The sequence below is a fragment of the Streptomyces sp. SID5469 genome, from assembly GCF_009862865.1.
Lineage (GTDB): Bacteria > Actinomycetota > Actinomycetes > Streptomycetales > Streptomycetaceae > Streptomyces > Streptomyces avermitilis.
In genome coordinates, this window is record NZ_WWIN01000001.1 from 1,083,571 (window position 1) to 1,141,241 (window position 57,671).

General features: G+C 71.6%; 36 protein-coding genes and 2 pseudogenes (2 of these 38 only partly in view). 22 read left to right on the top strand and 16 right to left on the bottom strand.

The window, feature by feature from the left end; translation table 11 throughout:
* Together GTY58_RS04825 and GTY58_RS04830 are read left to right on the top strand one after the other, a co-directional pair.
* A protein-coding gene (locus GTY58_RS04825) for an aldo/keto reductase (RefSeq protein ID WP_010982342.1) crosses the window boundary here: on the top strand, window positions 1-306 show its final stretch. 705 nt of this gene lie to the left of the window's left edge; 306 of the gene's 1,011 nt are visible here — the last part of the coding sequence; the start codon falls outside the window, past its left edge; the stop codon is at window positions 304-306.
* Window positions 307-1,140: 834 nt separating this feature from the next.
* Complete coding sequence (locus tag GTY58_RS04830; protein ID WP_037651588.1) at window positions 1,141-1,320, top strand: hypothetical protein; 180 nt, start codon at window positions 1,141-1,143, stop codon at window positions 1,318-1,320.
* 132 nt (window positions 1,321-1,452) lie between these two features.
* On the opposite strand, the gene GTY58_RS04835 is transcribed toward GTY58_RS04830, so the two are convergent.
* Entirely contained in the window at window positions 1,453-2,994 is a 1,542-nt protein-coding gene (locus GTY58_RS04835; RefSeq protein WP_010982344.1) for an alpha/beta hydrolase, read from the bottom strand.
* Window positions 2,995-3,155: 161 nt separating this feature from the next.
* Window positions 3,156-3,710 (bottom strand): hypothetical protein, encoded by a 555-nt coding sequence (locus tag GTY58_RS39475; RefSeq protein ID WP_042492744.1) that lies wholly within the window; start codon window positions 3,708-3,710, stop codon window positions 3,156-3,158.
* Between the two features lie 402 nt (window positions 3,711-4,112).
* Between GTY58_RS39475 and GTY58_RS04840 the strand changes: the two genes are divergently transcribed.
* From GTY58_RS04840 to GTY58_RS04855, 4 genes are all read left to right on the top strand, one after another.
* Window positions 4,113-5,045 carry an NAD(P)-dependent oxidoreductase gene (locus GTY58_RS04840; protein ID WP_037651609.1) on the top strand — a complete coding sequence of 311 codons (933 nt, stop codon included), beginning with the start codon at window positions 4,113-4,115 and terminating at the stop codon, window positions 5,043-5,045.
* On the top strand, window positions 5,042-5,965 hold the full coding sequence (locus GTY58_RS04845; RefSeq protein ID WP_010982347.1) for an RNA polymerase sigma-70 factor: 924 nt from the start codon (window positions 5,042-5,044) through the stop codon (window positions 5,963-5,965). The genes GTY58_RS04840 and GTY58_RS04845 overlap by 4 nt, the downstream gene beginning before the upstream one ends.
* 160 nt (window positions 5,966-6,125) lie before the next feature.
* Window positions 6,126-6,707 (top strand): NAD(P)H-dependent oxidoreductase, encoded by a 582-nt coding sequence (locus GTY58_RS04850; RefSeq protein ID WP_010982348.1) that lies wholly within the window; start codon window positions 6,126-6,128, stop codon window positions 6,705-6,707.
* A gap of 250 nt (window positions 6,708-6,957) precedes the next feature.
* On the top strand, window positions 6,958-7,725 hold the full coding sequence (locus tag GTY58_RS04855) for an SDR family NAD(P)-dependent oxidoreductase (RefSeq protein WP_010982349.1): 768 nt from the start codon (window positions 6,958-6,960) through the stop codon (window positions 7,723-7,725).
* Window positions 7,726-8,118: 393 nt separating this feature from the next.
* Here GTY58_RS04855 and GTY58_RS04860 read toward each other — a convergent pair whose 3' ends face one another.
* Entirely contained in the window at window positions 8,119-9,249 is a 1,131-nt protein-coding gene (locus GTY58_RS04860) for an FAD-dependent monooxygenase (protein ID WP_010982350.1), read from the bottom strand.
* A 117-nt stretch (window positions 9,250-9,366) separates the two neighbouring features.
* On the opposite strand from GTY58_RS04860, the gene GTY58_RS04865 reads away from it, so the two are divergent.
* From GTY58_RS04865 to lysA, 4 genes are all read left to right on the top strand, one after another.
* The gene (locus GTY58_RS04865) at window positions 9,367-9,948 is read left to right on the top strand and encodes a TetR family transcriptional regulator (protein ID WP_010982351.1); all 582 of its coding nucleotides are present in this window, start codon (window positions 9,367-9,369) and stop codon (window positions 9,946-9,948) included.
* A 232-nt stretch (window positions 9,949-10,180) separates the two neighbouring features.
* Complete coding sequence (locus GTY58_RS04870) at window positions 10,181-10,717, top strand: universal stress protein (RefSeq protein ID WP_037651590.1); 537 nt, start codon at window positions 10,181-10,183, stop codon at window positions 10,715-10,717.
* Between the two features lie 266 nt (window positions 10,718-10,983).
* Window positions 10,984-11,400 carry an SAV_915 family protein gene (locus GTY58_RS04875; RefSeq protein WP_010982353.1) on the top strand — a complete coding sequence of 139 codons (417 nt, stop codon included), beginning with the start codon at window positions 10,984-10,986 and terminating at the stop codon, window positions 11,398-11,400.
* Window positions 11,401-11,409: 9 nt separating this feature from the next.
* On the top strand, window positions 11,410-12,810 hold the full coding sequence (gene lysA, locus GTY58_RS04880; RefSeq protein ID WP_010982354.1) for a diaminopimelate decarboxylase: 1,401 nt from the start codon (window positions 11,410-11,412) through the stop codon (window positions 12,808-12,810).
* 359 nt (window positions 12,811-13,169) lie between these two features.
* Here lysA and GTY58_RS40430 read toward each other — a convergent pair.
* From GTY58_RS40430 to GTY58_RS04925, 9 genes and pseudogenes are all read right to left on the bottom strand, one after another.
* A pseudogene (locus GTY58_RS40430) lies at window positions 13,170-13,387 on the bottom strand (response regulator); the annotation flags it as partial.
* 142 nt (window positions 13,388-13,529) lie between these two features.
* Window positions 13,530-14,198, bottom strand: a complete 669-nt coding sequence (locus GTY58_RS04890) for a potassium-transporting ATPase subunit C (RefSeq protein WP_010982355.1) — start codon at window positions 14,196-14,198, stop codon at window positions 13,530-13,532.
* Window positions 14,199-14,222: 24 nt separating this feature from the next.
* Window positions 14,223-16,307 (bottom strand): potassium-transporting ATPase subunit KdpB, encoded by a 2,085-nt coding sequence (kdpB, locus tag GTY58_RS04895; protein WP_010982356.1) that lies wholly within the window; start codon window positions 16,305-16,307, stop codon window positions 14,223-14,225.
* Window positions 16,308-16,396: 89 nt separating this feature from the next.
* A complete protein-coding gene (gene kdpA, locus GTY58_RS04900) occupies window positions 16,397-18,061 on the bottom strand; it encodes a potassium-transporting ATPase subunit KdpA (RefSeq protein WP_010982357.1) in 1,665 nt (554 codons plus the stop codon).
* Window positions 18,062-18,069: 8 nt separating this feature from the next.
* On the bottom strand, window positions 18,070-18,159 hold the full coding sequence (gene kdpF / locus GTY58_RS04905; RefSeq protein WP_037651592.1) for a K(+)-transporting ATPase subunit F: 90 nt from the start codon (window positions 18,157-18,159) through the stop codon (window positions 18,070-18,072).
* Between the two features lie 266 nt (window positions 18,160-18,425).
* A pseudogene (locus GTY58_RS04910) lies at window positions 18,426-18,957 on the bottom strand (amino acid permease); the annotation flags it as partial.
* A gap of 379 nt (window positions 18,958-19,336) precedes the next feature.
* Window positions 19,337-19,747 carry an STAS domain-containing protein gene (locus GTY58_RS04915; RefSeq protein ID WP_078936722.1) on the bottom strand — a complete coding sequence of 137 codons (411 nt, stop codon included), beginning with the start codon at window positions 19,745-19,747 and terminating at the stop codon, window positions 19,337-19,339.
* 1 nt (window position 19,748) lies between these two features.
* Window positions 19,749-20,996 carry a SpoIIE family protein phosphatase gene (locus GTY58_RS04920; protein WP_010982360.1) on the bottom strand — a complete coding sequence of 416 codons (1,248 nt, stop codon included), beginning with the start codon at window positions 20,994-20,996 and terminating at the stop codon, window positions 19,749-19,751.
* Window positions 20,996-21,799, bottom strand: coding sequence for an alpha/beta hydrolase (locus tag GTY58_RS04925; protein WP_010982361.1), 804 nt, complete (start codon window positions 21,797-21,799; stop codon window positions 20,996-20,998). The genes GTY58_RS04920 and GTY58_RS04925 overlap by 1 nt, the downstream gene beginning before the upstream one ends.
* Window positions 21,800-22,190: 391 nt before the next feature.
* On the opposite strand from GTY58_RS04925, the gene GTY58_RS04930 reads away from it, so the two are divergent.
* The 7 genes from GTY58_RS04930 to GTY58_RS41545 all read left to right on the top strand — a co-directional run bounded on the left by GTY58_RS04930 (window position 22,191) and on the right by GTY58_RS41545 (window position 44,176).
* On the top strand, window positions 22,191-24,620 hold the full coding sequence (locus GTY58_RS04930; protein WP_078234826.1) for a SpoIIE family protein phosphatase: 2,430 nt from the start codon (window positions 22,191-22,193) through the stop codon (window positions 24,618-24,620).
* 262 nt (window positions 24,621-24,882) lie between these two features.
* A complete protein-coding gene (locus GTY58_RS04935; protein WP_010982363.1) occupies window positions 24,883-25,572 on the top strand; it encodes a hypothetical protein in 690 nt (229 codons plus the stop codon).
* Entirely contained in the window at window positions 25,569-35,585 is a 10,017-nt protein-coding gene (locus GTY58_RS04940; protein ID WP_010982364.1) for a DUF6603 domain-containing protein, read from the top strand. The genes GTY58_RS04935 and GTY58_RS04940 overlap by 4 nt, the downstream gene beginning before the upstream one ends.
* Complete coding sequence (locus GTY58_RS04945) at window positions 35,585-37,153, top strand: hypothetical protein (RefSeq protein ID WP_010982365.1); 1,569 nt, start codon at window positions 35,585-35,587, stop codon at window positions 37,151-37,153. Before GTY58_RS04940 ends, GTY58_RS04945 begins: the two co-directional genes overlap by 1 nt.
* Window positions 37,150-38,013, top strand: coding sequence for a hypothetical protein (locus GTY58_RS04950; protein ID WP_010982366.1), 864 nt, complete (start codon window positions 37,150-37,152; stop codon window positions 38,011-38,013). Before GTY58_RS04945 ends, GTY58_RS04950 begins: the two co-directional genes overlap by 4 nt.
* A complete protein-coding gene (locus GTY58_RS04955) occupies window positions 38,010-41,606 on the top strand; it encodes a hypothetical protein (RefSeq protein ID WP_010982367.1) in 3,597 nt (1,198 codons plus the stop codon). The genes GTY58_RS04950 and GTY58_RS04955 overlap by 4 nt, the downstream gene beginning before the upstream one ends.
* Complete coding sequence (locus tag GTY58_RS41545) at window positions 41,603-44,176, top strand: peptidoglycan recognition family protein (RefSeq protein ID WP_010982368.1); 2,574 nt, start codon at window positions 41,603-41,605, stop codon at window positions 44,174-44,176. Before GTY58_RS04955 ends, GTY58_RS41545 begins: the two co-directional genes overlap by 4 nt.
* A 41-nt stretch (window positions 44,177-44,217) precedes the next feature.
* Here GTY58_RS41545 and GTY58_RS04965 read toward each other — a convergent pair whose 3' ends face one another.
* Together GTY58_RS04965 and GTY58_RS04970 are read right to left on the bottom strand one after the other, a co-directional pair.
* On the bottom strand, window positions 44,218-44,925 hold the full coding sequence (locus tag GTY58_RS04965) for a response regulator transcription factor (protein ID WP_010982369.1): 708 nt from the start codon (window positions 44,923-44,925) through the stop codon (window positions 44,218-44,220).
* Complete coding sequence (locus tag GTY58_RS04970) at window positions 44,922-46,127, bottom strand: sensor histidine kinase (RefSeq protein ID WP_242432294.1); 1,206 nt, start codon at window positions 46,125-46,127, stop codon at window positions 44,922-44,924. The genes GTY58_RS04965 and GTY58_RS04970 overlap by 4 nt, the downstream gene beginning before the upstream one ends.
* A gap of 179 nt (window positions 46,128-46,306) precedes the next feature.
* On the opposite strand from GTY58_RS04970, the gene GTY58_RS04975 reads away from it, so the two are divergent.
* The 3 genes from GTY58_RS04975 to GTY58_RS04985 all read left to right on the top strand — a co-directional run bounded on the left by GTY58_RS04975 (window position 46,307) and on the right by GTY58_RS04985 (window position 51,324).
* The gene (locus tag GTY58_RS04975; protein WP_037651595.1) at window positions 46,307-47,227 is read left to right on the top strand and encodes an ATP-binding cassette domain-containing protein; all 921 of its coding nucleotides are present in this window, start codon (window positions 46,307-46,309) and stop codon (window positions 47,225-47,227) included.
* On the top strand, window positions 47,224-47,997 hold the full coding sequence (locus GTY58_RS04980; protein ID WP_010982372.1) for an ABC transporter permease subunit: 774 nt from the start codon (window positions 47,224-47,226) through the stop codon (window positions 47,995-47,997). The genes GTY58_RS04975 and GTY58_RS04980 overlap by 4 nt, the downstream gene beginning before the upstream one ends.
* Window positions 47,998-48,474: 477 nt before the next feature.
* Entirely contained in the window at window positions 48,475-51,324 is a 2,850-nt protein-coding gene (locus tag GTY58_RS04985; RefSeq protein ID WP_010982373.1) for a LuxR family transcriptional regulator, read from the top strand.
* Between the two features lie 46 nt (window positions 51,325-51,370).
* On the opposite strand, the gene GTY58_RS04990 is transcribed toward GTY58_RS04985, so the two are convergent.
* Window positions 51,371-52,174 carry an SDR family oxidoreductase gene (locus GTY58_RS04990; protein WP_037651597.1) on the bottom strand — a complete coding sequence of 268 codons (804 nt, stop codon included), beginning with the start codon at window positions 52,172-52,174 and terminating at the stop codon, window positions 51,371-51,373.
* A gap of 334 nt (window positions 52,175-52,508) precedes the next feature.
* On the opposite strand from GTY58_RS04990, the gene GTY58_RS04995 reads away from it, so the two are divergent.
* On the top strand, window positions 52,509-53,033 hold the full coding sequence (locus tag GTY58_RS04995; protein ID WP_148663780.1) for a hypothetical protein: 525 nt from the start codon (window positions 52,509-52,511) through the stop codon (window positions 53,031-53,033).
* Between the two features lie 25 nt (window positions 53,034-53,058).
* On the opposite strand, the gene GTY58_RS05000 is transcribed toward GTY58_RS04995, so the two are convergent.
* Complete coding sequence (locus GTY58_RS05000) at window positions 53,059-53,910, bottom strand: methyltransferase domain-containing protein (protein ID WP_010982375.1); 852 nt, start codon at window positions 53,908-53,910, stop codon at window positions 53,059-53,061.
* A gap of 393 nt (window positions 53,911-54,303) precedes the next feature.
* On the opposite strand from GTY58_RS05000, the gene GTY58_RS40440 reads away from it, so the two are divergent.
* A protein-coding gene (locus GTY58_RS40440) for a type I polyketide synthase (protein ID WP_346267760.1) crosses the window boundary here: on the top strand, window positions 54,304-57,671 show its 5' end (the start). 8,494 nt of this gene lie beyond the right edge of the window; 3,368 of the gene's 11,862 nt are visible here — the first part of the coding sequence; it begins with the start codon at window positions 54,304-54,306; its stop codon lies beyond the right edge, outside the window.

The following is a 57,671-nucleotide window of genomic DNA, read 5'->3' on the forward strand; positions in this document are numbered from 1 at the left end:
GCGGGCGGCAAGATCCTCTACCGCGACGAGGACCAGGCAGTGGCCGAGCGCGTCCACGAGATCGCGGGCAAGCGGGGTCTGTCCCCGGCCCAGGTCGCCCTGGCCTGGGTCATGCGCAACCCGGCGGTGACCTCGCCCATCGTCGGGGTCACCAAGCCGGCCCAGCTGGCCGACGCGGTCGCCGCGGTGGACGTCGAACTCGACGAAGACGAGGCCGCCTACTTGGAGGAGCCCTACCAGCCGCACGAGGCCGCCTACCTGGAGGAGTCCTTCTACAAGCGGCAGCCTGTGGCGGGCTCCCGGTAGTCCGGGCTACCGCCGGGCCTTCGACGAGTCCTTGGCCCCGGCCTTCACAGCCCTGTGGTCGGCCCGGCGGTGCTTGCGGGCGGTCGCGCGCAACTGCATGATCCGCGCGCTGCCCGCCAGCGTGGTGAGCAGGATGCCCCCACCGCGGCCAGCAGCAGGGCCACGCGCAGCGGGACGTGCCCGTGGGCATCGAAGTAGCTGACGTCCACCGACTGCTCCTGAGTTTGGTCAATTGGTTAACTTGATGGCCCTCTTGCCGTACTGATCCGTGTCGCGATCTGGCTGAAGCTGGGCATGCCGAGATCGATCACTTGGTGTTGACGGACCTGCTCTGCGTCAAGCTGGGTGATCTTCTCCTCTGCGCTGGCCAGGCTGACTTGCAGTCCCTCGATCTCACCGAGCCATCCCTCCTGTTCGGCTTCGGTGATTCGGGCGGCTCTAGGCGCTCGGAGTGCTGGCGCGCGGTGTTGAGGTCGGCCGCCCAGATCGCGTCACCCGCGGCATGCTGAATTTCCTGGGCGAGTTCACGCAGACCCTCGTTATGGACCCGAGCTGCCAAGAGTTGAAGTTGGAGCAGAGCCTCCGACCAGCCTTCAGCCGTTGGTGTCTCCCACTCGCGGGTAGGCCACGAGCCTGATTCGTGGAACTCGATGAGCATCCGGTCAAGTTCTTCGTAGACGGCCTTGAACAGGTTCGAGCAAGACGGACGTAATGAAGGAGCCGAGTAGGACCCCCACGAAGCCGAAGATCGCAGAAGCCGTTTCAGCAGTCTCCCTTTGCTGTTGAGTCCTTCGCGCCTCTGGATGGGGTGGGAATGCCGAGGTCGACGACGGCGTGACTGCCGCGGCGGCGGTCGAGCTGGGCAAGTTTCTCCTCTGCTCCGGTGAGGCTGACCTGGAGTCCCTCGACTTCGCCCAGCCAGCCTTCGCGCTCGGCTTCGTCGATGCGCGCGATGAGGTTGTCGCGGATGTCGACGAGCCCTGTCCGTTGGGCCGGATCCGGTCGGAGGAGTGAGCATCTGACACAAGCGTGCTCATGAACACAAGGGGATCCGAAGGCGCGAGCGCAGGTGCCGATGGACACCTTCCGCTTCTCGAAGTGGGCGAGGAAAGCGTCCCACTCCTCCTCGGTCGGGGTTCGGTAGCCTCAGGACATGCTGCCCCGGCACACCGTCCCCGGGGCCGGGGTGCGGCCCGTGCGGAGGTAGTGGTCGACCGTCTCCTTGACGCAGCGGTTCTGCGGGTAGGTGCCGTGGCCCTCCTCCTCGGCCGTCAGGAGGACGCCGACGCCGTCGCCCAGGGCGCGGGCCATGTGGCGGGCGCCGGGGTAGGGGGTGATCGGGTCGCCGGTGCCGCCGACCACCAGGACGGGGGCCGCGCCGTCGGCGTTCACCTGGAGCGTGGTGCGCTCGCCGTCGAACGGCCAGTCGTAACAGAGGTAGACGCCGGTGGACCAGGCAGCGCCGAAGACGGGTGAGGCGGCTGTGACGCGGGCCTTGTCCCGGTCGAGACGTTCGAAGTCCGGGCGCAGGCTGGAGTCCGCGCAGGTGATCGCGGTCCGGGCGGCGTGGCTGTCGTCGCGTGGGGTCGCCGCTCGGTCGGCGGAGCCGATGTCGTCCGCGCTCTTGCTCAGCGGACGGCCGTCGCTGTGGTCGATCAGCGCGGTCAGAGCCTTGGCGAGCGGCGCCCAGCCGTCCGTGCCGAGGCGGAGATGCTCGCTGACTGCGTGCGCGAGGTCGTCGGCGTCGAGGTTCCTTCCGCCGCCGGCCGGGGCGGGCTTCTTCTTCAGACGGTCGGCCAGGCGCGCCATGCGTCGAGCGGCCTCCTCGGGCCCGTCGCCGGTCGGGCAGTGGCGGATACGGGCAGCGCAGTGCGCGGCGAACCGGTCGAACGCCGCCTGGACCGCCTTGACCTGCGACACCTGCTCCTCGTCGAGGTCCTCGGTCGGATCGACGGATGCTTCGAGGACGAGCCGTCCGACGTGCGACGGGTACAGGTGGGCGTAGACCGCGCCGAGCGCCGTTCCGTACGAGACGCCGAAGTAGTGCAGCCGCTCGTCGCCGAGGAGGTAGCGCATCAGGTCGAGGTCGCGCGCGGTGTGCGAGGTGCCGATGTACGGGAGGAGCGCCCCGGAGTGCTCGGCGCAGGCGTCGGCCCCGTCGTCCGCGGTCTTCCCGCAGCGCACGGGGATGGTCGCGCCGACGCCGCGCGGGTCGAAGGAGACCAGGTCGTAGCGGTCGAGGAGCGGCTCGTACTGGTTGAGGAACTCGGGCAGTCCGCTCACGCCGGACACGCCGGGGCCGCCGAAGTTGAGGACGAGCGAGCCGATGCGCCGGGCGTTCGGGCCGGTGGCCTTGCGGCGGATCAGGGCGACGTCGATCGTCCTGCCGTCCGGTTTCCGGTAGTCGAGGGGGGCCTTCATGGTGGCGCAGTCGTAGCCCGTGCGCGCGGTGGGCGGCGAGGTGCAGCGGGACCAGCGGAGGTGCTGGCCGGTGGTGAGCGCGGTGGGCAGACCGGCGGGCGGGTTGCTCGCGGTGAACTCCGTACGCGGCTCCGCATCTCGGCCGCGAGCGTCGTGCTGGAGCCAGGCGCTGACGGCCCCGATCGCGACGAGGACGACCACGGCGATGATGCGCGCGCCGACCGAGAGGCCCGGTTCGCGGCTTCGTATCGGATGTGCGTCACTCATCGAAATCCCCGCGCTCCCGCCCCTGGACGCCCGCCCCGTGCCCGCATGCCCGGACCCGTGATCGTCCGATCGTCGAATGAGTGCAGGGTACAAGCCGCCTCCGACAGCACGGCTCGCGAGAGTGCCCATGGCGGACCCGCTCGTACGGGGGCGCGGACCGCTTACGGGGCAGCGGGCGCAGCACGGCCTGGTCCTCGGTGTCGCGCGGGTGACTGGATGGCGTACACATCTCCGATACGGTCGTCGCCGCGCCGACGCTGTCGCCATTCTTCGTGAGCCCGGAACACCATGACGGACACCTGTGAAGCAGGCTGCCAGTGCCGTGTGAAGGTCGGAGCATTCACGTCCGGGGCGTCTTCCAGGGGTGCACCGTGCTTCCCCAGCAGCCGCTCCAGTTTGTCGAACCGGAGGTGGCGGTCGAAGCGCCCGTACCGGTCGCGAATTGCCCTGTTGACGATGCTGCCGCCCGAGTACGACAGCCGGTGCACCTGCAAGGTGAAGTGGTGCCCCTCCCAAGGATGGTCCGGTGTTTCCCGAATCCAGAAGAACTCAGCCATTCCGTAGTCGCGCCACATGCTGTGGTCGTCAAGGGAGTTCTCGGCGAAATCGGAACCCAGCATCGCGGTCACCCGGTCGGGACTGTCCGTCGGATGGGCACCGAGCACCGTTCCGGAGGCGACCACGTCCATGTAGAACGCAAGGGAATGCGGAGTCAACTGGCCTTCCTTGACGGGGCGCCGGGTATCAGAAGCGACGGCCTCAGCATATGCGACCGGGGACGCCACGAAGATCCGCCGGACAGGCCCTGGTCGACAGGAGCGCTTCGCTCACCCTGCCCTCACAGTCCCCCCTCGGCATCTCGCGCACCATGCCTCATCGCGCCACCGGCAGCACATTGCGTCGTACCACTCCTGCCACACCCGCCCGTCTCAGTTTCCGTCTCATCCAGCTCCGTTCACGGTCGTCCAGGCGAGACACAGTCACACCGCACCGCACCGCACCCTGAACCGGCGGCACGTGCTCGCCACCCGTCCCGCCGCTGCTCTGATGTCACAGACGGCGGGGCTGTCTCGTCTCAGGTCTCGGAGACGAACTTCGGGAACAGGAAGGTGATGGTCATGCGGGTGTTCGTGGCGGGCGGGACCGGGGTCCTGGGACGGCGGCTGGTGCCGCAGCTCGTGGCTCGTGGCCACCAGGTGACGGCCACGACGACGAGCGCAGCCAAACTCGGCCTGGTGGAGCGCCTGGGTGGCGAGGCGGTGGTGATGGACGGGCTGGACGCGGTGTCCGTCGGTGAGGCGGTGGCGGCCGCCCGGCCGGACGTGATCGTGCACCAGATGACCGGCATTTCCATGGCGCACGCCGGCAAGCCCGACCTGAAGCATTTCGACCGGTGGTCCGTCCCCACCGTCCGGCTGCGCACCGAGGGGACGGACCACCTGTTGGCCGCGGCCGAGGCGACCGGCGTAGCGCACTTCGTCGCGCAGGGATACGCCAACTGGAACGGAATCCGCGAGGGCGGATGGGTGAAGACCGAGGAGGACGCGCTGGACCTGCACGAGGGGACGGCTGCGTATACGGCGATGGCGGCGCTCCGCCACGTCGAGGACGCGGTTCTCAAGGCCGACGGCGCGGTGATGCGTTACGGCGCGTTCTACGGACCGGGCGCCACCGACGACCAGCTCGTGCTCGTGCGCAAGCGGCAGTTCCCGCTGGTCGGGGACGGCACCGGCTACGCCTCGTGGGTGCATCTCGACGACGCGGCGAGCGCCACGGTCCTGGCCGTGGAGCAGAAGACGAGAGGGGTGTTCAACATCGTCGACGACGAACCGGCCCCGGAGAGCGAATGGCTGCCCTGGCTGGCGGCGTGCGCGGGGGCGAAGCCGCCGATGCGGGTCCCCAGGTGGCTGGCCCGGCTGCTGGCCGGAGATGTGGTGGTGACGATGATGACCGAGGGCCGCGGCTTCTCCAACGCCAAGGCCAAGCGGGAGCTCGGCTGGGAGCTGCGCTATCCGTCGTGGCGACAGGGCTTCAAGGAAGGGCTGTCGTGACCCGGACCGAGGAGTTCGAAGAGCTGCGGCCGCTGCTGTTCTCCGTCGCCTACCGGATCCTGGGCAGCGTGAGCGAGGCCGAGGACGCGGTCCAGGAGACCTGGCTGCGCTACGAGCTCTCCCCGGCCAGGCCCGCGTCAGCCAGGGCGTTCCTGTCGGCCGTGGTCACCCGGGTCTCCATCGACGTGCTGCGCTCGGCCCGCATGCGGCGGGAGGAGTACGTCGGGCCGTGGTTCCCCGAGCCACTGCTCACCGACCCCTACGAGGACCCGGAGCAGTCGGCGGAGCTGGCCGACTCGCTGTCGATGGCGGCCCTGTTGCTGCTGGAGCGGCTCAGCCCGCTCGAGCGGGCGGTCTTCGTGCTGCGGGAGGTGTTCGCCTTCGGCTTCCCGGAGATCGCCTCGGCGGTGGGCAGGTCGGAGGCGGCGTGCCGCCAGCTCGCGGTGCGGGCGCGCCGCCACATGGACGCGGGCCGGCCCCGGTTCGAGGCCGACCGCAAGGAGCGCGAGGAGCTCGCCGAGCGGTTCTTCGAGGCCTTGCGGGAGGGGAACGTCGACGGGCTGCGGGAACTCCTCGCCGCCGACGTGTCGCTGGTCGGGGACGGCGGCGGCAAGGCCCCGCAGTGGGCCAGGGGCTTCTTCGGCGTCGGCCAGGTGTCCCAGATGCTGGCCACCCTCTTCCCGCCGTTCTTCCGGATCGGCGGCGTCGTGGACCCGCACCAGGTGAACGGTCAGCCGGGCGCGCTCTTCCGCGACCGGGACGGCAAGGTCCTCAACACCTGGACACTCGACATCCTCGGCGGGCAGATCCAGGCGATCCGCACGGTGAGCAACCCCGACAAGCTCGGGCACCTGGGCCCCGTGGCGGACGCGTGGGCGGTCCTGCGCGAAACGCAGCAGGTCCGTCCGGACCCGGAGTGACCCGAAGAGCTCACTGCGCTGCGGACCCGTGGTGCCGGGTGCGGCAGGCGGGCCGGAAAACCCCTCGGGGAAGCAGCGGCGGCGACGGCTTGCCGCGCCCCGACAAGAAACCAAGCAGCCACAGGTTCAGCGCACCAGAACCAGAACAGGAGAATCGGACATGATCAGGATCGGCATCATCATCGGCAGCACCCGCCCCGGCCGGAACGGCGACCGGGTGGCCCAATGGGTGCGGGATCTGGCGGCTGAACACGCGGGCGACGCCGCGGACTTCGAGCTCGTGGACCTGAAGGACCACGCGCTGCCGCTGCTCGACGAGCCCGTGCCGGCGGCCATGGCGCCGGGCCGGCAGCCGCACACCCGGCGATGGGCCGAGCGGATCGGCTCGTGCGACGCCTTCATCGTCGTCACACCCGAGTACAACACCGCCCCGCCCGCCGCCCTGACCAATGCCATCGACTACCTCTACGAAGAGTGGGGCGGCAAGGCGGTCGCTTACGTCGGCTACGGCATCTTCGGCGCGGTCATGGCCGTACAGAAGCTGCGCGCGCAGGCGGGCCCGTTGCGAATGGCGGACATCGGGCCTCAGGTGGCGCTGTCGCTACGCGAGGACTTCGTGGCCTTTGCCGACTTCCAGCCGCAGGAACTGCATGTCGCGGAGGTACACGGGCTGGTCGACGAGCTGCTGGCGTGGGCGAAGGCGCTCGGCCCGCTGCGCGCGGCATCCCCGGCTGCTGCCTGAACGGCGAAAAGCCCATCCCCTACAAGTCGAAGCCGCTGTGCGAACGGTGGCGGTCCGTGCCCCGGCCCCGCGCCGGGGTACGGACCGGCCTGTCGGTCCGATCACCGAACCCGCTGCCTACTGCACCGGCAGCAGGACCTGATCTCCATCGTCACCGACCTCCCTCGACCGACCTCCCTCAATCGAGGCGGCGGCTTCGGGTCCCTGCGCAAGTCGCTGGACACCACCATCCCCCAGCAAGGAGCTGGCCGTGATCGAACACGCCACACACCAGAAGATCGCGCTGATCACCGGGGCGAACAAGGGGATCGGCCGGGCGGCTGCCGAGCAACTCGCCGCGCTGGGCATGACGGTCCTGATCGGCGCCCGAGACCCACGGCGTGGCGAGGAAGCCGCTGCGGCGTTGCGCGCGGCAGGCGGCAACGCGCACCAGGTCACCTTGGACGTCACCGACCAGGCCACCGCCCGGGCGGCCGCACAGCAGATCGACGAGCGCTTCGGCCACCTCGACGTGCTGATCAACAACGCCGGCATCACCGGCTCCGGACAGGTCTCACCCGAAGACGCCCACGATCAAGTCCCCAGCTCCGTGAACCTGGACATGGTCCGGGCGGTGTTCGAGACCAACGTCTTCGGGGTGATCGCGGTGACCAACGCCATGCTCCCGCTGCTGCGGCGGTCACCGGCGCCGCGGATCGTCAACGTCAGCAGCGCCGCCGGGTCGCTGACCATCGCCAGTGACCCGGACGGCCCGCTCACGGGGCTGCCGACGTCGGCCGCGTACACGCCCTCCAAGACCGCGCTGAACGCGCTGACCGTGCAATACGCCAACGAACTGCGGAAGAACGGCTTTCTCGTCAACGCCGCCGACCCCGGCTACGTCGACACGGAGATCAACAACCACAGCGGGTACCTTACGGTCGCGCAGGGCGCCGCGGCCCTGGTGCGCCTGGCCACGCTCGGCGCGGACGGGCCGACCGGCGGGTTCTTCAGTGAGGACGGCCCGGTGCCCTGGTGACGGTGCCCCTGGACAGCGGCGACTACCAGTCCGGCCAGGCCGGTAAACAAGGCCAGATCAATCTCACCGGGATTTCCCGTACCGCAACTACTCACACCCGGTGAGGCCAGCCGGTTCACGGCAACTGAAGGCCATTCAGCGTGACGGCCGCCCGGCGACCGCAACCAGCGGCCGCGCAAGCGGCACTGGAGCCGGTCAGCGGGCACGGGTCGGCGATGATTGGCGAAGTAGACATCATCCTCGGCACTTCGTGAGCCAGTTGGTGATGGCCATGCTGTCTTCGGCGACAGCACGCTGCTCCTGGTGCCTGAACGCGCGTCACCACGGTGCGCTCCGGGGCAAGACGCAGGCGCTCGCCGCGGCTTCGAAACGAAGTGACCGCTACGGGTATCTCTACCGGTAGTTGAGCTCGGCGAGTTCGGTGGCGAGTTTCTTGGGCAGGCCCGTGTGGCCGAGCAGGGGAAGCACGATGTTGCGGGCGCCGCGGGCGATGGCGCTGTGGGTGGTGGCGATGCGGGTCATCCGGTCGGTGAAGGCGACCACCCGCTGGGCGACCGGGCGGCGCCGGGCCTCGTAGCCGTCGAGCTGCCCGGTGGCGAACGCCCGGCCCAGGGCGTGGCCGTCCTGGATACCGGTGTTCATCCCCTGACCACCGGCGGGGCTGTGCACATGCGCGGCGTCTCCGGCCAGCAGCACACGGCCTACCCGGTAGTGGTCGGCGACCCGGTGGTGCACCCGGAAACGTGAGGACCAGGCAAGGCCCGTGACCTTGGCCTGGCCGGGGGCGCGCTCGTCCAACAGCTGCTGGACGAAGGCGAGGTCGGGGGTGTCCGGAGCGTCGTCCACGGTGGCGACGACCCGGTAGTGGCCGCCGGGGAGCGGGGCGACGACGGTGAGACCCGCGGTGCCGAAGGTGAGCGACACCTCGCTGGGGCCCGGAGCCCAGTCCATCACGACATCGGCGAGCACGAAGGACTCGCTGTAGGCACTACCGGTGAACCCGATGCCCGACGCTTCACGCACAGTGCTGTGCATGCCGTCGGTGCCGACGGCGTACCCGGCGCGCAGCGTCTGCCCGGTGCTCATGGTGAGCGTCACACCGTCCTCGTCCTGGACGACCGAAGTGACCTCGTGCGGGCGGTGCACATCACCGCCGAGCGCCCGCAGCCGGGCCAGCAGCACACTCTCGGTCTCGTACTGGGGAACCATCAGCGTGTACGGGTGGGCTGTGGGCAGCTTGTCGAACGGCACGGTCAGCAGCCGGCGGGAGCCGTCACGGACGGCGAACCGGGTGACCTGGATGCCGCGCGCGATCAGCTCCTCGGAGGCTCCCAGCTCGTCCAGGACCTCCAGGGTGCGGGCATGCACAACGGCGGCACGCGAGGTGTTCGCGCCCTCCGCCAGCCGGTCCAGAACGACGAAGTCGATGCCGGAGGCGGCGAGCGTGACGGCGAGCGCAAGGCCCGCGGGGCCGGCGCCGACGATGGCGACCTCGGTGCGGGCGGGGAGTGGGGTGGTGTCCATGGCGGAGTCTTCCGTTCACATCCAGACGGAAAGCCAACAAGCGTTGGCCTACGTTCGTTGACAGAGTGCCCGGCTCGACATTGGAAAGTCAACCGCTGTTGGCCTACGATTGTTGGCATGACGTCGGGTACTGAGATCACCAGCACAGACAAGCGTTCCGACCGGACCAGGGCCGCGATCCTGCGCGCCGCACGTGAGCGATTCGCCGCCCAGGGCTACGAACGCACCACCATCCGCGCCGTAGCCGCCGACGCCGACATCGACCCCTCGATGGTCATGCGCTACTTCGGCAACAAGGCACAGCTCTTCGACATGGCGCTGGCCATCGACCTGCGACTGCCGGACCTCACCGCCGTCGCGCCGGACGAGCTGGCACGGGCGCTGGTGCGGCACTTCCTCGACCGCTGGGAGGGCGACCCGGCCGACGACGCGCTGCTGGTCCTGCTGCGCTCGGCGGTCACCAATGAACATGCCGCGGCCCGGATGCACGAGATCTTCGCGACCCAGATCGCCCCGTCACTGGCCTCCGCCCTGGGCCCCGAGCTCGCCGCACGCCGGGCCGGCCTGATCTCCTCCCAGCTCCTCGGCCTCGGGCTGACCCGCTACCTGCTGCGCCTTCCTGCGGTGACCGCACTCACACGGGACGAGATCGAAGACGGCCTCGCGCCGGCCATCAAGGCCACTCTTGAGTCGAGCTAGGTCAAAGTCACCGTGGTGGGCGGCGACCAGACATACCCACCGGCCGCCCGGCTCACAGGTCGGGACGCGTCAGCGCCATCGCCGCCCTCATCGCCGTGCCCATCGTCAGAAGAGCGTCATGAATCGTGCCCCGGACATCAGGTAGCCGCCAACAGCGCGGTCCGCTGCCGCCCCGGGCACTTCGATGGGACTCGGATATCCGTGTGGTTGCGCACCGAGGGGTGATCGAGCGATGGGCGATGTCGAGGGGCGGCGCATCGTTGCCGGAGTAAGTGGTTCGCTGGGCAGCCTGGCGGCCTTGCACCGGGCCGCCCACGAGGCCCGTCGTAGCCGCGCCGAGCTGCTGGCCGTACTGGCCTGGGAACCGCCTGGCGGTGATCTCGCCCACCGGCGATCGCTGCTCGCGTCGCCGGCGACCGACTTTCGGCAGGAGGCGGGCGAGCGACTGCTCGCCGCTCTCCGCACGGCCTTCGGCGACGCGGGGCCTGGGGTTCCGTTCCAGGGCCTGGTCGCACGGGGCACTCCAGGGCGCGCACTGGTGGAGACCGCGGACCGGGCCGACGACCTCCTCGTGGTCGGCGCGGGGTACCGCGGGAGGATGCACCGTGCTCTGTTCCCGTCGGTCGCCCGGTACTGCGTCGCCCACGCCGCCTGTCCGGTCCTGGCCGTACCGCCCTCACCCCTACAGGGCGAGCTCGCCTCCGTGCACCGCCGCATCAGCCTTCGACTGCCGCTCGATGCCCGGGAATTGACGGACGGCAGGCCCTGACCGGGCGTGCCGGACCGGTGGTGTCCCAGAACCGCGCCGGGCACGGTGTCGGGCCGCGGCGCCTCAAGGGTCCTCTTGACGATGTCGTGCGGTCGAACACACAGCCAACTCCGTGCCGTGTCAGGGTCGCGTTACGGGTCCGGCGCTTCGCGTCAAACATCCGTCAGTGAAGGGGCCCGTCCCCGGACCGGCGGGCATAGCTTCACTGGAGCGCCCCGGTCAGTCCGACCGAGCGGCGCACACAGCCTTCTTCGAGGAGCAGCACGATGTCTCCAGTCGAGTATTCCGAGGACCCCGAGCCCTCTGAACGCTTCCCGGCCGGACTTCTCCACGTCCCTGTCCGGTCGGGGCCCGCGGGCTGTACGGCCCGGTTCTTCCGCACCCCCCTGGGCGGCCGTACGGCCGTCGGTTTCACCTCGGCGGCGAAGCTCACCGCCACGCTGGGCACGGACCAGGCCTGCATCAGGCTTTCCGAGCCCGCGCTGCGCGCACTCGCCGCACCCCTGGGTGTCACGGCCCTCACCGTCGACCCGCCCTTCTCCGCCCCCGCGGCCGACCGCACCGCGGCCACAATCCGTGAGCACGAGAATTCCTGGCGACGCCTGCATCCCCGGCGCGTCGGTGCCCTGCGGGTGACTGGTGCCGCTGCCGTCGTCGCGTGCCTGAACCTGCTGATCGGCTGAGGAGACGCCATGTCAGTTTCTGTTCCGTCGTCCCTTCCGTCCGCGCTTCCGCCGTCGGTCCCGGCCTTGCCGCCCTCGGATCCCCAGACCCTGTCCCGGCTCCTCGGCGACACCGACGGCCTGTCCGTCTGGCCCCGCTCCGCACGCCCCGAAGCCGACGGCGACGTCTGTGTCGGCGGTGTCTCCCTCACCGAGGCGGCCGACCGCTTCGGCACCCCCGTGTACGTGCTCGACGAGCAGGAGGTACGGGAACGCTGCCGTACGTACCGCACGGCGTTCCCCGAAGCCGACGTCGTCTACGCGGCCAAGGCGTTCCTGTGCCGTGCGATGGCGCACTGGGTGCAGGAGGAGGGCCTCGGCCTGGACGTCTGCTCCGCCGGGGAGCTGGCGCTCGCCGTCACCACCGGCTTCCCGCCGGAGAAGATCGTGATGCACGGCAATGCCAAGAGCCCCGAGGACCTGCGCACCGCCCTGCGGCTCGGTGTCGGACGCATCGTCGTGGACAGCGCCTCGGAGATCGCGCGCCTTGCCGCGATCACACCCTGCGACACCCGCCAGAAGGTCATGGTGCGGGTGGTGCCCGGCATCGCGGCCGGCGGACACACCAAGATACGCACCGGCACCGACGACCAGAACTTCGGCCTGTCCCTCACGGACGGATCCGCGCAGCACGCCATCACCCGGATACTGGACCAGCCGCACCTCGAACTCGTCGGCCTGCACTGCCACATCGGCTCGCAGATCGCCGCCGTGAAGCCGTACGTCGCCGCCGTGCGGCGCATGGTCGGACTGATGGCCCGGGTAAGGGACCAGCACGGGGTCATCCTGCCGCAGCTGAACATCGGCGGCGGGCACGCCATCGCCTACCGGCCCGGCGACGAGACCATGAACGTGGGCGTGCTGGCCGGCCGGGTCCGCGCCGAGCTGGAGGACGGCTGCGCACGGGCCCGACTTCCCGTGCCGCGGCTCACCATCGAACCCGGCCGGGCGGTCGTCGGCCCCGCGGGCGTCGCCGTCTACCGTGTCCTCGCGGTCAAGCGCACCGGCGAGCACACCTTCGTCGCCGTCGACGGCGGCATGAGCGACAACCCGAGGCCCGCGCTGTACGGAGTGCGGTACGCGCCCCGGCTCATCGGCCGCCCCTCCTCCGCCCCGTCCCGTTTCGTCACTGTCGTGGGCCGGCACTGCGAGGCGGGCGACGTCCTCGCCGACGGGGTGGCGCTCCCGGGCGACGTACGCCCCGGGGACCTGCTCGCGGTGCCCGCGGCCGGGGCCTACCACCTGTCCATGACCTCCGGTTACAACCTGGTCGGCCGGCCTCCGGTCGTCGCGGTGTCCGACGGCATCGCGCGCGTTCTCGTACGGCGTGAATCGCTGGACGACATGAGCCGTCGGGACGTCGGCCTGTAGCACCGAGCTCCCACCGCCCGGCCCCCACCACCCGGCCTCCGCCGAAGCTCCCCCTCGTCGGAGGCCGCTCCACGCATGCCGCCGGCAGCCCGAACGATCCACGGTCACGCGCCGCGCGGGGCCACACGGTCACAGCTGATCAGCACGGCCGACCCGATCGGCACCAGCCCGAGCAGCGCACCCGGCATCGGCTCAGTTCGCCGCGCCCGTTTCACGCGCGGCTCTCGGAAGGCGGGCACGCCGTTGGCGATGGCCTCCACACCGGTCAACGCCGAGCAGCCGGAGGAGCACGTGGGCCGCGTCGGCCTTCTCGGAGTTGCAGATGTTGGCGTGCGCCATCCTCCGGCGCAGGGCCGGCGGACACGGGTCCAGCCGCGCAGGGCCTTGATGACGTCCGTGCCGTCCATGTCGGGCAGCCCAGGTCGAGGACGACCACTTCGGGCCGGCGCGCGGCGGCACGGCGGAGCGCGGTGGCGCCGTCGGGGGCCGCGTCCGCTCCGTACCGGCGGGCCCGCAGGTTGATCACGAGGGCCCGGACGAACTGTGGACCGTCCTCCACCACCAGGACCCGGGTCATCGGTGTGCTCCCTTCCTGTTGCGCGGAGGGCTGGAGCCTGCCGGAACCGGCGTCACTGCCGGAACCGGCGTCATGGCGGCGGGAGTTGACGCATCGGGATGTCTCCCGATGCGTCAACTCCCGCGTGGAGCGCGTAAGGCCGTCAGCTCGTCGCCACGAGTTCCTTGAGCGCGATGTTGAGTTCGAGGACGTTGACGCGGGGCTCACCGATGAAGCCGAGGGTACGGCCGTCGGTGTGCTCGTCGACCAGTTTCTGCACCGGGGCGACGGCCAGGTGGTTCTGCTCCGCGATCCGGTGCACCTGAAGGTCCGCGTACTCGGGGGAGATGTCCGGGTCCAGGCCGGAGCCGGACGACGTCACCGCGTCGGCGGGGACGTCGGACGGCTTGACCTTGTGGTCGGCGGTCGAGTTGTCCTTGACGACCGCGGCCTTGGCGTCCTTGACCCACTTGATCAGATCGGCGTTGTCACCGGAACGGTTGGTCGCACCGGACAGGATCAGCGAGTACTGGGTGTTGACGCTGTTGGTGCCCAGCCCGTTCGCCGGACGCCCCTGGAACCACTTCAGGTCGGGCTCCGGGGTCTCCTGGCCCTTCTTCAGCGGCAAGTTGTACGCCTGGCCGATCAGCGAGGAGCCGACGACCTTGCCGTCCGCCTTGATCTCCGAGCCGTTCGCCTGGTCCGAGAACAGGCCCTGGGCGACACCGGTGACGGCGAGCGGATAGAGGACGCCTGTCACCACGGTGAGCACCAGGAGGGATCGCAGGCCGGCCCAGAGCAACCGGGCCGTGTTCGTAACCGAGTTGTTCATTGTGATCAGCACGCTTTCAAAAAATTACAGCCCGGGGATGAGGGAGATGAGCAGGTCGATGATCTTGATGCCGATGAAGGGCGCGACGAGGCCGCCGAGACCGTAGATCCCGAGGTTGCGGCGGAGCATCCTGTCCGCGCTCACCGGCCGGTACCGCACACCCCGCAGCGCGAGCGGCACCAGTGCGATGATGATCAGCGCGTTGAAGATGACCGCGGACAGGATCGCGGAGTCCGGCGAGGACAGCTGCATGATGTTCAGCTTGTCCAGGCCCGGATAGACCACCGCGAATAGCGCCGGGATGATCGCGAAGTACTTCGCCACGTCATTGGCGATCGAGAACGTCGTCAGCGCGCCACGGGTGATCAGCAACTGCTTGCCGATCTCCACGATCTCGATGAGCTTGGTGGGGTTGGAGTCCAGGTCCACCATGTTCCCGGCCTCCTTGGCGGCCGAGGTACCGGTGTTCATGGCCACACCCACGTCGGCCTGGGCCAGCGCCGGCGCGTCGTTCGTGCCGTCGCCGGTCATCGCGACGAGCTTGCCGCCCGACTGCTCCCGTTTGATGAGCGCCATCTTGTCCTCGGGAGTCGCCTCCGCGAGGAAGTCGTCGACGCCGGCCTCCTCAGCGATCGCCTTGGCCGTCAGCGGGTTGTCACCCGTGATCATGACGGTCTTGATGCCCATGCGGCGCAGCTCGTCGAACCGCTCGCGCATGCCCTCCTTGACCACGTCCTTGAGGTGGATGACGCCGAGGATCCGCGCACCGTCGGCGTCCTCGACGGCCACGAGCAGCGGCGTACCGCCCGCCTCGGAGATCCGGTTGGCCAGCGTGTCGGCGTCCTCGGACACCTCCCCGCCCTGTTCCCGCACCCAGGCGATGACCGACCCGGCCGCGCCCTTGCGGATCTTGCGCCCGTCGATGTCCACACCCGACATCCGGGTCTGGGCGGTGAAGGCGATCCACTCGGCGCCGGAGAGCTCGCCCTGGTGGCGCTCGCGCAGCCCGTACGTCTCCTTCGCCAGTACGACGATGGAGCGGCCCTCGGGCGTCTCGTCGGCCAGCGAGGAGAGCTGGGCGGCGTCCGCGACCTCGGCCTCGGTGGTGCCGGTCACCGGTACGAACTCGGAGGCCTGGCGGTTGCCGAGGGTGATGGTTCCGGTCTTGTCGAGGAGCAGGGTCGACACGTCGCCCGCCGCCTCGACCGCCCTGCCGGACATGGCCAGGACGTTGCGCTGCACCAGCCGGTCCATGCCCGCGATACCGATCGCGGAGAGCAGGGCGCCGATCGTCGTCGGGATCAGGCAGACCAGCAGGGCCACCAGCACGACCATCGTGAGGTGCGTACCCGCGTAGTCGGCGAACGGGGGCAGCGTGGCCACCGCGAGCAGGAAGACGATCGTGAGGGACGCGAGAAGGATGTTCAGAGCGATCTCGTTGGGCGTCTTCTGCCGTGCGGCGCCCTCGACCAGGGCGATCATCCGGTCGATGAATGTCTCGCCGGGCTTTGTCGTGATCTTGATGACGATGCGGTCGGAGAGGACCTTCGTACCGCCGGTGACGGCCGAGCGGTCGCCGCCGGACTCGCGGATCACCGGGGCCGACTCGCCGGTGATCGCCGACTCGTCCACGGACGCCACGCCCTCGACGACGTCACCGTCGCCGGGGATGATGTCGCCCGCCTCGCACACGACCAGGTCACCGACGCGCAGCTCGGTGCCGGGGACCACGGTCCCGTCGGCCCTGCGCGCCACGGTGTCCGTCTTCGCCCTGCGCAGGGTGTCCGCCTGCGCCTTGCCTCGGCCCTCGGCGACCGCCTCCGCCAGGTTGGCGAAGATCACGGTCAGCCACAGCCAGGCGCTGATCGCCCAGCCGAACCAGTCGCCCGGGTCCTTGAAGGAGAACACCGTCGTCAGGACCGAACCGACCAACACCACGAACATCACGGGTGACTTGACCATCACCCGCGGGTCGAGCTTGCGGAAGGCGTCCGGCAGCGACTTGAGCAGTTGCTTGGGGTCGAAGAGCCCCGCGCCGACACGTCCTTCGTCCTTGTGGCCGGTCGGCACATCGCTGTGCGGTGCCCGGGTCGGAGTGGCTGTGGACATCGAGTCCTCGTCGTTTTCTGTACGGGTCTTCTCCGTACGGGTCTCTTCTGTACGGGTCTTCTCTGCACGGGTCTTCTCTGTGCGAGTGGTCATGACGCCAGCCCCTCGGCCAACGGGCCCAGCGCCAGGGCCGGGAAGTAGGTCAGCCCGGTGATGATCAGGATGGCGCCCACCAGCAGGCCCGTGAACAGCGGCTTTTCGGTACGCAGGGTGCCCACGGTCGCCGGGATGGGCTTCTGCTCGGCGAGCGAACCGGCCAGGGCCAGCACGAACACCATCGGCACGAAGCGGCCGAGCAGCATCACGATGCCGATGGTGGTGTTGAACCACTGCGTGTCCGCGTTCAGACCCGCGAACGCCGAGCCGTTGTTGTTGGCGCCCGACGTGTAGGCGTACAGGATCTCGGAGAAGCCGTGCGCGCCCGAGTTCGTCATCGAGTGGCCCGGGGTGGGCAGCGCCATCGCCGCGGCCGTGAAGACCAGCGCCAGCGCCGGGGTGATCAGGATGTAGCAGGCCGCGAACTTGATCTCACGGGTGCCGATCTTCTTGCCCAGGTATTCAGGCGTACGGCCCACCATGAGCCCCGCGATGAACACCGCGATGACGGCCATGATCAGGATGCCGTAGAGGCCGGAGCCGGTACCCCCGGGTGCGATCTCGCCGAGCTGCATGCTCAGCAGGGTGATGCCGCCGCCCAGGCCGGTGAACGAGGAGTGGAAGGAATCCACCGCACCGGTCGAGGTCAGCGTGGTCGCCACCGCGAAGATCGACGAGCCGCCGACGCCGAAGCGGGTCTCCTTGCCCTCCATCGCACCGCCGGCGATCTGGAACGCCGGGCCGTGATGGGCGAACTCGGTCCACATCATCAGCGCCGTGAAGCCGATCCAGATGGTGACCATCGTGGCGAGGATCGCGTAGCCCTGGCGCAGCGAGCCGACCATCCGGCCGAAGGTCCGCGTCAGCGCGAACGGGATCAGCAGGATCAGGAAGATCTCGAAGAGGTTCGAGAACGGGCCCGGGTTCTCGAAGGGGTGCGCGCTGTTGGCGTTGAAGTAACCGCCGCCGTTCGTGCCGGCCTCCTTGATGGCCTCCTGCGACGCGACCGCGCCGCCGTTCCACTGCTGCGAGCCGCCCATGAACTGGCCGACGGAGTGGATCCCGGAGAAGTTCTGGATCGCGCCGCACGCGACCAGGACGATCGCGGCGATCACCGAGACGGGCAGCAGGACGCGGACGGTGCCGCGCACCAGGTCGGACCAGAAGTTGCCGAGCTCACCGGTGCGGGAGCGGGAAAAGCCGCGCACCAGCGCGACGGCCACCGCGATGCCGACCGAGGCGGAGACGAAGTTCTGCACCGCCAGGCCGCCGGTCTGCACGACATGGCCCATGGCCTGCTCGCCGTAGTACGACTGCCAGTTGGTGTTCGTCACGAAGGACGCGGCGGTGTTGAACGCCTGGTCCGGGTCGATGGACCGGAACCCGAGCGAGCCGGGCAGCGAACCCTGGACACGCTGAAGCACGTACAGGAAGAGCACGCTGACGGCGGAGAAGGCGAGGACGCCGCGCAGGTACGCGGGCCAGCGCATCTGCGTGTCCGGGTCGGCGCCGATGCCCTTGTAGATCCACTTCTCGACGCGCAGGTGCTTGTCGGAGGAGTAGACCTTGGCCATGTAGTCGCCGAGGGGACGGTAGGCGAGTGCCAGTGCCGCTATGAGAGCGACCAGCTGGAGCACGCCGGCGAGGACGGGACTCATATCGCTTCTCAGAACCTCTCCGGGAAGATCAGGGCGAGAACGAGATAGCCCAGCAGGGTGACGGCCACGATCAGGCCGACGACGTTTTCGGCGGTCACAGCTTCGTCACCCCCTTGGCGACGAGGGCCACCAGCGCGAACACCGCGATCGTGGTGACAACGAAGGCCAGGTCGGCCATCGCGAGCTCCTAGATGAGGTTCGGATTGAACGGACGATTAGAGGAAACCGCCTCTCTGGCCGGATTCGATCGCCGTTGACGGCTCTCATACGGGGGTGCGTACGCCTTTGACGGATCTCTTACGGCGGGCTGATCCATCTGCGGGGCCCGTCTGGATTCCGTCGGGATCCCATCCCCTCATTCCGCGCGCCAGTGCCGGACCATGCCGACCTGGGCGATCGTGAAGCCGATGAAGACACCGATGGCGAAGAGCGGCACGAGGGTGTTGGTGTCGCCGCCGGAGAAGACGAGCAGCGCGGCGACGACCCCGGCCAGTGTGAGCACGCCGTGCCGGTGGACCTGGCGGTCGGCTTTCAGCGCGAAGACGTGCGGCAGGTAGTTGTCGCGGGCCGGCAGCTTCAGCAGAACCGGAAGACCGCCGAAGGAGGTGTTGGCCGACAGCGCCAGCAGGATCATCGTCGCGAACTGAACGACGTAGAACGCCCAGTTGTGGCCGAGCGAGGCGTCCGCGAGCTGCGCGAGGACCGTGACGCCCTCGACGGGCTGGAGATGGAAGCGCGAGATCAGCACCGACAGGCCGATCAGCATCACACCGAGTACGGCACCGAGGGCGACCTCCGCGTGCTGGGCCCGGCGTACGCGCGGGACGCGGAAGGCAGGCACGGCGTTGGCCGAGGGCCTCGACGCCGGTGAGCACGCTGCATCCGGAGGCGAAGGCCAACGTGGCTCCGGAGAGCTTCGGCGGATACGCCCTGACCGGCGGCGCCCCGGATCACGTGGGCGTTGGTGCCGCTGATGCCGAAGGACCCCGTCCCCGAGCCCGAGATGCGCGAGTGGATCGACGGCAAAAGGCCCGGTCGGAGGTTCCCACCCCGCGACGACCCGCTCTCCAGGCCGTCGGCCGAGCGCCGCAGGCCCACGATGGCCTGCGGCGTCCCGTCCAGCACGGCGGGGTGCAACACGCTCCCGGTCAGCGGGTCGGCAGCCGTAGCTCGGCCGGCGCCTGGGGACGCCCGGCCGCGTCGGTGCCCGTGCGCAGACCGGTCAGCGAGCGTTGCGCGGGACGGTAGTCCAGAACGCCGCGTGCCGCCGGGCGGTCACGACTCCACTTGGTCCGCGCGGGATCCGGTGCCGCGCGGTGTGGTGTCGGCGATCACTGCGGTGGGCGGGTGTGCGGCGGTGGCCGCTCGGGTGTCCGGGTAGAACGCGAAGACCTGGTCGAGGCCCACGATGCCCAGGACCCGGGCGGTGTTGGCCGGGACCGCGGCCAGGACTGTGTCGACGCCTGCCTCGATGGCCAGGTTGCGCGCTGCCAACAGCAGCGTGATGCCGCTGGAGTCGCAGAACCGCAGACCTGCCAGGTCCAGGACCAGCAGCTGGCCGCGGGCCAGGGTCAGGCGGTCGATCGCGTGACGCAGTTCCGGGGATGTCTCGTGGTCGAGGTCGCCGGTGATCTCCAGTACGGGACCGGTAGGGGCGTCTCGGGTGGTGATCGTCAGCGGGCTCATGTCAGTCATCTACTCGCAGGGGCTGGTCGGGCAGGGAAGCGGGCACGCCGAAGGCCAGCAGGGCGGTGTCGTCGTCGAGGCCCTCACCGAAGCCGGCGAGCAGGCCGGTCAGGGCGGTGATCAGGGCCTGTGGGCCCGCAGGCGTCCGGGCGGCGGTGAAGGCGCGCAGGGCGTCGTCGCCGTACAGCTCACGCCGCGGCCCGATCCTGGCCTCGGTCAGGCCGTCGGTGTAGAGCAGCAGCGTGTCCCCGGGCAGCAGCACCGTGCGGGCGGCTGTGAACTGCGCCCGGGGCAGGACACCGATGAGCATCCCACCGGGGGTGGGGAGGTAGTCGGCGTAGGCGTCGGCGCGCTGGACCAGTGCCGGGGGGTGGCCGCCGGAGGCCAGGTGGACGGCGCAGCCGTCGCTCTGGGGTTCCAGGAAGCCGAATACGGCGGTGCAGTAGCGGGGCTCGCTGCCGGTGTACCGCTCGTGCAGGACCGTGTTGAGCGTGGCCAGTACGTTGACGGGGTCGGGCTCGTGCAAGGCGGCGGCGCGCAGGGTGTAGCGGGTCAGCGAGGTGACGGCGGCGGCTTTGGGGCCTTTGCCGCACACGTCGCCGAGGAAGAATGCCCACCTGGTGCCGTCCAGCGGGAACAGGTCGTAGAAGTCGCCGCCGATCAGGTCCGGGGAGGCGGTGTGGTAGTGCGAGGCCACTTCCAGGCCGGGAACCGTCGGCAGGGTGGAGGGCAGCAGGCTCTGCTGGAGGACGGCGAGTGCTTCCTGGAGGCGCTCGCGGTCGGCCTCGGCCTGCCTGCGGGCGCGCAGCAGTTCGGTCTCGTACGCGCGGCGGTCGCGGGCGTCGAAGACGGTGCTGCGTACCAGCATCGGCTCACCGTCGTGGCTGGTCTTGACCTTCGAGGTCACCAGCACCGGCAGCCGCTGCCCGTCGGCCGCTTTGAGGTCCAGGGCGATGCCGTTGACCTCGCCCTTCATTTGCAGCAGCGGCGCGAAGTGCGTCTCGTGGTAGAGCTTGCCGCCCACGGTGAGCAGGTCGGTGAACCGCATCCGGCCCACCACGTCCCGGCGCGACAGGCCCAGCCAGTCCAGCAGCGTGGTGTTGATCTTCGCGATGGTGCCGTCCATCAGCGTGGACAGGTAACCGCACGGCGCCTGCTCGTACAGTTCCTCGGCACTGTCCTCCAGCAGCGACGTGAACACCGTGTCGGTGGCGTCGGCGTCCTGCTCTACGTCCCGGTCGCGGCACATCACCGTGTTGCGCCGAGGAAGGCGGTGATGGCCTGTGCCGTGGCGTCGGGTGCGCTCAGCTGCGGGCAGTGCCCTGTCGCGTCCAACGTCACCAGGCGGCTGCCGGGGATCGCGGCATGGACGTAGGCGCCCACCTCGCGCGGCGCGATGACGTCCTGTGCACACTCCAGCACCAGCGTCGGCACCGCCACCGACTTCAGGTCCTGGCGGCTGTCGGACAGGAACGTGGTGCGTGCGAAGGCCCGCGCGATGTCCGGATCGGTCGCGCAGAACGAGGCGGTCAGCTCCTCCCCCAGCTCCGGCCGGTCGGGATTGTCCATGATCACCGGGGCCATCGTCGCCGACCAGCCCAGATAGTTCGAATCCAGGGACGTCAGCAGCTCGTCGATGTCCTCGGCGCTGAACCCGCCCCGGTACCCGTCCTCGTCGATGTACCGCGGGGAGGGAGCGACCATGACCAGGCGGGAGAACCGCTCCGGCGCCTTCTGCGCCGCGAGCACCCCGACCATCGCGCTGACCGAATGCCCCACGAAGGCCACATCCCGCAGGTCCAGCTCCTCGCAGACCTCCAGCACATCCAGGGCGTAGCCCTCCAGTGAGGAGTAACGCTGCTCGCTCCACGCCGACAGATCCGAGCGGCCCGACCCCACGTAGTCGAACAGCACCACCCGGAAGTCGTCGGCCAGCGCGGGAACAACCAGCCGCCACATGTTCTGGTCACAGCCGAACCCGTGCGCGAGCAGCACCACCGGCCCGTCCGGGCGGCCGGTGACGACGACGTTGTTCCTCCGGCGTATATCCATACCCGCCAGTGTCCCACCACCCCCAGGCGCCTCAGCCGGGGTCTTCGTCCCGCCCCTGCCCTGCCGTGCCCGAGGCGGCAGCACGTCGAAACGTTGCCGGAGTCGGTGGGCTGCGCGAACGGGGCCGTGCAAGAGGGCCGCGCCTGGCAGAACCGGTGCCCTGAATCCAACCTCTTCGGTCACGCCGACTCTTCGGTCACGCGGAGCGGAGCAGCGGTGTCGGAGGGGCCGAAAGGACCTTCGCCCGGCTCCGCCCGATCGTCGTCTCGTCGGCGAGCGCCCTGGACATCCGGCGGGCGGCGCCTCGTGGGAGGCACGGTGCCCGCGCAAGGCCGTGCGGCGGCGTGAGACTGTGGTGCTATGGAACAGGCCCCCCGAGGGGATCCACACCATGGCGACACAGAGCACGGCGCACGAATACCTGGATGAGCCGTTCGACATCACCCATGCGGCTGTGGTCCGCATCGACGCGCACGGTCTGATCGAGGGATGGAGCAAGGGCGCACAGACGCTCCTCGGCTACCGGGCAAGCGAGATTCTGGGACGGCCTGCCGCCTCGCTGCTGACCGGCGAGGCAGACCTCGCTTCCGCCATGTCGGAGCCACGCCGTACAGGCAACGGCTGGGAAGGCCTGATCGCCGTCAGGCATCGCTCCGGCCACCACGTGGAGCTGGCACTGCGCGCCTGCCCGTTCCAGGACGATGGTGGGCGCCGAAGCTGGCTTGCCGTGGTCACCCCGGTGAGCGCGCCCCGCAGGTGGGCACTGGAGCAGGCGGTGCTGCACGGCCTGCTCGACCAGTCGCCCATAGGGATAGCCGTGGTGGACACCGACCTGCGGTACCAGATGGTCAACCGCGTACTGGAAGACATGGACGGCGTGCCCGTCCAGCTGCGCATCGGCCGCAGAGTCGGGGAGGCCGTGCCCGGGGAAGCCGACTCCACCCTCGAGTGGCAGGCCCGGCAGGCGCTGGGCAGCGGGCAGACGCTGCTGATGTTCCAGCATGCCGTCCCGGAACCGGGCGAGCCCTACCGACAGGACCGTGAGCGCGTCAGGCTCTGCGCGTCCTTCCGGTTGCAGGACCGTACAGGCCACCTCCTGGGCGTGTGCCACACCACGGTGGACGTCACCGACCATGACCGGGCCCGCCAGCGACTCGCCCTGGTGAACGAGGCGAGCAGCCGTATCGGCACCACCTTGGACCTGGACCGCACCGTGCGCGAGCTGGCCGAGATCGTGGTGCCCCAGGTCGCCGACTTCGTCGCGGTCGACCTGCTGGACACGGTTCTGGCAGCCCGCGACCTCACGCCCGTCGCGGTGGACGGCGAGACAGCGCTGCGCCGAGCGGCGCACCTCTCGATCCAGGAAGATCACCCCGAGGTCGTGGTCGCAGCCGGGGAACCCACCCGCTACCCGCCGACCTCCCCGCAGAGCCGATGCCTGGCTACCGGTCGCTCGATCCGCCACCCGGTCATCGACGGGTCGACGCCGTGGCTGGCCCAGGACCCGCTGCGCAAGGCAAAACTGGACCTCCTGGGCGTGCACTCCCACCTGGTCGTCCCCCTCCAGGCCCGAGGCATGACCATGGGCGTGGCCACGTTGCTGCGCTGGAAGCACGCAGAGCCCTTCGACGACGACGACCAGCTTCTTGTCGAAGAACTGGCAGCCCGCGCGGCCGTCTGCATCGAGAACGCCAGACGTTTCGCCCGCGAACACAACACCGCACTCGCCCTCCAGCACAGCCTGCTCCCCCACGGGCTGCCCGAACAGAGCGCGGTCGAGGCGGCCTACCGCTACCTTCCCACCGACACCGAAGCCGGGGTCGGCGGAGACTGGTTCGACGTCATTCCGCTGTCCGGCGCACGGGTCGCCCTGGTCGTCGGGGACGTCGTCGGACACGGCATCCACGCCGCGGCCACCATGGGCCGGCTGCGCACCGCCGTGCAGACACTCGCCGACCTCGACCTGCCCCCCGACGAACTCCTGGCCCGCCTCGACGACCTGGTGATCCGGCTCGCGGACGAAGCCGATGCCGCCGCCGGCGGCGCCCTGGTGATCGGCGGGACCTGCGTCTATGGCATCTACGACCCCATCTCACGCAAACTCGTCGTGGCACGGGCCGGACATCCCAGCCCCGCCATAGCGCACCTCCGTGAACCAGTGGAATTCCCTGACATACCTGCCGGCCCACCCCTCGGACTGGGCGGCCTGCCCTTCGAATCCGCCGAGATCGACGTCGAGGAAGGAAGCGTGATCGCCTTCTACACCGATGGCCTCATCGAAGCCTCCGACCGCGACGTGGACGTCGGCTTCGAACGGCTCTGCTTCGCACTGGCCCACCCCGACCGCCCACTCGACGAAATCTGCGACACGATGGTCCGGATGCTGCTGCCCGAGCACCCACACGACGACGTCGCCTTCCTCGTCGCCCGAACCCGTGCACTCGGCGCCGACAACGTCGCCTCCTGGGACATACCCGCCGTCCCCTCGGCGGTCCACACCATCCGACAGATGACCAACCGGCAACTGAGCGCCTGGGATCTCGACGATGCCGCATTCACCACCGAACTCATCGTCAGCGAACTCGTCACCAATGCCATCAGGCACGCCTCCCCGCCCCTCAGCCTCCGTCTGATCCGAGAACGCGCCCTCATCTGCGAGGTGTCCGACAGCAGCAACACCTCACCACACCTACGCCGCCCCCTCGGCACCGACGAAGGCGGACGCGGACTCTTCCTCGTCGCCCAGGTCGCCCAACGGTGGGGAACCCGCTACACCCCTCAAGGCAAGACCATCTGGGCAGAACAACCACTACCCTCATAGGCCTTGGCCGCCACCTGCCCGTCCGGTAAGGACGCGTTGCCGAGCGGCCCGGACACGCTCGTGCCGCGTTGGCGGAGTGCCACTCGGCCCGGCCGAAGCCCTAGCCCGCCACCTTGGCACCCACGGGGCGCAAGCTCACTGGGCGGTTCAAACTCCCGTATTTGTACGCCTACTGACGTATGTATCTCCATATTGATCACCCTAAAAATAGAGGGGCTCAGCGGTCGCACGGCACACTCCGTAGCCTTCCGAAGGGTCGTGTATGGCGCTCCCTCGTTCGCCGGCCGCTGCCCTGCCCGGTCCGCAGTGGGCCGAACAGGACAGCTGGTCCTACCGGGATCTCGACCAGGCTCCGCTGTCGGCCGAGTGCCGTGACGAACTCGAAACGCTGCGGGCCGAGGCGGGCGGCGGCCGGCCGCCGGGCGGCTGGCCGGCCGGGTGGCCCGCACCGCCGCTGGTCGTGCGGGAGTCCCTTTTCCTCTGCCTGTTCCGCGCGGCGCTGGCCCGGGGGGAGCTGCGGTACGGGCGGTTCGTGTGGCAGGACCTGGACAGCGAGTTGGGCGTCCATTACCAGGAGAGTCGCGCGGCTCTGCTCAACGGCATCGTCCTGATCGGACTGCGTACCTTCTGCGACCAGATCTCCGGTGGCGAGGCGGCGCAGATGGAGCTTGTGGTGCCGATGGCCGTGGGGACTCCGAACGAGCCGGCCGGACTGGTCGTGGCGGCCGAGACGACCGCTCGCGGGCCCGAGCTGCTCGTGGACGTCTGGGGCGAGACGGCCGTGGCGGCCTGCTGGCAGGCCCTGATCGCGGTGTGCCGCTACGTCGCTTCGCTGGCCGGTGAGGACCAGTACTGCCGGCCGCTCGTACCCGGGGGCGTCCACGCCGCCGACGGATTCCTCACCGTGGTGCCTCAGGCCATGCACGCCGTCGACCGTCAGGGGCCGCGATGACCCTCCCGACCCTGCCTCCGGAGCTGGTCCAACTCGCCGTCGCGCTCGGGGTTCTCAGGCGGGAGCCGGGGGACGGCGCGGATCCCCGGCTGGAGGTGGATCAGGCCTTCTTCGCGGATCCCGGCAAGCAGTTGTCCGGTGTGCTCAGCGATCCGGTACGGCGTGCGGCCGCGCTGGAGCTCGCCGCGGCGCTGCTGGGCAGCGCGAAGAACGCGGCCCTCGAAACGGAGGGCGCCCAGCCCGGCCGGACCTGGATCCCGCTGCCCACGGGCGACGGTGCCACGGCCGGACGTCTCTATCTGGTGGTGGACGCGTCCGGCGACACGGTGGCGCTGTCGCTGGCCGGCCGCGCCACGCTGCGGGCCGCCGAGGTGGAGTGCGCCGCCTCGGTCGTCGTACCGATGGTGGCGACCGGCCCCGGCGGTACGCGATTCCTGCCCGGTACCGCGGACGGTGACATCCGCGTCGCCGTCAGCCTGCGACTCCCCCCGGCACCCGGCGACTTCGGCCTGGGCGGCCTGCGCGTCGGGGCGGACGTCCCCACCCATGCCCTCGGCCGCCCCCGGCTGCGGCTGAGCCTGACCGGGCTGCGGCTCCCGGGCGAACCCGCCCGCGATCTGGACATCGACGACGGGTCACTCCCCGGCCGGCTGGGTGAGCTGATCCCGCTGCTCGCCGACCTGCTCACCGGCCTGCTCCGGTCGAGGGGGACGATCGATCCCGCCAGTGCCGGGCGGCTGCGGCTGCTGCTCACGCTGTTCGGGCTCGGCGACACCTCCGTCATTCCGCCGCTTCCGCTGGCCGAACTCCCGGGCTCCGGCCCCCTGGTGTTCGCCGACTGGCTGCGCGCGGTGTTCCTTCCCAAGCCCGGCGAACCGGTGCCGCCACCCGCGGCACGGGCGTGGCTGGAGACCCTCGGGCAGCTGCTCGGGCTCCGGCTGTCGCTCCCCCTGCGGGGCGAGGGGACCACGGCTTCGCCGTATCTGCTCTGCCTGAGCCCACTGCCCGGGGTACGGGTCTGTGTACGGCTCGTCGCCCAGGCGGCGGACGACGGGCTGGAGCTCAGGCTGGGCCTGTCGGCCGCGGCCGAGGTGTCCGGGGCGGTCTCCGCCCATGCCGCGGCCGATCTGCTGGCCCTGCGACTGGGCGGCGGGGCCGATGTGCTGTGGCTGCCCGAGGTACGCGTACATGTCGAGGTGTCCGGCGCCGAGGGACACCTGCTGCGCCGCCCGGCCCCGCCGCAGCCGGTCACCTTGATGGTGGGGACGCTGTCCGCCGGCTTCTCGATCGGCTCGGACCGTGCGGTGCGGCTCCTGCTGGAGGCGGCCGACGTCGTCCTCGACGGACATCCGTACTCACGTCTGGACCTGTCCAGCGTCGAGGCGCTGGCCGCGGCCGCCGCGCAGGTGGGCGTCGACGCCCTGCACGATGCGCTGGAGACACTGTTCTCAAACGACGAGGACGGCGGCGGACGGCGTGCCACGGCCCTGCTCGTCCTGCTGGCCCTGCGCAAACCGGCCCTCGACTGGCCGGTCGGCCTGCCGCCCCTCACCGAGATCGTCGGCAACCCTGCGTACGCGCTGCTGCGTTACCACTCCCGGGTCCTCGCCGACGCCCCGCACCGATGGGGCGCCATCGCCGCGCAGCTGGCCGTCCTGGTGCGGGCCCCCGCCCCGACCGGCGAGGGCAGCGCCGTAGACCCCTGGGTCGTCTCCGTGGGCGACGTGGGCCTGCCCGCCCGGCCGGCCCTCCTCCTGTGGCAGGACGACGCCGAAGGCGCACCCCGGCTGACCGTCGGAGTCCGGCTGGTTTCGGCTCCGCTGCCCATCAGCGGCGGGGCTGTGCGGCTGTCCGCCGCGCTGGACGCCGTACGGCTGACTCTGCCCGCTGTGGACCCGCCGTCCGCCGTCGCGCTGACCGCCGCGGAGCTGCGGCTGGCGTGGGGGGAGGATCTGTCGTTCGACGCCGGGCCCGTACAGCTGAAGGCGGGTTCGCTCCTCCTGGCCGCCGGGTGGCGGCAGGGGGCCGGATGGGGGGCCCGCGCGCGGGTCACCGGTGCTTCGGTCACGGTCGAGGGCGACGAGGTGGCCCTGCCGGATCCGCTCGAACTCGCCACAGGGGTAGACCCGTTGCTCCCAGGCCCCGGATCCGCGCTGTGGCCGGCGCTCACCCGCCTCGCCGGTCTCGCGCTGCTGCGTACGACACCCCGCGAGGGTCTCGACCCGCGGAGCCTGCTCGCCGCGCTGCTCGGCTGGCTGCCGGCGCGTGGACGGCTGCGGGTGCCGGGTGAGGAGGACACCGGCATCGACCTCGCCGCGCTGATCGCCGACTGGCCGCCACTGCCGCTGGCGGGCCTTGTCACCGATCCCGTGGAGACGGTCCGGTCCTGGCTCGGCGACGTTCTGGCGGGCAGTGGTGGGGCGGACCGCAGTGTGGCCGCCATCGCGTTGCTGCGTGAACTTTTCGCCCGCGGCGGGCCGGAGCGGATCAGGCAGGTGGCGGTCGCGGGCGACGGAACGCACGAGCGGCCCTGGCGGCTGCCCCTCGACGACTCGGGGCCCGAGCTGCTCATATGGCTCGATCCCGACGGGCCCGGTCTGGACGGTCTCGGCGAGGTGCTCGACGCGCTCGTCCCGGCCGATCTCACCGCCGCTCTGGACGGCTCGGCGCCGCTCCCCGGCGTCGAGCGGCTCACGGCGGTGCTCAGCGGTGCCGCGCGCTTCGACAGCGACCTGGCCGAACTCCTCGACGAGCGGCCGGACTCGGCAGCCGATCTGTGGGCGCTGCTGAACCATGCAGCGGGCAGCGACGGGCTGCTGCCCGTCTCGGCGCAGGTACTGCCGGGGACCACGCACCCCACCGTCGTTCTGCCGCGCGGTCACCTCTGCGCGCCGGAGACGTTCGAACTGAGCGACCATCTGCCCGGCGCGGACCCCACCCGCACGGTGTACGTCTCCAGCGACCTGCCCGGGATACGACCCTGGCCCGGTCAGCCGGGGGCGGCCGGGGCACACCTGCTCGATCTGCGGACACCCGGCCTGGCGGCCGAGTCGTTCGGTCTCGGCGGGCTGGCGGCGACCGGCCCGTGGTACGTACTGCTTCCGCCGACCGAGGAGGCAACGGTCCGTCTGCGCCCGGCCGTTGCCGAGTTCCGACGCCTGGCCGGCGCGCCGGTCGTGCTCGTGGCGCACTCGCTGGCCGCCCGGGCGGCGGTCCAGGTCTGGTCCGAGGGGGGCCTCGCGCAGCTCGTCACGCTGGGCGGGCCACTGTCCGACACCGCCCGGCCCGGGCCTCTCGACGGACTGGAACAGCCGGGCGTACACGATGCCTTCCGGCTGTTGCAGTCCCTGGTGGGCCTGCTGCCCGCGGGCAGCTCCACCGACGGCTCGCCGCTGGCGGAACTGGTGGCGACCTGGGCGGCCGTGACCGGTGACGCTCCCTCGGGCCTACGTTCCGTTCCGTTCCCGGTCTCGGCGTTCACACCCGTCGCTCTGCCGTCCGCGGCACCCGCTCCGGTGCTGAGCGTCGTCACCCAGTTCACCCGCGAAGAACTGCATGGCGCGCTCACCGCCCTGGTCGCCGCGGTGGCCGCCCAGGTCCGTCGCCGGCTGCCCGGCGGCGGGGCCGTGCCGGGCCGCTCCCGGGCCACCCACCTCGGTCTTGGACTGAGCTTCCGCAGCACGGCCGCTGCCGCCGAGGGCATCGTCTGCGGCAGTGAACTGCGCCTGGACGCATGGCGCGTCCCGCTGCCCGCCGCGCAGCGGTCGGCGCCGACGGTCACTCCCCGGCTCCACGTACGACTGACACTGCGGCGGCCCGGCGGCTGGCTCCTCGACGGCAGGCCGGGGGCCGGGGCGCGGACCGGGCCGCAACCGCGACTGCGCGGCGCGGATCTCCTGGTCGGTATCGGCCCCCGCCTCGACGACGCCTCCGTGTCGGCCGTGCTCCATGACGCGGCACTCGACGGAGTGGGCCACGGCCGGCTCGCGATCACCCCGCACACGCTGGACGCGGCGGCCCGTCGGTTCCTGGGGCTGCTGGCGGACACGTTGTCGCCCCGGCCGACGGCAGGGCCCGTGCGCGACCTGGTGGACCTCCTCGTGCAGGCGGGCGTGGCCGTCCTGACGGCCGAGGAGCGCGTGGAGCTCCGCCCGGACACCCTGGAGCGTGTCATCGCGGATCCGGCAGGGCTCATACGGACTCTCCTTTCGGACCCGGCTGTCCGTGGCACGCTGCGGCGGCTGGCCGGACTGCCGGACGGCGGTGCGGGGTTGCTGTCCGCCGGCGGACTGGAGGTCGGCGTCACCCCCGACTGTGTGATCACCGTCAGCACACCGGAGCGGGGTCTGCCGCTCGCCGGCATCGCCACCGTGCACGGCACGCTCGTCGTCGGCCCGGAGCGCGCCCCGGCCCTCACCCTCAGGGTGCGCTCCGGACAGGTGGAGGCCGCCGTGCTGCCGGAGCCCGATCTTCCGGCTCTGGCCCGATTGGTCATGCTCACCACGGGCGGCGAGGCGATCCGCTGGGGTCTGCAGTCCCTGCGCGACCGTGGCATCCTCCTCGACCCGCTGCTGGATGTTCTCGGCCTGCTGGCGCACGACCCGCGGCGCCCCGACGCCCCGGGATCGGTCCGCTCCCCCGTGCCTCTGATCACCGCGCCGGGGCGCCGGCTCGTGGAGGTTCTCGGCGCGGACCGGCCCGGCGAGCCCTTCCTGCTCGCACCCGGTCACCTCGCCCGGCTGATCGACGCGGTGGCCCAACTGATCGGCTTACCGGGCGGGTTGACTGCGCTGTCGCTGCCCGGGGGCGGTTCGGTCAGTGTCGCCGAGGACGGCACGGACCTGGAGGTCACGCTGCGGCTGCGGGACGGGTCCGGGCCCGCTGCGCTGGAGTCCGCCGTGCACTGGCGGCTGCGGCCCGGGCCGACCGTCACGGCGTGGCTGACGTTGTCCGCCGAGCAGTCCGGGCCGGGCGGGTTCGGCGCCGGTCTGGAGCTGGAGGTCGGCCCCGAGGTGAAGGTGGCCGCCCGGCTCACGCCGCGGGCCGGCGCGCCCCGGCTGGACATCCCGCTGTATCCGCTGACGCCGGGACTCGGCGCGCTCGCGGAGCTCGGTCAGCAAGCGGCGCAGTACGCCCTTCCGATGCTCCTGGACGTTTTGCGGGACCTGGCCGATCCGGCCGATCCCGGCGATCCGCGGCTCAAGCAGATCGCCGCGGCGCTCGCCGGGCTGCTGGCCGCGCTGGAGCTGACCGATGCCGACGGCGCGGCCTCGATCGAGCAGTTGAAGCTGCTGGCGTCCGCTCCCGCCGACGAGTTCGGTGCGCGGTTCCGCCGGCATCCGTCCGAGGTGACCGCCGCGCTGAAGGCGCTGGCGCGCGCCCTGATCGGGGACGCGGCCGCGCAGCCGCCCGTGCTCTGGCGCAGCCCCGGTGGCCGCGTCGTCGTCGACCTCGACGCGGCGCCCGGGGGCGTGCCGCGGCTCACCGTCACCGCGGACGGCCTGCATCCCGTTCCCGGCACGGACGCCGAGGTGTCGTTCGCCGCCACCACGGCCGGACCCGCCCCCTGTCACCTGTCGTGGTCCGTCGTCGATCCGGACGCGCTCTTTCCCGGCCCGGTCGACCTCATGCCGTTCGTGCGGGTCACGCTGGGCGGCGTCGACGACCGGGTGGAGGCGGGCCTGTGGCTCGATCCGCCCGGGACGACCGACCGGGAGGCCCTGGTCCTGCGGCTGCCGGGCAGTCCGACGCTCGTGCACCGCCGTGGAGCCGCCGACTCCGCCGAGGTCGCGGCGGCCGTGCCCAAGCTGATCCGCCGTATCGCCGTACCCCTCGCCGCCGACCTGGCACTCACTCCGGCCCCGGTCACGGACCTGCTGAAGGCGCCCGTGGGCAACGACAGCACTGTGGGGAAGGTCCTGCACTCCGCGCGGATCCTGACCGGGACCGGCAGCCCGCCCGGCGCACCGTGGCGGCTGGCCGACGGGCTGCTCGACGCGCCGACTCCGCGGGTGCTGAGCGCTCTGGCCGGCTTCCTCACCGCGCTCGCGCCACGGCTCGGACCGGTACGGCTGCAACTCCTCGAAGCCGAGGACGGGCCGGGGCAAAGGCGGTACGGGCTCGGTCTGGAGCTCGTCGAGACGCCCTACCCGCTCCTGGAGCTGGGCGATGTCGTCGTCGCGCTCTCGGCCGACGGTTCCTGGGAGCCACCGGCGGCCGGAGCGGGCACCGCTCACGTAGAGGTGTGGCTCGGCAGCCTGCCGGACACCCTGCCGGGCCCGGACCCGGAGTTCTCCCCCGCGCTGCGACTGCGGGGACTCGGGCTTCAAGTGGGCGGCGCGAAAGGCCCGTTGCTCGACCAGGGTCTGCGGATCGACGCGCTGTCGCTGCACGGCTCATACGCACGCGACGCGTCCGGCTTCCAACACGCCGGTGCACGGCTGGAGTTGCGGGGGCTGGCCGTGCCGTTCGGCTCGGCCGGAGGTGGCACGAACCCGGTCGCCGCGAAGATCCTGCAACCGGAAGCCGCGGGCGGTGACGCCACTGCGGCCGCGCCGGGCTTCGATCCCGCGCTGGTCGTGTGGAAGCAGGGCCAGGACCCGGTGGCGCTGCGGCTGAGCGCGGGCGCGGGGTCCGGTCCGTGGTGGCTGTCCGTGGAGAAGCAGCTCGGTCCGCTCTACCTCGAACAGGTCGGCCTCTCCGTGGCCTACGACGGTGACCGGCTGCGCGAGGTGGGTGTGCTCGTCGACGGCGGAGTGGCGCTCGGCGGACTGGCCGTCGGTGTCGACGACCTGGCGCTCCACGTCCCCTGGGCCACACCGGCCGATCCGGCGACCTGGCGTCTGGGCCTCGCCGGGCTGGCCGTCTCCTACAGCGGGCCGAGCGTCAGTGTGGTCGGCGGGCTGCGCAGGCGCGAGCGCGACGGCGGTGTGGAGTACGCGGGGATGCTCAAGGTCGAGGCGGCGGGCTTCGGCCTCACCGCCGTCGGCGCGTACGGCACGTACCCCGTCGTCGGCACCGCGGAGCGCTACACGTCGATGTTCGGCATCGCCGCGATCGCCGCGCCGATCGGTGGTCCGCCCGCCTTCTTCATCACGGGCATCGGTGCCGGACTCGGCCTCAACCGCGGACTGGTGTTGCCCGGCAAGGTGACCGACGTCGGAGAGTTCCCGCTCGTGGCGGCCATGGATCCGAGCAGCCAACTGGTCCGCGAGCCGATGAAGGCGCTGGACTCGATGGGCCGGACGTTCCCGCCGCGGCGCGGGGCGTTCTGGCTGGCCGCGGGTGTCCGGTTCACCAGCTTCACGGTCGTGGAGTCCGTGGCCGTGCTGGCCGTGACCTTCGACCACGACGTCGAGGTGGTCCTGCTCGGTCTGTGCCGGATGGAACTGCCCAACCCCGCGAAGCCCATCGTCTCCATCGAGCTGGCGCTGCGGGCGCGCTTCTCCGCGCGCGAGGCGGTCCTGTCCGTCGAGGCGCAGCTGACCGACAACTCGTGGCTGCTGAACCGCGACTGCCGGGTCAGCGGCGGGTTCGCCATGGTGATCTGGTTCCGCACCGGCGAGTTCGTCCTGTCCCTGGGCGGCTACCATCCGCGCTTCGCGAAACCGGCCCACTATCCCGACGTGCCCCGGCTGGGCATTCACTGGCGGGTCAGTGACGCCATCGCGATCAAGGGCGAGAGCTACTTCACGCTCACCTCCAGCTGCGTCATGGCAGGGGCCCGCGTGGAGGCCGCCTTCGACGGCGGGTTCGTCCAGGCGTCCTTCGTCGCGGGCGTGGACGCGCTGGTCTCCTGGGATCCCTTCTTCTACGACGTCGGGGTGTACGTCGCGGTCAGCGCCCGTCTGGAGATCGACATCCGGGTGTGGTTCGTGCACGTCCGGATCACGATCGGCTTCTCGATCGCGGCCCAACTGACCGTGCAGGGCCCGGACGTACGCGGAGTGGCCGTCCTGGATCTCGATGTGTCCAAGGTCGAGGTCGCCTTCGGCGCCGTCGACGCCCCGGGCTCTCCGCCGCCGCTGGGCTGGGCGGCGTTCCACGACAAGTACCTCGTCGCCGGTGACCCGCACGGCGAGACGATGAGCCTGACCGTACGGGCGGGGGGCGCCGCCCGCGATCCGGGCGGCGCGACGGGCGCACCCGAGGACGGCAGCCGGGAGCGGCCGCTGCTGCTCACCTCGGAGTTCACCCTCGCCTCCACCACGCGTACCGCGAGCAACCGGGCCGGCGGCGAGGTGCTGAGCGGTCCGGCGCTGGACCTCGGCCCGATGCGGCGAGTCGACGTGGTGTCCGAACACCGCGTGGAGATGGTCCGGCTGGACGCCGACGGCAAGCCGGTCGGCACCCCGGTCGACCTGGCGTCGACGGCGGTACGAGGCAATGTGCCCGACGGCGTGTGGCGCTGGTTCGACGACGTGGAGCTGGACGAGGGCGGCGTCCGCGAAGCGTTCACCGGCCTGGTTCTCAGCGCGGTCACCCGCCTGGGCGGCGGACTCACCACCGGCTCCGTCGATGAGGTCGACCCCGGTCCGCGACGGCCCCTGCCGCTGAGCGACGACCGCGACCCGGCGGGCGTCCGGTCCGCCGCCATGGAGGCCGCCGTGCGGTGGTCGCGCACTCAGTCCGGTGCGAACACGCTGGACCGGGCGACTGAGTTCCTCGTACGCGGTGCCGGGTTCGCGGCCTTCGGCCGGTGTCTGAGCGGCGAGCCGAGCAGGCCGAGCGACTTCGCCCTCGCGCTGCTGCCGGCCGACCGCATCTCGCCGCCCCGGCTGGCCAGGATCACCGAGGGCCTGGTGACGCCGGCCCGGCCGCCCCTGCCGCTCACCCCGCGGCAGGCGCCGCAGCAGCCGGATCCCGAGCCGCCGCGCGTCGCGCCTCCGGTGTTGCTCGCGTCCCTGCGGCCGCCGGTCGGCCCGGTCCGCCGCGACGGGCGGACCACCGTGCGCGTCCCGCGGTGGCCGCGCCGAGCCGCGCCCACCCTGGCCGAGGCCCGTGAGCAGGCGCTGCCCACGGCCGCCCAGCTCTTCACCCGGCCCGCGCTCGCGGACCGGGTCGGGGCCTCTGGGGCGACCGCACGGGACCGCGGGCGGCGTTTCTCCCGCAGTGGGGAGGAACGGGAGGTGCTGCGTGGCCTGTTGAGCGTCGACCGCTCGGCGCCGTGGCTGCGTTCGGGTGAGCGGGACATCGTGGACGGTGGTCCGGTGCGGCTCGGGGCGGGCCAGATCCAGGTGTGGCGGCTGCGGCGCGCCGCCGAGGACGTCCGGGCCGAACGGCCGCGGCTGGCCGTCACCGGCGATCAGCGGGTGCGGATCGTGGCGCTCGACCGGGCCGGGGCCGCGCTTGTCGACTCCGAGGTGGCGGGCACGGCGGAGGTCCCGGTTCCCCGGGGCACCCAACTCCTCGCCCTCATCGGCCTGGGCACGACGCCGACGGCGAACCGGCCCAGGCGCGCGGGCCTCTCCGGCTGGCACCCGGGGTCGTTCGGCGCACAGGTGATGCCGGGCACCGTCCTCGTGCCCGGCGCCCGGGTCAGCACCGCCGCCCCCGGCTCCAAGCGCGGACTGCGCCCGGCACGGGTCGCCCTCGTCACGGGCTTCGACCTGGTCGGACGGCAGGGGCTGACCACCACCGAACTGCCCGCCTCCACGCACTCGGTCGTCGTCGTGCTGTCCGCCGCGGGGCCGGTCAAGGACACCGACGGGCTGCTGCTGGGCCTCGACGGTGCCCAGCGGGCCCGCGGCGCCACGGAGCCGACGCCGCCCCTCGCGGTCGAGCAGGGCGGGCAGACCGTGCTGCTCTACCCGGTGACACCGCAGGGCGGATCCCCGGTGTCGGTCACGACCGGCCACGACGAACGGTGGCGTCCCTCAGGTGTGCTGGGCAGCGCGCAGCCGGCGGAGCGGGTGGCCCGCGCGATCCTCCGGTACGGCCTGCCCGCCCTCACCGGCGACCTGGCGGGCGAGGGCTCCGGCCGCTCGGCCGTGACGTGGATCGGAGACGTGTGATGACAGAGCTCGGCGAGGGACAGTTCCGCCTGCACGGCTTCGCCCGGCCGCCGGTGACGGCGGGACCGCACCTGGTGCGCATGACACAGTCGGTCGACCAGGGCGATCCGATCGCCCCGGTGGAACGTCACGCGCTCGTCACCGCTCCCCAGTTCGCGCTCCCTCCGGGGGAGTTGCGCAGCGTCTTTCCCCCGCCGGAGGCGGTCGGCCCTTTCGACACCCGCTTCGCCCAGGTGGCGCTGCGCCGCCGCACCCTGCCCTGGGAGCGGCTGGTCACCGTCGGCCTCGATCCGCAGCGCCGCCCGTGGCTGGCCCTCGTCCTGCTCACGCAGAGCGAGGGCGACGTCGTCACCGGGGTGCCGGTGAGCACCGCGGTCCCCGCGTCCCTGCACGGCGCACTCGGCATCAGCGGGGCTTCGGGGACCTGCGACCGGCTGGACACGACCAGGGACGTGGTCCAGGCGCTGTTCCCGCGCCCCGACGAACTGGAACTGCTGTGCCACGTGCGTGAGGTGTCGCTCGGCGACTCGGAGCTCTCGGTCGGTGACGACGACGGATTCCTGGCCGTGGTGATCTGTGCCCGGCTGCCCCGCCCGGGACTCGCGTACCGGGCGTGTCTGGTCTCGCTGGAGGGCCGGATCGCGGAACTGCCCGCCGCCACCGGGGATCCGGCCAGCGGTCCCGGAGGTGCCGAGGCCGCTCCCGGTGGCGCGGGCGTCAGCTTCCCGGTCCTCGCCCACTGGCGGTTCCGTTGCGCGGCGGAGCCCGGCGACTTCGACTCCCTCATGAAGGGGCTCCATGTGGGGTCGCTGGGCACCGTACGGGGCAAGTGCCCGGCCGTCGCGCCCAGCGGGCACACCGTCATCGGTCACACCACGCGGCGCGGCGAGGAGACGGCCGCCTGGTACCGGGGACCGCTGACCCCGCGCGAGGTGCCCCGCCGGCCTGCGGGCAGCCCCTGTCTGACGGCGGACCAGGGCCGGGCTGTCGCCGCCGACGGGCTGGAGGACCTCACGGTGGCCGCCGCCCACGAGGTCGGCCGGCTGCTCGCGCTGTCGTCCCCGCGGTTCCTCGCCTCGCTGCGCGACTGGCGCAGGCGGACCCTGGCCGCCGACGCGGTGGCCGCCGCCCTCGAACTGCTTCCGGAAGTACGGGACTTGGGCCTCACCCGGCTCACGGTGGGCCAGGGTCTGGGCCTGGCGCTGATCGGCACGCTCGTCGACGGCCGCGAGCCGCTGGGCGCCCCGGTCCCGCTCGCCGACGCCGAGTGGGCACTGCCGCAGTTCCCGCCCGATGTCATCGTGTCCGGCACGGGTCTGCCACGGGATCTCGTACGGCAGATCCTCGGCGACCTGCCGGTGCTCACCGACCCCGACCCCACACCGCCCGCCTCGCCCCTCGACCAGACCTTCGACGGCCTGCGGCAGACCCCCGACCAGCTCGCCCCGCTCCGTGACGCCCTGCGCGAACGGGTCCGGTGGATCGCCCGGCAGGCGGGGCTGGACCCGGACACCACGCTGTTCGACCCCGCCTACGCGCCCACCACGTTGGAGGAGCTCTTCCCATGAGCACCCGATACCGTTCCGAGGCCGCCGTCGAGCAGGTGCTGACCGCCGCCGCCGGCAAGGTCAGCGCGGGCGAGCCACCCCCGGACGACGTACTCGACTGGCTCGCCCGGCTGCGCCTGCTGGAAGGGGTCCCCTTCGCCTACCTCGTCACCGACGAACGTCTCCTGCCGCTCGAATCCGCGCGTTTCTTCTTCCTCGACCGGAACTGGACGGACGCGGCCGTGGACGGCGCGCTCTCGGCAGGCCCCTCCACCACGCGGGACCGGGCCCATCTCGTGGCGCGGCACGGCCGGATCCGCGACGCCGTGGATGCCTCGGAACGCAATGTGTGGATCAAGGCGGCGCGACCGGGCCTGTCCTACGACGCGGAACCGGTCGGCACGGTCACGGGTTTCCTGCTGCGCTCCCGTGCGGTCTCCGGCTGGCCGGGGCTGCGCGCGCAGGCATTCCACGAGGGGCAGCCGGTCAGGCCGCTGCGGATCGAACGCCTGGCGCCCGCCGTGCTGTTGGCGCTGTTCGACGGCCTGCCCACCCGCGTCCTGGTCGAAGAGCCGCACCAGGGGCTGCAGTTCGGCGTGGACCTGGCGGACGGCGGCGTGTTCACCGTCGCGCGCCGCCCGCCGGAGCCAGAAGGCGCCGCCACCGTGCTGTTCCGTCCCTCGGGCTGCGGTGTCGTGGACGTGCGCAGGCTTTGGGCCGATCTCGGTCACACGACAGCCGCCGACGGCGCCGCGACCTTCGCGCTCCACCTCGTGCAGCGCCCGTATCAGCAGGAGTTCTCCGGGACGGGAGAAGGCCCGCTGTTCAGCCCGTCGATCTCCCTGGACGACCTCGCCGCGGCCTTCGAGGAGTCGCCGTGACCGAGGCGTTTCCCCTGCACCCGGCCTTCGCGGTCACCGCGCGCACCGGCCTGACCGCCGCGGCCTCCCGCTCCTGGGCGGCCGGACTGCACCGCGGGCCCCGGCTGCTGGTGCCGGTCGACGTGCAGGCACTGGTCGTGCACGAAGGCCACGCGGAAGCCAGGGCCGACATCGGACTGCGGCTGTTCGACGGGCTGTCCAGGGACCCGTCCGCGCCGGGACCGCGCACGTCCGCGCCCTTCACTCCGGCCGCCCCGCTCGGCCCCGGTGTCCATCTGCACTGGGCGCTGCCGGACGCGCTGACCCACGCGGTGGCGGACAGCCCGGGGGCGGAGCCGGTCTGGCAGCCGCTGCCCGACCGCTGGGTCGTGGTCCGGCTCGGCCACTACACCGGGCAGCCCCGCGCGGTGCAGGCGTGGGTCCTGGAGGCGGAGAAGGGCGGCAGCGGCGCGCTCGACGGATGGCAGCCGGGCGGCGCCCGCGCCTATCGCACCCCGCAGCTCCGCCCGGAGCAGCTCACCGCCGTCTGCGGCGGCGACCCGGCCTGGGCCGCCGCATACGACAACGTGGCCGAGCGGTTCGCCCATTACGACGACTGGTCCACGGTTCCCGCACTGCACCGCAGAGCGCTGGCCTACGTCGTGGTCGGCTGGTACTCCCGCCCCGAACTCGACCCGGTCGCGGCGGCCGACACTCCCGCCGCGTTCCGTGCCCTCCTGGACCGGCTCGGCTGGCAGGTGGACACCGCCCGGCTCACCCGCGCCCAGGCCGAGGCCGAGCGCTCCACGACGCAGGCCGAGGCGCTCGGCCGACGGTCGGCCGACCTGCCGCCCCCGGCCTCCCCCGCGCTCGCCGGCCTCCTCGGGGCACAGCAGCCCGCCGCCGACCCGCACGCCTGGTGGCCCCGGCAGACCGTCTTCCACGGCGTGGTGTACGGGGTGCACGCGGATTCCGCTTCGGCCGTGGATCCCCGGCCCGAGCCGGGGGCACCACGGGTGGCGATCGGGGCCACCTCCGCGGAGGCGCTCGCCGCCCTCGTCGCCGGTGAACTGAACCGCCCGGACACCGAGATCCTCTACCAGGCCTTCGCGCACGGGCTCGCCACGACGCTCGGCGAACCCGACGGGCTGCCTCGGATCGAGGAGGAGATCCACGCCCGGGGCTTCGTGGCGCGCCCCGGAGCGGCCCGCGCGGAACGCGTCGCCACCGGCGACCCGTTCACCGGTCTGCGGCCCACCACACCCCCGACCCCGGCCCTGGACCGGGTCCGCGCGGATACCGCGTCCGGTATCCCGGACTTCGTGGTGGGCCGTGCCGTCCTCGCGGACCTGCACCTGATCGAGAACCAACCGGAACGGGTGGCACCGCCCGCCGATCCTCGCCGCACCGAGACAGTGCAACGGCCCCTGCCCCGGCGGTTCCACCCCCAGGACCCCGTGCTCGTGATGCGGGGCCTGCGCCGGTCCCTGCGGCACGGGTACGACGGGGTCCGCACCCCGGGTGAACGCCTGGCCTGCCGGCTGACCGGGGACACGGTGACACGCCTGGCGGGTGTCATCGACGGGCGGGACCTGCTGGCACGCGGACTGGACCACGGCTCGCTCCCGGCCGAGGCCGAGGCGCTGGTCGTCGAGGCGGCGGTCGAGGATCCGTACGCCGATTACATCGAAGCGCTCGGCCGTCTCCACCGGTACGGGCTGCCGCCGGAGGAGGCCGCGCGGCGGCTGCGGGCCGAGGGGGCCATGATGGTCTGGTCCCTGGCCTTCCCGAGCCGTGCCGCGCCGCTCACCCATCTGTCCCTCAAGGACGGCACGGGATCCTCGCCGGTAGGGATCACCCTGTGGCGCCAGGCATGGGTGCCGCTGTGGTGCGAGTGGGAACTGGAATGGAATCCCCATCCGGACGCCGGGGACTGGGAGTTGGGTGAACTCGACTTCGATCCGCACTCCGCTGCCGGATTCTCCCAGACCGGTGCCACCGTGCTGCGGGGACGGTCCTCACTCGTCTCGGCGCCGTCGCGGGCGCTCGGGGACGAGATCTCCCGGTTCCTGGCCGAGGAGGACCGGCTCGATCTGCGCGGCGAGGGCAGGATCGACGACGCGCTCGCGAGCCGGTTGCGCCGGCTCTCGGCCGATCAGGGGGTGCCCGACCTGGTGTCGGCGGGCTTCGACGGGCTGCGTGAGCGCATGCTCGGCTTCACCGACGACGTGGCGCTCACCCCCGGTGTCCCGCCGGCACCGACGGAACCGCCCGACCTGCTGCGGGCCGGGTTCGCCCGGCTGCGGCAACTGCGGGTGGTGGACGCGTTCGGCCGGACCGTGGATCTGCTGGACCCGGCGACCCCGCCCGCGTACGTCGGGTCGGGGCTGCGCGGCCCGGCCCGGGACGTCTTCGCACTGCCGCCGCGCGTCAACCAGCCCGCGACGCTGTCCTTCCGGCTCGTCGACGCCTCCGACGAACTGCGCGAGGCGGGCATCGACCAGCAGGAGGGCGCGGCGAGCCCGCTGGCCGGCTGGCTGCTCGCCGACCACGCGGACGGGGCGGTGGAGTTCTTCGCGCCCGGTGGCCGTGCGCTCGGTCAGCTCGCACACGACGCGCTGTCCGGTGCCGTGGTCTGGGAGGGCCCGCCGGGACATCGTGCGCCGGTGGGCGCCCCGCCGTCGGCGGCCTTCGGCGGACAGCCGCGCCTGCGGCATCTCCTGGGCCTGGCCGAGGGGTTGATCGACCGCGACAGCCGGGAACGCGCCACCGGTGTCTCCCGGTCCGACACCCCGTTGGACGCGCTGCTGCGTATCGTCGACACGACCTCGACGACGGTCGGAGCGGGCGGCCTGACCGGCAGCGAACACACCGCGCAGCTCGTGGGAAGGCCGATCGCTGTGGTACGTGCCCGGCTGATGCTGGACATCGAACCGGAGGGCGAGCATCCTGCCCTGTCCCCGGCCGCGCGGGCCGGGCGCGCCGCGGCCTGGGCGTGGTTGGCCGGACGGCGGTTCCCCGTTCGTCTCGGCGCGCTGACCCGTCTCGACGACGGCCTCCTGGCCTACTTCGTGGACGACGACTACGGCCTGATCCACCCCGTCCACGCCGACGTGGCGCGGGTCGCCACTCCCTCGGGCAGGCACCGGGGTGATTTCGCCGCCCTCGGACAACGCGCCACGACTCCCCGGCCGATCGGCACCCCGACCGTGGCCGACGGTTCCGCGCTGTCCCTGCTGCCCGGCCGGTCCCTGAGGCTCACCCTGCTCATGGATCCGGCCGCCAAGGTCCACGCCACCTCCGGGATACTGCCCCGCAAGAGCGTGGATCTGCTGCGCGACTGGTTCGCGGAGGATCTGGCCCGGCTGGTGCCGTCGGTGCGGGTCGGGCCCGTCCTCGTCGATCCGGCCACCATCCGTATGCCGCTCACGCCCGCGCCGGACGGCGAGCGGCTGTGGACCCGGCGCACCGCGCCCCTGTCCTGGCGCGACGACCCCGTCGTGGCCGCCACCCAGCAGGCCTTGCTGCCGGAGGTACCGGCATGGGCCCAGGAAGGCTATCTGCGCCTCGCACCGGAAGCGCGGGAAGCGCCTCAGGACGGGGGCACCGGGTGAGTTCCGCACTGGCACGGCTGTCAGCGGCGGCGCTGGGGCAGCCGCCGCCCCAGCCGCCCCGGATCGGCATCGAGATCCACCAGGTGCTGATCCGGCCGCGCGTACCGCGCCCGGACGAGCCTGCGCTGACCGAGGTCGACCAGTTCGGCAGCCTGGCCGGGCTCGTCGTCGGGCCGCTGCCCGCCGACTTCACGCTGGTGACGATCGGCCGGGTGACCGTGGACGGGCGGGGCACGGACGCGTTGCGCGTGGCGGCCGAAGTCGACCGGGCCTACCTCACCGGGGAGACGGCCTGGGTGCTGCCGCCCACCTCGGCCGGCTACTTCCGGCAGGAGACCCGCGTCGATCTGCGGACCGACCTGCCGTCTCCTCGCTACCTGGACTACCGAATCCTGGCCGGCACTCCCCGGCGTGTGGCCGCCGAACAGCCGGTCCGACTGGAGACGGCGACCCTCGACGGTTTCCTCGAACTCGCCGAGGAGGGCGAGAGCGAGCGTCCCGCGGGCAGGACCCACCTCGAGTACCTGACCTCGGTGCGCAAGCTCCGGGTGGATTCCGAACTGGACCAGTACCGGCAGCGGATGATCCAGAACCGGCGGAACATCCCCCCGTACGACCAGACGCCGGGCTCGTCCTGGGAGCTGCCCCGCCGGGCCGCCCGGCTGGCCGCGCTGCTGCGGGTGCAGCACGGCTTCGAGCGGCTCGACCTGGCGCAGGTGCTGGCCGGCATCGACGGGGCCGACCGGCAGACGCCCGGCCCCCTGGACCCGGCCCCTCGAGCGGATCTCGCCCTCACCTGGAGCGGTGACCTCGGGCGCGCCCTCGCCGCGTACGTCCGCGCCCGCCACGCGCCCGGGGTGCCGGCCGCGGACCGCGGTCGGTCGCTGGACCACTGGGTCGCCCGCCACGCTTCGACGCCGCGGCTGCTGGGCGACATCGACGGGGTGAACCTCGGCGAGTCCTTCGACCCGCACCGCTCGCTGGCGGCGCAGCTGCGTGAGTACTACGACGGCGCCGTGGACCGGCGTTGCACCGCGTTCGTCGCCGCCACCAGGACCAGTGCCGGAGCGCCGGCGCTCCCCCTGGCACCTGGCTTCGGCCCGCCTCGCTTCGCCGACGCCGCGGTCGGCTTCGTCGCCGGGGAGATCGTCGCGTTCGCCGTCGACTTCCTGCGCTTCGCACTCGGCGGCGCGTTCGAGAGCGTGCGCAGCCGTGCCGAGGCCATGCTCGCGCCGGACTCTCCCGAGGTACTGCAACTGACACACCGCTTGCTGCACTTCGTCGAGGCGGGGCTGGCCGCCGAACTCTCACCACCGTCGGACACGGCCCTGGTGATCCTGCGCCGCGACGGCAGCCCGATCCCCGGATTCACCGTACGGCTCATCCCGCCATCGGGAGGACGGCATTCCGGGATCGCGGCCACGACGGACGCGCTGGGCACCCTCATGGTTCCCGACGCCGGGACGCGTGCCTGGACGGTCGCCTGCGCCGACCACGAGCTGGCACCCGCCGCCGAAGCCACCGACCCCGTGCCCGTGACCGAACTGCGGCCCGGCCGCACGCCACTCGATCTGCCCCGCCACCACCGGCTCCCGCCCGGTACGACGACGGAGCTGGTCGCCCGCGAGGTGCTCGTTCTCGTCTGCCCCCGGTGCGATGCGGCGCTCAGGGTCGTGGAACCGCCGCCGCGCTCCCTCGAATGCCCCCGCGACGGCTACGACCTGTCGGAACTCCGCACCACCGTGATCACCGACATCGGCCGGTTCAACGCGCCGGTCTCGGGGCAGCGCCCGCACCGGACTCCCCTGAGGCTGACGTCCTGCGGCACCCGGCCGGTCGACACCGCGCACGGCCCCGTCGCCGCCTGCTGGGACGAGTCGCGCTTCCTGCATCCGGCGAGCGGCGACTACGAGTTGTGGGCCATGACACCGCGAGGGCCGCTGACCGTGTCCGTCGTCGGCCGCGCCACCTGGGGGGCGGCCCCGCCGCAGATCGACCCCCCGCTGCGTACCTGGGATTTCCACGAGGCCGCCTCCGGCCCCCTCGCGCCACCGCCCTACCGCGGCAGTCCCGTACCGCTCAGCGAGAACCGGCCCCTGGCCTCCGTCTACCGCTGGATCACCATCCACCACTCGGCCGACCCCGTCACGTACACGCATGAGGGCCCGCGCACGATCCAGCGGGCGCACTTCGCGGACGACAAGGCCGACATCGGTTACCACTACATCATCGACGGCGCCGGGACGATCTACGAGGGGCGGCCACTCGGCATCGAGGGCTCACACGCTGAACTCTTCAACGCCGGCAATCTCGGCATCGTGCTCACCGGCGACTTCGGACCGCGCTGGCAGAACCAGTGGGCACGCTACGACCACCCGACGCCCAAGCAACTCACAACACTCGACGTCCTCGTGGACGTCCTGGCCGTCCGCTTCGGCATCAGCAGCGTCTGGGGCCACCAGCCGCGCAAGAAGCAGTCCCGGGCCCCGGCATCCACCCAGTGCCCCGGTGAGTACCTCATGAGCCATGTCGACGAACTGCGCCTCGTGTACCCGGGTGATCCATTCTGAACGGCCCCGCCCAGGCCGTGCACCGTGTGCGCCGGCGCCCCTCAGGAACCGATCGGTGGTCGCGCCACCGTGACCAGGCCGCTCTCGTACGCGACGATCACCAACTGAGCGCGATCGCGGGTGGCGAGCTTGGTGAGCAGGTGGCTGACGTGGGTCTTCACGGTGGCAATGCCGAGATACAGCCGCTCGGCGATCTCGGTGTTGGACAGGCCGCAGGCGATGAGGGTGAGGACTTCACGTTCGCGCTCGGTCACGCCGTCCAGGGTGCGACGCAGCGGTCGCGAGGGCTCCGGGCGGTGGACGAACTCCGCGATCAGGCGCCGCGTCACGGCCGGTGCCAGCAGCGCCTCGCCGGCGGCGATGACCCGTACCGCCGCGAGCAACTCGCTGGGCGGCGTGTCCTTCAGCAGGAAGCCGCTGGCACCGGCCCGCAGCGCGGCGTAGACGTACTCGTCCAGGTCGAACATCGTCAGGATCAGCACTTTGACGTCCGCGGTCTCGGGGGAACCGCAGATCTGCCGGGTCGCCTCGATGCCATCCATTTCGGGCATCCGCACGTCCATCAGGACCACGTCCGGCGGATCCTGCCGGGCAAGCCGCACCGCCTCCGTGCCGGTCGCCGCCTCCGACGTGGCCACCAGGCCGGGCTCGGTGTCGACGAGCACCCGCAGGCTGCCGCGCAGCAGCGCCTGGTCGTCGGCGATGAGGACCCGGACCGGGGCACCGGGCGGATCGGCGGGCCGGGTCATGTGTTCTCCTCGTACGGCAGGGACGCGTGTACCGCGAAGCCGCCCTCTGGACGCGGTCCGGCGGCGAAGGTGCCGCCGTACAGGGCGACGCGTTCGCGCATGCCGACGATTCCGTGGCCGCCGGGCTTCGGCGCGAGGGGGCTCCGGTCGCCTCCGTCGTCGGTTATCTCGAGCCGGACGCCGTGGCCGTTCGCATCGACCGCCACCCGGCAGCGGGCCTCCGGGCCGGCGTGCTTGGCGACATTGGTGAGCGCCTCCTGCACGATCCGGTAGACGGCCAGCGCGACTCCGTCGGGCAGACTCTCGACACCGCGCATAGTCAGCTGCGCGCCGGCCTGCCCGACGAGGTCAGGGAGAGCAAGGGCGCCAGGCAGCGGGCCGAGAGCCGCTGACTGCCGCTCACCCTCGGACGTACGCAGCACACCGAGCATCCGGCGCATGTCGTTCAGCGCGGTGCGGCTCGTGCGTTCGATGACCTGGAGCGCGTCGTACGCCTCCTGCGGCCTGATGTGCAACACGTGGTTGGCGACGCCGACCTTGACCGCGATCAGGCCCATGCTGTGCGTGACGACGTCATGCAGTTCGCGGGCTATCCGCAGGCGTTCCTCCGTGACGGCCCGTTGTGCGAGCTGCTCGGCCGCCCGGACGGCGAATGCGCGCCTCTGCCGCGCGGCGCGTCCCAGTTGCCAGGCGCCGAGCAGTGCGGCGAAGCCGAGCAGCAGCAGACCGGGGCTGCCGCGCCACCAGAAGGCCTCGCCGGCACGCGCTGCTCCGGCAAGGCCGGCCACGGTCAGCAAAGCGATCGCCAGGCCGGGTAACCAGCGTTGCCACCAGTGGCGCGAGGGCACCGTGACGGCGACGGTGTAGAGGGCGAACGCCGCCGACAGGAACGGGTCCCACGCCGCGTCCCGCACGACGGCCACGGCGGTCACCGCCAGCACGACCGCGAACACGGGCAACGGCCAGATCCGCCGTACGGCGACAGGCGCAGTGGCCGCGGCGATGAGCACGAGCCGCTCCCACGGCACCGGGGCCGGGAGCGGCGGCGCGGACGACGACGAGATGCCTGTCGGCCCGGTCGACAGCAGCGCGCATGCGTAGGCGAATACGAGCACGCCGTCCAGGGCGATGAGTCGGCGCCGGCTCAGTCGCCGGGCCAGGATCGGATGGTCGTCGGGGTCCACCGCGGTACCTGCATGCACCGCTCGACCATATCCAGGCGTACGCCGCTCCGCCTCCGTCCAGCGGTGGTCAAAGCCGCTCCTCCTGCAGCCTGATGCGCGGCCGCGGGTGGCGGTCATTCTCCAACCGGGGGTGGAGAAGGGGCAGTCAGCCCCGAGCGGGACGCGGCGGGAGCCTGTCGTCACGGACCATCACCGGCATGATCGAAGTCACGGATCTGACCAAGCGCTACGGGACCACCACCGTTGTGGAGGGTCTTACCTTCCAGGTACGGACCGGTCGGGTGACCGGATTCCTTGGCCCCAACGGCGCCGGGAAGTCCACCGCGATGCGCATGATGCTGGGCCTGGACCGCCCGACGGCCGGCGAGGTACGCATCGACGGCGCGCCCTACCAGCGGCTCCGCGACCCGCTGCGGACGGTGGGGGCACTGCTCGACGCCAGGGCGGTGCACCCCGGCCGAACCGCGCTGAACCACTTGCGCTGGCTGGCCCGCAGCAACCGGATCCCGCCCCGCCGCGTCCGTGAGGTGATCGAGCTGGCGGGCCTGCGGAGCGCCGTGCGCCGGCGGGCGGGGACGTTCTCGCTGGGCATGAGTCAGCGGCTGGGAATCGCCGCGGCGCTGCTCGGCGACCCCGCCGTCCTGGTGCTCGACGAGCCGGTCAACGGGCTCGACCCGGAAGGCGTCCTGTGGCTGCGGCACCTCATGCGGGACCTGGCGGCACAGGGACGCACCGTCTTCGTGTCCAGCCATCTGATGAGCGAGGCGGCGCTCACCGTGGACCACCTCGTCATCATCGGCCGCGGTCGGCTCCTCGCGGACACCAGCATGAGCGAGTTCATCGACAGGTACACGGACGTGGGGGTGCGGGTGCGCACTCCGGAACCGCGGCGGCTGCGCGACGTGCTGGTCGGCGCGGGAATCACGGTCACCGACTGCTCCGACGGCAGCCTGAAGGTGGCCGCCGCCGCGGAGCGGATCGGCGAACTCGTCGCGGCGCACGCCGTGACGGTGCACGAGGTGACGCGGAAGACCGTGTCTCTCGAAGAGGCGTTCATGCGGCTGACCGCTGCCGCGGTCGAGTACCGGGCGGAGTCGCCGGGAGGAGTACGCCGATGACCAGCAACTCGCCCCGAGCGGTTCTCGCCGCCGAGTGGATCAAGGTGTGGACCGTACGCTCGACCAGCTTCACCCTGCTGCTGGCCTTCGTGCTCAGCACCGGCCTCGGCACCGTTGTCGCGTTCAGCTGGCGTGGCCACATCGAGCGCGTCGTCAACTTCAGTCCGCTCTTCGCCGGCCTGTACGGCGTGACCCTCGGGCAGCTCGCCCTCGTTGTGTTCGGCGTCCTGCTCGTCGGCTCCGAGTACTCTTCCGGATCGATCCGGACGTCACTGTCCGCGGTGCCCCGGCGTGGGCTGCTCTACGGCGGCAAGGTACTGGCCGGCACACTGGCCGCCCTCGCCGGCTCGACGGTCACCGTGATCGTCACGTTCGCGGGGGCGCAGGCGGCCCTCGGCCCGTACGGCATCACGCTCACTGCGCACGGGGTCCCGGCTGCGGTGGTCGGCGCCATTGTCTACCTGACGCTGATCTGCACCTTGTCCATGGGGATCGCGGCCATCGTGCGCAGCTCGGCCATCTCGCTCGGCGTCCTTCTCCCGCTGCTGTTCCTCGGCTCCCAGGGACTCGGCAACGTCCCCGCCCTGAAGCCCGTCCTGCAGTACCTGCCCGACCAGGCCGGCCTGGAACTGATGCGTATTGCCGGACCTCCCGGCGACGGACGCTTCGGCCCCGACTACGGGCCCAGCACGGCTCTCGTCATCCTGCTGGCCTGGACTGCCGCCGCCCTGACCGGCGGCTACCTGGTCCTGCGCCGACGGGACGCCTGACGCCTGGTCCTCCGAACTCCCCATAGGCCAGGCCGCCTTCGCGCCGCCGTCCCTCTGGACCCTTGCTCGCGGGTGCGGCGATGGCCTTCTCCTCCGGCTCGGGCGGTCAATCCGCCCGAGCCGTTTCCGCGGTCACCGCACCGCCATACATACCGGTCACCCGGTATTCCATTCGGTGTTGCAGCACGCGACCCACTGCGCATCCCACTCGTGAATTGTGGACCGCCATCCGGGGCACGGATGTCTCCAGGAAGGAACTCCTTCACCCTCGCGAACACCACCTCAGAATCCCACGATCATCAGTTAATCATCAAAGTCAGCGACCTTGACACTACCCCGCCCACCAGGGCAAATTCATAACACTGACCATCACCTCTGATGCTGATCAACCCAGCCCGCACGGCCGCGACCGCTTTTGCTCAAGCAATCGAAATCCCCGAGACACGCTTTCTTGGAAAAAGGAGAAATAAGAACATCATGCAGGGAGTTTCCTGTCTGCACCCCCCTCGGAAACCAGAAGAACTCACGCTCGTCGACCGGGAAACACAGTTCCGCGCGCTGCGGCTGGCCCTTACCGAATGCGCGGCCGGCACGGTGAAACTGCTCGTCGCCGAGGGCGGAATGGGCTGTGGAAAGAGTACGTTCCTGGGCGAGGCACTGCACACCGCCGCCGCCTCCGGCTTCGCCGTCCTGCGTGCCGCCGGGCTTCCCGCGGACCACCGGCAACCCCTCGGCGTACTGCAGCAACTGCTGAACGACCCCGCCCCCGAGGACACCGCCCGCACCGCCGTCCGCCCCATGCCGGTGCAACACGTCCGCGGCGCCCTCGAACGCCTCGCCGCCGGCGCCCCGCTGGCGATCGGCATCGACGACGTACAGGACGCGGACCCGGAGTCGCTGCACTGTCTGATGCGCCTCACCCGCCACTCCCCCACCTCGCGGATCCTGCTGCTGTGCACCGCCCTGGCGTGCAGTCCGGCCGCCGACCCGGTACTCGAAGCCGAGCTGATGCGTCAGACCGCCTTCGAACGCATCACGCTGGACTGCCTGTCCCTGGACGGAGTGACCGGGCTGGTCTCGGACCGCTGCGCGCGGCCCACGGCGCCCCCGCCGGCGGACTACTGCCTGACCGTCACCGGGGGCAACCCGCTGCTGCTGCGGGCCCTGCTCGAAGAGCACAGCGAGGCCGACGCCCCCTCGGCACCCCGCCCGGCGGAGCCCTCCGCGCTGCACTCCCCGCCGCAGGCCGCCCCGCCGCGCCCGGTCGTCGGCGGCCGCTTCTACCAGTCCGTACTGGCCTGCCTGTCCCGCACGGAGACGGCGATCAGGCAGACGGCCGGCGCCCTCGCCGTCCTCGGCGGGCGTGCGCGCGCCGACCTGCTCCCCCAACTGCTCGGCGCGAGTCCCGCGTCGGTCACCCGGGGGCTGCGTGCGCTGGAGGCGACGGGGCTGACCACCTCCGGCCGTTTCCGGCACCCGGTGGCCGAGGCCGCCGCGCTCGACGCACTGGACCCGAGCCGCCGTGCCCACCTGCACCGCCGAGCGGCGGCGCTGCAGCACCACGACGGCGCGGCGCCGCGGGACGTCGCCCGCCACCTTCTCGCGGCCCGCCATGCGGCGGGCCCCTGGGCGGTGTCCGTGCTGCGTGACGCCGCCGAGCAGTCGCTGGCGCAGGACGACGTGGCGTCGGCGGTCTCCTGCCTGGAACTCGCCTACGGGGCCTGTGTCCGGGAACGGGAACGTCCGGAGATCAGGATCAGGCTCGCCGCCGCTTTCGGGCGCACCAACATCGCGGTGGCGGAAGAGCACCTCGCCGACCTGGTCGCCACCTTGCGGGAAGGAGAATTGACCGGCCATCAGACGGCTTTACTCGTCCCTCTGCTCGTCAACCACGGCCGCCTCGGCGAAGCGCGGGAGGCGATGGACCGGCTCAACGCCGCCGACGACGCGCGCGGCCTGTGCGCGGACGGCGGCTTCCCGATGGCCGCTCCGTGGCCGTCGACCGCACACCTCGCCGCACGCCGCGATCCCGCCGCGCGCCGCGATCCCGGCACCCGCCGCGATCCCGCCGACAAGCCGTTCCTGCCCCGGCAGTCCGGTGCCCCGCAGCCCCGGCCGGAGGACGGCCGTGGCCAGCAGCCGACAGCGGCCTTGTGGGCCCTGCCCGGAAACGGCACCAGCGAGGCGGCCGCACACGCCGCGGAACAGGTACTGCGGTCCTCCCCGCTCACCGACAGCACCCTCGTGCTCCTGGTGAACGCCGTGCGGATCCTCGCCCGCACGGGCCGGTACGACACCGCGGACATCTGGTGCCACCGCCTGCTCGGCGAGGCCACCCGTCGCCGTTGTCCCGGCTGGCAGGCGCACCTCCTGGCGGTGCGGGCCGAACTCTCGCTGTGCCGTGGCCTGCTCGCCGACGCCAAGGAGTGCGCCCAGCGCGCACTGACACACGTACCGGGGCACAGCCGCAGCGTCTTCGCGGGCGGTCCGCTGGCCTGCCAGGTCCTCGCCTGCACCGCGATGGGACGCTACGACGAAGCCACGCAACTGCTCAGCCATCCGGTTCCCGAGGCGCTGTTCCACAGTGTGTACGGCCTGGGGTACCTGCGGGCCCGGGGCCATTTCCACCTGGCCATGAACCGCCTGCCCGCCGCCGTCCGCGACTTCCTCACCGCCGGCCGGGTGGCGCGGGAGTGGGGACTGGACCATCCGGTGCTGCTGCCCTGGCGTACGGACGCCGCGGAGGCGTTCCTCCGGCTCGGGGAAACGAAGAGGGCCGACCAACTCCTCACCGAACAGCTCGTCTCCCCGCACAGCGGCAACCCGTACGTCCGCGGCACCGCGCTGCGCCTGCGGGCCCAGACCGCGGCGCCGGCGGAACGGCTCCGGCTGCTGAGCGAGGCGGTCAGTGACCTCCAGAGCTCCGGCGACCGCCTGGCGCTGGCCCGCGCACTGGCCGATCTCGGCGCCGCGTATCACAGCCGGAACGAGCCCGTACGGGCGAGCGCCACGGTCCGCCGCGCCTGGCAGCTGGCCAAGGAGTGCGGAGCCCAGGCCCTGTGCGACAGCATCCTGCCCAGTCGCGGCACCAAGGACCGGGGGCCCGACGGAAGGGCGGCCGCGACCGAGGCCCTGCTGAGCGAGTCCGAGATGCGAGTCGCGACACTGGCGGCGGGCGGCAACACCAACCGTGAGATCGCCGGCCGGCTCTGCGTCACCGTCAGCACGGTCGAACAGCATCTGACGCGGGTCTACCGCAAACTGAACATCACCCGCCGCAGGGAGCTGCCGACCCGTCTGCGACACCTCGCGGACCAGGCCAACTGACCACGGGAGGGGGGGCGTCCCGGCCGACGTGTGCTCGTCTTCCGCCTCACGACATGGCGGGCGCGATGCACAGCCCCCCACTCGCATCCACCAACTGACCGGTGACCCAACGGCCTTCGTCGGAGGCGAGGAAGGCCACCACACCGGCGATGTCCCCTGGACGCCCCAGGCGGCGCAGCGCGGTGAGGGCGGAAATGCGTTCCTCGACCCCGGGCACATCGCGCATCGCGCGGTTCATGTCGGTGGCGGTGATCCCGGGAGCGACGGTGTTGACCGTGATGCCGCGCGCGCCGAGCTCAAGGGCCAGGCGCGGCGCGATCATTTCCAGGGCACCCTTGCTCATGGCGTACGGCAGGAGCGGCCAGGCGATCCGGGTGAGGGCGGACGAGACGTTGATGACGCGTCCGCCCTCACCGATGAGCCGCAGGGCCCGCTGGATGATGAAGAACGGGGCCCGCACATTGATCCTGAACAGGTGATCGAACTCCGCGGCGGTGACGCCGGAGACGCTGGTGACGTCCTCACCCTTTCCCCCGGCTCCCTCCGGTGCGGGGGGCGACTGCACCCCGGCGTTGTTCACCAGGACATGGAGCGGGCGCCCGTCCAGACGGTTCTCGACTTCTGCGAACAGGGTGTCGACGGCGTCGTCGCGGCGGAGGTCGGCCCGGACCGGGAAGGCCTCCCCGCCGACCCGTTCGATGGCCTCGACCGTTTCCGCGGCCGCCTTTTCCTGGCTGCCGTAGTGAACGGCCACCAGAAGACCTTCCGCGGCGAGCCGTTGGGCAATCGCCCTGCCGATTCCGCGTGAGGCTCCGGTGACGAGAGCCGCCCTTCCCTTGAGATCCGCCACGATGAAATTCCCCTTTTCGGAAAGCAGGCACGGTGTTCCTGAAGTGATGAGCGATTCCACCATTCGAGTGACGGCAACGGGAATACCGCGGCCGCACTCACGCACCGCCGTACCGTTCCCAGACAGGCCATACCGGCCCCAGGCAGAACGGACCGGTTTCCCACGTCAGGAAAGGTGGATGGTGCGTGACCGACCTCAATCAGGGCGGACGCGAAGGAACGCCGCGAGGCGCTGTGTCCCGACCCGAACGCGTCTCCGAGCCCCCGCAGGCCGGTGCGGCGGCCCCGTACGCGGGCCACGCCCGGCGCGGGCTGAGCGCCGGATCACGCGCCCAGTGCCTCGCGGCGCCACCCGCGCCGCCGCGGCGGAGACGTCCCGCGCGGCTCGTGAGCCGGGGCCGGTGGCCGACGCCATGGATCCGGCCGCGGTGACCGCCGCCATCATGACCGCCGCGGATACCGCCACGGCGGCCGCCACCCGCGCCAGGACGGCCGCCGAGAGGGCCTTGGCGGCGAGTTCACGCGACGCTGCCGCCGCCGAGGCCGCCGCGGCCGCGGAAGCTGCGGCCTCGGCGGCCTCGGCTTGGGCCGACGCCGCGTCCGTCGCGGCGGACGCCACAACGGCAGCGGCCGAGACCCTCGACGACCTGCGCGCCGTGGCCCGGCGCACCAGGGACATCGCGGCCCAGACCGTGGCCGTCGCACAGGCAGCGGCCACCGCGGCGACAGCGGCCCGGACCGCCGCCGACCGTGGTGCCGTAGACCTCGGCGTGGAATCCGCCGCCTGCGAGGCCGAGGACAGGGCCCTGCACCTGATGACGGAAATCCCCTGGCTGAGCCGGCATCTGCCGGCCGAGTGAGCGGCGCGTCGACAGCGTTGCCGCATCACTCCCCCGGGCGCCGGGCGGTCAGCACGACATAGCCGATGTCCGGCGTCCAGGGGAGCGTCGTGCACTGTGCAACCACCTTCCGCATCTCCGCGACGCCGATCCCGAAGGCCGCCGCGTACTCGTCGAGGTGCTCGTTCACGTGGTCACGCAGCGCGGCGAAAGAGGGGCCGACGACCTGATCGCCGATGTCGGTCAGCTCATGCAGTTCCAGCCCGGCGTCGGCGATCATTCCGGCGTACTCGTCGATGTGCACCAGGGCCGGGACCGCGAGCAACTGGGACGTGCACTCCCCGCGCTTCATGCCGGTCCGCCCGAAGGCGCGCAGTGCGACGTCCGTGACGGCCAGCCGGCCGCCGGGGCGGAGCACCCGGGCGATCTCCCGGATCACCTGTGCGGGGCTGGGCATGTGCAGGAGACACTCCAGGGCCCACGCCGCGTCGAAGGACCCGTCGGGAAACGGCAGTTCCATCGCGTCGGCACGGGTGAACACGACCCGGTCCGCCACGTGCGACTGCTTCGCGAGAGCGGTCGCCAGCCCGACCTGAACCTCGCTCACCGTCACGCCGACGACATCGACGGGCGCGCTCAGGGCGAGCCGCACCGCCGGCTTTCCGGAACCGCAGCCGACGTCCAGGACCCGGCGGCCCGTGATGCCTCTCAGCTTGCCGATGAGGAGATCGGTGAGCCGGTCGGCGGCCTTGCCCGGTGAACTGCCGTCCCCCGGCTGCGGCCAGTATCCGAGGTGGGTGTTCCCACCCAGCGCACGATTCATGAGGTCGGTCAAACGGTCGTAGTAGTCCCCCACTTCCAGGGAAGAGGGCGGGGTCTGCTCCGGGACGGCCATCATGGTCGGGAACCTCCGCAATCCGGGCCGGGCGGCCCAGCTGTCGTGGCGATCTACTCCAGGAAACGTAGACCTTTTTCTGCCACTTGTCCGAGCTATGCAGACACCCCGATCCCCTAAGAAATGAACACCCTTGGGAACGGCACAGCCCAGGGGTGGATAGGGGTATTCGCCGCCGCCGCGCCGTCATTAGCTTTGAAGAGTTGAAGACGTTCAAGACATTGATGCCCGGCCGTCAGCGGATTTCTCGCGCTCCTTTCATTCTTCGACGCTGCATTGCAGCTCTCATCATGTCCGCACGGCCGCCGAGCATTGCCTAGCGGTGAGGACACAGCTCAGGTGCAGAGGATGGACGGCGGGGAAGAACCCCGCCCTGCGGCAGGGGAGGTCCTCGGAGTGGCCGACGAGGCGGACGGCGGCGTCGTCTTCGTTTTTCCCGGGCAGGGCCCGCAATGGCCGGGCATGGGAAGGGAACTTCTCGACGCTTCCGACGTCTTCCGGGAGAGCGTCCGCGCCTGCGAAGCCGCGTTCGCGCCCTACGTCGACTGGTCGGTGGAGCAGGTGTTGCGGGACTCGCCGGACGCTCCCGGGCTGGACCGGGTGGACGTCGTCCAGCCGACCCTGTTCGCCGTCATGATCTCCCTGGCCGCCCTCTGGCGCTCGCAAGGGGTCGAGCCGTGCGCGGTGCTGGGACACAGCCTGGGCGAGATCGCGGCAGCCCACGTCTCGGGAGGCCTGTCCCTGGCCGACGCCGCACGCGTGGTGACGCTTTGGAGCCAGGCACAGACCACCCTTGCCGGGACCGGCGCGCTCGTCTCCGTCGCCGCCACGCCGGATGAGCTCCTGCCCCGAATCGCTCCGTGGACCGAGGACAACCCGGCGCGGCTCGCCGTCGCAGCCGTCAACGGACCCCGGAGCACAGTCGTTTCCGGTGCCCGCGAGGCCGTCGCGGACCTGGTGGCCGACCTCACCGCCGCGCAGGTGCGCACGCGCATGATCCCGGTGGACGTTCCCGCCCACTCCCCCCTGATGTACGCCATCGAGGAACGGGTCGTCAGCGGCCTGCTGCCCATCACCCCACGCCCCTCCCGCATCCCCTTCCACTCCTCGGTGACCGGCGGCCGCCTCGACACCCGCGAGCTAGACGCGGCGTACTGGTACCGCAACATGTCGAGCACGGTCCGGTTCGAGCCCGCCGCCCGGCTGCTTCTGCAGCAGGGGCCCAAGACGTTCGTCGAGATGAGCCCGCACCCGGTGCTGACCATGGGCCTCCAGGAGCTCGCCCCGGACCTGGGCGACACCACCGGCACCGCCGACACCGTGATCATGGGCACGCTGCGCCGCGGCCAGGGCACCCTGGACCACTTCCTGACGTCTCTCGCCCAACTACGGGGGCATGGTGAGACGTCGGCGACCACCGTCCTCTCGGCACGCCTGACCGCGCTGTCCCCCACGCAGCAGCAGTCGCTGCTCCTGGACCTGGTGCGCGCCCACACCATGGCGGTGCTGAACGACGACGGAAACGAGCGCACCGCGTCGGATGCCGGCCCATCGGCGAGTTTCGCCCACCTCGGCTTCGACTCCGTCATGGGTGTCGAACTGCGCAACCGCCTCAGCAAGGCCACGGGCCTGCGGTTGCCCGTGACGCTCATCTTCGACCACACCACGCCGGCCGCGGTCGCCGCGCGCCTTCGGACCGCGGCGCTCGGCCACCTCGACGAGGACACCGCGCCCGTACCGGACTCACCCAGCGGCCACGGAGGCACGGCAGCGGCGGACGACCCGATCGCCATCATCGGCATGGCATGCCGTTTCCCGGGCGGAGTCCGGTCCCCGAAGGACCTGTGGGAGCTGGCCGCCTCGGGCGGAGACGCCATCGGGCCGTTCCCCACCGACCGCGGATGGCCCACGGAACAGCGTCACGCCCAGGACCCCACGCAGCCCGGCACGTTCTATCCGCAGGGAGGCGGGTTCCTTCACGACGCGGCGCACTTCGACGCCGGCTTCTTCGGAATCAGTCCACGTGAGGCACTGGCGATGGATCCGCAGCAGCGGCTGCTGCTGGAGACGTCCTGGGAGGCGTTCGAGCGGGCGGGAATCGATCCGCTGTCGGTACGCGGGTCCCGTACGGGCGTCTTCGCGGGCGCCCTCTCCTTCGACTACGGCCCGCGTATGGACACCGCGTCGTCGGAGGGCGCCGCGGACGTGGAGGGCCACATCCTCACCGGTACCACGGGCAGCGTCCTGTCGGGCCGTATCGCCTACAGCTTCGGGCTGGAAGGGCCGGCGATCACCGTGGACACGGGGTGCTCGGCATCGCTCGTGACGCTGCATCTGGCGTGCCAGTCGCTGCGGTCGGGTGAGTGCACGCTCGCGCTGGCCGGCGGCGTCTCGGTCATGTCCACCCTCGGCATGTTCATCGAGTTCTCCCGGCAGCGCGGGCTGTCGGTGGACGGCAGGTGCAAGGCGTACTCGGCTGCAGCCGACGGCACCGGCTGGGGCGAGGGCGTCGGGATGCTGTTGGTGGAGCGGTTGTCGGATGCGGTGCGGCTGGGGCATCGGGTGCTGGCGGTGGTACGCGGCAGTGCGGTCAACCAGGACGGTGCGTCGAATGGGCTGACGGCGCCGAACGGTCCGGCTCAGGAGCGGGTGATCCGGCAGGCGTTGGCGAACGCGGGGTTGTCCGTGGCGGATGTGGATGTGGTGGAGGGGCACGGGACGGGCACGACGCTGGGTGATCCGATCGAGGCACAGGCGTTGCTCGCCACGTACGGGCAGCGGGCCGGTGACAGGCCGCTGTGGCTGGGGTCTCTGAAGTCCAACATCGGGCACACCATGGCTGCCGCGGGTGTGGGTGGGGTCATCAAGATGGTGATGGCGTTGCGGGAGGGGGTGTTGCCGCGGACGTTGCATGTGGATAAGCCGTCGCCGCAGGTGGACTGGTCCGCGGGGGCGGTGCGGCTGCTGACGGAGGCGGTGCCGTGGCCGGGGGACGCGGCAGGGCGGTTGCGGCGGGCGGGAGTGTCGTCGTTCGGGATCGGCGGCACGAATGCGCATGTGATTTTGGAGGAGGCGCCGGCGGCGGGGGGCTGTGTTGCCGGGGGTGGGGTGTTGGAGGGTGCTCCGGGTCTTGCCATTTCGGTGGCTGAGTCGGTGGCCGCTCCAGTGGCTGTGTCTGCGCCGGTGGCTGAGTCGGTGCCGGTGCCGGTGCCGGTGCCGGTTCCTGTGCCGGTGTCGGCTAGGTCTGAGGCTGGGTTGCGGGCGCAGGCGGAGGCGTTGCGTCAGTACGTGGCAGTCCGGCCGGACGTTTCGCTTGCCGATGTGGGTGCGGGTCTGGCCTGTGGGCGGGCTGTGCTGGAGCATCGTGCGGTCGTCCTGGCCGCGGACCGTGAGGAGCTGGTGCAAGGGTTGGGGGCGCTGGCGGCGGGTGAGCCGGATCGGCGGGTGACCACGGGTCATGCGCCGGGTGGTGACCGGGGCGGTGTCGTCTTCGTGTTTCCCGGACAGGGTGGGCAGTGGGCCGGGATGGGTGTGCGTCTGCTCGCCTCCTCTCCGGTGTTCGCCCGGCGGATGCAGGCGTGCGAGGAGGCTCTGGCGCCGTGGGTGGACTGGTCTGTGGTGGACATCCTGCGCCGGGACGCGGGGGATGCGGTGTGGGAGCGGGCCGATGTGGTCCAGCCTGTGCTGTTCAGCGTCATGGTGTCTTTGGCTGCTCTGTGGCGTTCCTACGGTATCGAACCCGACGCGGTCCTTGGCCATTCCCA

Bases quoted from the DNA above. Each gene is read 5' to 3' on its own strand.
- GTY58_RS04840 (WP_037651609.1), top strand. From the start codon at position 4,113: ATGCGGGTGTTCGTGGCGGGCGGGACCGGGGTCCTGGGACGGCGGCTG.
- GTY58_RS04935 (WP_010982363.1), top strand. From the start codon at position 24,883: ATGGCGCTCCCTCGTTCGCCGGCCGCTGCCCTGCCCGGTCCGCAGTGG.
- GTY58_RS04875 (WP_010982353.1), top strand. From the start codon at position 10,984: ATGTCTCCAGTCGAGTATTCCGAGGACCCCGAGCCCTCTGAACGCTTC.
- lysA (WP_010982354.1), top strand. From the start codon at position 11,410: ATGTCAGTTTCTGTTCCGTCGTCCCTTCCGTCCGCGCTTCCGCCGTCG.
- GTY58_RS04915 (WP_078936722.1), bottom strand. From the start codon at position 19,747: ATGAGCCCGCTGACGATCACCACCCGAGACGCCCCTACCGGTCCCGTA.
- GTY58_RS04975 (WP_037651595.1), top strand. From the start codon at position 46,307: ATGATCGAAGTCACGGATCTGACCAAGCGCTACGGGACCACCACCGTT.
- GTY58_RS04870 (WP_037651590.1), top strand. From the start codon at position 10,181: ATGGGCGATGTCGAGGGGCGGCGCATCGTTGCCGGAGTAAGTGGTTCG.
- GTY58_RS04890 (WP_010982355.1), bottom strand. From the start codon at position 14,198: ATGAACAACTCGGTTACGAACACGGCCCGGTTGCTCTGGGCCGGCCTG.
- GTY58_RS04930 (WP_078234826.1), top strand. From the start codon at position 22,191: ATGGCGACACAGAGCACGGCGCACGAATACCTGGATGAGCCGTTCGAC.
- GTY58_RS04860 (WP_010982350.1), bottom strand. From the start codon at position 9,249: ATGGACACCACCCCACTCCCCGCCCGCACCGAGGTCGCCATCGTCGGC.
- GTY58_RS04965 (WP_010982369.1), bottom strand. From the start codon at position 44,925: ATGACCCGGCCCGCCGATCCGCCCGGTGCCCCGGTCCGGGTCCTCATC.
- GTY58_RS05000 (WP_010982375.1), bottom strand. From the start codon at position 53,910: ATGATGGCCGTCCCGGAGCAGACCCCGCCCTCTTCCCTGGAAGTGGGG.
- GTY58_RS04945 (WP_010982365.1), top strand. From the start codon at position 35,585: ATGACAGAGCTCGGCGAGGGACAGTTCCGCCTGCACGGCTTCGCCCGG.
- GTY58_RS04835 (WP_010982344.1), bottom strand. From the start codon at position 2,994: ATGAGTGACGCACATCCGATACGAAGCCGCGAACCGGGCCTCTCGGTC.
- GTY58_RS04920 (WP_010982360.1), bottom strand. From the start codon at position 20,996: ATGTGCCGCGACCGGGACGTAGAGCAGGACGCCGACGCCACCGACACG.
- GTY58_RS04980 (WP_010982372.1), top strand. From the start codon at position 47,224: ATGACCAGCAACTCGCCCCGAGCGGTTCTCGCCGCCGAGTGGATCAAG.
- kdpA (WP_010982357.1), bottom strand. From the start codon at position 18,061: ATGAGTCCCGTCCTCGCCGGCGTGCTCCAGCTGGTCGCTCTCATAGCG.
- GTY58_RS04925 (WP_010982361.1), bottom strand. From the start codon at position 21,799: ATGGATATACGCCGGAGGAACAACGTCGTCGTCACCGGCCGCCCGGAC.
- kdpB (WP_010982356.1), bottom strand. From the start codon at position 16,307: ATGTCCACAGCCACTCCGACCCGGGCACCGCACAGCGATGTGCCGACC.
- GTY58_RS04985 (WP_010982373.1), top strand. From the start codon at position 48,475: ATGCAGGGAGTTTCCTGTCTGCACCCCCCTCGGAAACCAGAAGAACTC.
- GTY58_RS04950 (WP_010982366.1), top strand. From the start codon at position 37,150: ATGAGCACCCGATACCGTTCCGAGGCCGCCGTCGAGCAGGTGCTGACC.
- GTY58_RS04850 (WP_010982348.1), top strand. From the start codon at position 6,126: ATGATCAGGATCGGCATCATCATCGGCAGCACCCGCCCCGGCCGGAAC.
- GTY58_RS04865 (WP_010982351.1), top strand. From the start codon at position 9,367: ATGACGTCGGGTACTGAGATCACCAGCACAGACAAGCGTTCCGACCGG.
- GTY58_RS04940 (WP_010982364.1), top strand. From the start codon at position 25,569: ATGACCCTCCCGACCCTGCCTCCGGAGCTGGTCCAACTCGCCGTCGCG.